This is a genomic window from Trinickia symbiotica (genome assembly GCF_002934455.1).
GTDB lineage: Bacteria > Pseudomonadota > Gammaproteobacteria > Burkholderiales > Burkholderiaceae > Trinickia > Trinickia symbiotica.
Genome location: NZ_PTIR01000030.1, coordinates 1 through 52,526, shown reverse-complemented (window position 1 = coordinate 52,526; position 52,526 = coordinate 1). Strand labels below are relative to the sequence as shown.

The following is a 52,526-nucleotide window of genomic DNA, read 5'->3' as shown; positions in this document are numbered from 1 at the left end:
AGCTGCCGGCGCGAAGCCGACGGCGTCAGCCCCGGTAGCAGCATAGGGCGGCAATTTTAGTTGTCGTCGGCGGCGGTTGTAGTTGACGCCAGACACCTCTCCGCGAATCCCCCGCGCGATGCATCGCGTCAAACGATTCTCGCGATTTCATCGAACGTGAAGCGCGGATTGCGGTCATCTTGTTCAAAGGAAGTCGAAACGTAGAGCGCTTAATGATAGGCGCTGCGGGAACGGGCTGTTTCTCCGCAAGCTGCGGGAGGCGCATCCACGCGCCGAGGTATAAAGTTTGTTGCGATTCGACCGGCACCCGGTCGTGCCATTGGTTTCATTTAGATGATTGAAGACATGTTCGGCGGCGCTCCCGAGCCCGCCGTGGACTGGTATCCGCGTTGGCTGAAGCCCGAAGACGCGGCGCGCGCGCTCCTGAATTTGGTCGACGAGGTTGCATGGAAACAGGACACGATCGGCACGCCTGGCGGCATCAAGCGTTTGCCGCGCCTGACAGGCTGGCAGGGCGATCCGGGCGCCGTTTACGTCTATTCGGGCATTCGCAATGAGCCGCTCGAGTGGACGCCGACCGTGCTCGAGCTGAAAGCCGCGGCTGAGGCGGTAACGTCCGCGATTTTCAACAGTGTGCTCCTGAACCGATACCGGAGCGGAGACGACAGCATGGGCTGGCACGCCGATCGAGAGCCGGAGCTCGGCGAAGAGCCGGTCATTGCTTCAGTCAGTCTCGGTGCGGCGCGCCGGTTCGATCTGCGACATAACGCAACAGGGGCGATGCGCAGTTTCCAGCTGACGAGCGGCAGTCTTCTCGTCATGCGCGGGCGCACGCAGGCGGAGTGGCGGCACAGAGTGCCGAAGGCGCCGGGTCTCGTCGGCGAAAGGATCAATTTGACGTTCCGATTCGTCACGCCGCGCTGAGCGATTGAGTCGGCCGGCCCGTTCCGCGCCGTTCGCCCGCGGCAGCGCGAATTTCTTAGAAGAATTATAAGAAGTTTATGCGCATAACGAGCGCGAGGATGAAGGGCTGTTCGCGCGGTTGCCGCGCTCCAAAAGAAAGCGGCCCGCCGACGCAGTGTCGAGCGGGCCTAAGAGGGTTGGCCTCGAGATAGCCAAGGCCGACTATACCAATCGCAACGCGCCGTGGGGCGTTTCGTAACGAACCGTAAAAAGATTTCCGCCTTCGGCGCGTCGACGGGGCAAGGCTGCCTCGTCGGCGACCCAACGCGAACGGCTTCATCGCTGAAACGGAAATACGCTGTTTTCGGGCCGAGTCGTTTTCCTCTCGACGGCTTGCAGCCGCCATAGCCCGCCCATCGGCGAATGCTTGCTTGTGCACGACCATTCGGCAGCGCCTTGCGCGGCAGCCACTCCTCGATCACGGTCGACACGCAGGCCGCTCAATGTGCATACCGGAGTATCCACGCTATGCGGGAAAAGTTTGATGACGCCATTTTCGTCACGGACGTCCCCCCAAGCGGGGAGGTCGATCCCGTCGTGGGATTCTCTTGACCAGACATGTTCTTCTGTATCGAGCCACAACACGGCGTAATCGTGATTGACGGTAGGATCGGGGCCGTTTATCAGAATCGTGAGTCTCATTGAATTTCGCTCCAGAGGTATGGTACTGCTGGACTCCTCGCTCTGCTGTTTGTGTTCGCCTTGCCTGCTTTTATGCGGTCCGCTGATTGCAAGGTGAGAGATATCACTTTAGGCAACTTCCACCGCGGATGCCACTATCTGGTGCCTAGGGTGTTCCCTCGTGGCGTGCTCGTACCTGGTTGGGTGTCGCATTGCTGATCATGCGCGTTCTCATTTCCCGTGCGATGCGGCTCTTTGACGCAGCAGCCGGAAGGACCGGCTAGGCTTGAAGAACGCGGATAGTAATTAGGAGTCCGAAGTAAAAAATGGAGTGAGGCGAGGAAGGACGCTGAGCGAAGTTCGCGTCATGAATTTCATTAGTAGAGCTAACGATTCATTGATGGACGGCCAATGTATTTGCCTATCCCTCGGATGAGCCGCTGGGGGGATGCACTGCACAGGCTCTCCTCTCTGAGGCAGCTAAAAAAAGTGACTGTTCGGACCGCCGCAAAAGCGTGTAGGATACTGTATATAAATACAGGTTTTATCATACTCTTCCGCTATCCCCTGATGTCTGTCGCGATCATTCATCCCGAGGACGTGCATCCGTCCCTTTGGCGCGCTTCCCAGCTGGCGCAGGGCGGGATGCGCACGATCGATACGGGCTACGCCGCGCTTTCGGCCGAGTTGCCTGGCGGCGGTTGGCCGCTCGGGGCGCTCGTGGATTTGCTGATCCAGCAGCCGGGAGTGGGCGAGATGAGGCTTTTGCGTCCAGCGCTCGTCGCGCTTGCCAAGCGCCCGCTTGCGCTCGTCCAGCCGCCCCATTTCGTCAATGCACCTGCATTCGCTTATCTGGGCGTGCCGCTCGAACAGCTGTTTCAAGTGCGCGCGCCGAAAACGGCGGACGCGCTCTGGTCGGCCGAGCAGATATTGCGAGCGGGCACTTGTGGGGCGCTTTTGCTCTGGGCGTCGCACGTGCCGACGGCCTCTTTACGGCGGCTGCATCTTGCGGCTCAGTCGTCTGAGACATTGTTCGTCATGATGAGGCCGCTTACCACCGCCGAAGGCGCTTCACCGGCTCTGCTGCGGCTGGCGGTACGGCCGCAAGGGGAGGGCATCAGCGTCGAAATCGTGAAACGACGAGGACCGACGCGTGCCGAGCCCGTATCGATTCCTCTGCAACCCAGTCCTGTTTTGTTCAGTCGTCATGCGCGTATTTCTCGCCGTCAAACTGTACCGGCTCGAATTGGAAGTGTTCCGGCCGAAGTGGTGGCCTGAGCCGGCATCGGGTGCGGTCGTGTTCGAGAAGGAGAAAGTCGTCGTCGCTGACGATGCGGCGCGCGCGGCGGGCGTGCGTTCCGGGATGCGGCGCGGCGGCGTGCTGACGCTCGCACCGGGCGCCGAACTCTACGAGCGCGATATGACGAAGGAAGCATCGGCGCAGCGCGAAGTCGCAACGGCATTGATGCGGTTCTCGCCGGAAGTCGGCATGACCCGGGATGCGACGATCGTGCTCGACGTAAGCGCGAGTCTGCGGCTTTTCGGCGGTATCTTGCGGTTGTGCCGGCAAGTGCGCGGCGTCCTCGGCGATCTAGGGCTCAGTGCGCGCATGAGCGCCGCGCCCACGGGGCAAGGCGCATGGCTGCTTGCTCAGCAGGGCAGGCGGCGTTTTCTCAAAATGCGCTCGTTGGAACGGGCGCTTTCCGCATTGCCGTTCGTCATCGTGCCGGAGTTGCAGCCGTTCGCCGACTGGTTCATCGGGCTTGGTTGCGAGACGATTGCCGACGTGCGTCGTCTGCCGCGCGCCGGTCTTCAACGTCGTTGCGGCGCCAGCGTGCTTGAGTCGCTCGATCGTGCATTCGGCATCGCTCCCGAAATCTTCGACTGGCTGGTGCCGCCGCCGACATTCGCCGCGCGTCTCGAGTTGCCCGATCGCGTCGAGCATGCCGAGGGCATACTGTTCGCTGCCCGCCGTCTTGTCGCACAGTTGTGCGGCTGGCTCGTCGCCCGGCAACTCTCGCTATCGGCGGCGACGTTTTTCCTCGAGCACGAACGAGGCCGGACGGCGATTCCTCCAACGATGCTCGATATCGCGCTTGGCGAGCCGACGTGGCGAGAGGATCATTTGATCCGGCTGCTCAAGGAGCGGCTTGGGCGGTTGGAATTGGCCGCATCGGTGATTGCACTTCGCCTCGAAGCGACGGACGTGGCTCCCGCCGCACCGGCGTCCGAAACGCTGTTTCCCGAACCCGGAGGCTCCGCGCAAGATCATGCGCGACTTCTCGAACTGCTGGTTGCTCGTCTTGGGAACGAGAACGTGCTGCGAGCGGCACCCGTGGCCGACTATCGACCGGAAGTCGCGAATCGTTGGATACCGGTTCACGAGAACATCAAAGCGGCGTCTATGCCCAATGTATTGCCGCGCCCCACATGGCTGCTCGAAAAACCGGTGCGCTTGCTCATGCGCCAGCATCGCCCGTTTTATGGGTCGCCGCTGAGGATCGTGTCACCGGGCGAGCGCATCGAAGCGGGATGGTTCGACGGCGAGCTCGTGACGCGCGATTACTTCGTTGCTCAGGCGGAAGACCGAAGTTGCTACTGGATTTATCGAGAACGGGTCAGTAGTCGCGATCCGGAGAAGGAGCCGAGTTGGTTCCTTCATGGGCTTTTTGGATGACCGTCGGTCGGCATCGATACGGAAAGGCCGCGCCCAGTTCAACCGACGCCAACACTACAAGCGAAACCACGGCTCGTCGGGGCGTCGTCTCATGGTCGGCACGCATGGCCGCGTTCGGTTACAATACAGCCTTGGTTCGCTGCCTACGGCGCAAAAAACACACGCGTCGGTTGGTCGCGAATCCTCCTTTGACTGATATCGCCCAGTGAGGCCGGCGATAGCAGCGACGTCTGGAGTGCACGCGCCGCTTCCATCGAACTGGATCGCGGTCGCCACGATTACCCATCCCCTCGCGCATGGTTCGCCGCTGATCATGGCGGTGTTCGGCACTTCCAGAACGACGGGGCCGCCCATCAAGCCCCATCTTTTCCACTATCGCGAGTGTGTCGATCATCGCTCGCGGCTTCTTCCCCAGCGAGGCATCTAGACCGATGTCCCGCCATTTGAACAGGAACCTTCAATGGCAAAAGAAGAATTGCTCGAACTCGACGGTATCGTTGACGAAGTGCTGCCGGACAACCGCTACCGCGTCACGCTCGACAATGGCGTTGCGGTGGGCGCCTATGCGTCTGGCCGTATGCGCAAGAACCACATCCGCATTCTTGCGGGCGATCGGGTAACGCTGGAACTCTCGGTGTACGACCTGACGAAAGGGCGAATCAATTTTCGCCACAAGGACGAGCGGAGCGGCGGGGCTACACAAAGGACCGCATTTCGCCGTCGTTGAGTGGCGGTACGAAGCGGCCTGCCCGCGTCGCGGGCGCCATCGTGCTACGCGCATGTCCGCGCTCTATTGGCGCCCGAAGGGTCGAAGAACTTTTGCTGTACAAATCCGGCCATGGGCGTAGCATGAACTCGTTGATCGCCTCCGGCCGTTTCTGGCGCCTCCCGAGTCGCCTTTCCAATAGAACCCGGGCCGCTTACTTTCATCGCAGGCAAAACGACTTAACCAATCGTGTGCAGACTGACTTCAGTCGCTCACACTCCGTCTCCGTTCCGCCGCTGGTGATGCGGCCTTAGAGGTGCCGTATGACAACAGGTTTTCGTCTCTACCGGGGGCTGGAGATATATCCGCTGGTCTATCCGCATCGGGCCACCGAGCCCGGGTGCGCGCATAACTACGATGAAGGATTCGACGCCGCCGTACGCATTCAGGAGCCAGGAAGTTCGGAAGGGATGTCGCGTAGCCGGGTATTCAGGCTTGCGGTCGCGCAACCTTTTCAGAACGCAGGCGACGCGCGACGTGCATCGACCGCATATGCGGAGCGCCTCATCGACACCTGCCCTCAGGACACGAACGTCCTCGATCTCGAGTTGTAATTCGATTGTTCGAGACCTCGGCAACGATCGCGACCGCAGGCAACAGGCAAGGAAAGCAGATGCACGCCCATTCAACGCGATTTCTCATCGATCCTACGCCCCGTCGGGCCGACGGCGAGTACATTGCCCACGCCCGCATCAGCGCCAACCGTGCGGACGGCATCCTCTATGACATCGAACTAAGCGGTGATTTGGCGGGATTCGACGTACGCGAAGACGCGATTGCCTATGCAAAAAGCTGGGCACAGGAGTGGCTGGCCGCGCGCTTCGGCTGAACGGCTCACTGCATCGAAAGACGAACCCGTATCGTTAGCTGCACGGACCGATGGCGTCTGATCAGCCGCGCGTATCGATCCAGTCCCGTGCCCATCGGTCTGAATAACCGAGTGCATCTGCTTCGCTGCTGAAATATCCGAGCGAATAAAACTCATAGAGCGGCGAACCGCAACGGGCATCGGACCGTGTCAGCGTTACGTTCGAGGAGAAGCAGCCGTCAGGCAGACAGTGAGCAGACGGCGAGACGGCATAGCCGCGGTATTGTCTGGTGGCAGAAACTTGCATTGAGACTGAAGGAATTGAGCATGAGTGTAGGACTGCGCCTTCCCGAAAAGGGACGCTGATCTGTTCGGATCGGAGGACAAGCCTCGAGAGGGGAGGATGCAGACTGCGAAGCGCCTTGCTCGACCAAAAAACCGGCCGGGGCGCCGATGCGGCGGGGAGCGTCCGCTGCCGGAGCTGCGGACGCCTGAACGAATTAAAGCGGCTTGATGTTCGATGCCTGAAGACCCTTCGGGCCACGCTTCGTCTCGAAGCTGACCTTCTGGTTCTCAGCCAACGTCTTGAATCCGTTACCCGAGATCTCGGAAAAATGCGCAAACAGGTCGGGGCCGCCCGCGTCAGGAGTGATGAAGCCAAAGCCCTTGGTTTCGTTGAACCATTTGACGGTACCGGTATCCATGATGAATCCCTCAAAAAATAAAATTGATCAGTCCCGTCCAGCTTTGCGACGGGGAAGCTTCAAGAGGGAGAAAGAGGACAACGAACTCCGCGCAAATGGCGGACATGAGACGAGCACCAATTGAACTTCCTGAATACTTCAGCCACGCACGATACGCGGATAGTCCGAGCCCGTCAACTGATTTCGCGATGACGAACGTAACAGCAGGGATTCGCCGGGCAAGGACGGGCAGTGGCCCAAGCTAGCCCGTGGTGTCAAAAGCGGCAACTGGCGATCTCCAAGACCTGTGCGAGAACGCGATCCGCCATTCGTCGTCGGCACGCAAGTGCTGCCTCTTCGCTGATACGGTTGCTGTTGCGCAGGCGAGTGCGAATTTCCGCTCGCTGGTCGAGACGGCCAAGGCCAACGGCATCGATCCCTATCGCTACCTGATCACGTTGTTCCAGAGGTTGCCTCTGGCGGACACCGCCGACGACTAGCGGCGCTGCTGCCCTTGAGCACCACGAGTTGAATCTCAACGGCGAAGTGCGCGAGTCAAAGAACGCTTCCGGAAAAAGACGACACGCTCAGTTTCGTCAAAGCCGAGTGCGCGATGTAACGCTTGGGCATCGACGTTGTCGATAGACGTATCAGAAGCAAATTCTTTGCATTCCCGCGAAGCGCCCCATTGTTCGATCGATGTACACAACGCTCTGGCGATGCCTTGGTTACGCATGCCGGGGACAACGTAAATGCCTTCGAGAAAAAGCACCGGCGAAGTGTCGCAGCCGTTGACGTAGTCGTATCGTATCGCAGCCTCAGCAAAGCCGAGCGCCTCACCTCGGGATGAGACGGCGATAGCCATCGCGTAACGATCAGGCTCGGCAAGCAACTGCCCAGTCTCGCGTACATGGTCATCTGCACTAGCATTTGGCCAGAGCATATGCCTTAACAAACGCCACGATGAAACGTCGGCAGGGGAAACTGCTCGGATGGTCAACGAAGTAGGAGAACTGGTGCGGTCACCTACATGTATTACTCTCGGCATGTCTATTTCGTCCTTTACCAAACACAAAGACTCGAGAAGCGAATCCGTATCTTCCAAAAAGCCACCGATCATTCGGCGGGGAACATTTCTTCAGATAGCGTCACCGGCCTCCCCTTGATCGAGAATTCGTACGAAATAGTACTTTTGTCCTTCGGTATTCGAGCCGAATAGGAAATTGTCCGAATTGTCAACCTTAGGCTTCCTGTCAATTAAGGCAAGCGGAATTTTTTCGGAAATCACGGGAGCAGAGTACGGCCGTAAGCCCTGAGGTAATATCAGTTAATTTTCTCTCTCTCCTGTGTTCTAATTGAACAGGGGTAGTCGGGCTCCTATCCGATCAATGAAGCTAGGAGGGATAGTGATGGTGTGATTCGCCTGTTCCTCATCGTCTTGATAGGTAATGCTATTTTTTCCAATGGCTAGAGGCTCGTGGCCGGGCACGCCGTCCCAGAAGACCTTGTATTGCCGTTTTGCTACGACCTCGCCTTGCTCGTCAGTAACCGTCAGTTTGACCTCCTTTGGCTGCTGTTTAAGCGGTTCCTTCGGCTGCTGCTTTTTTGCCTGTTCGGCAAGTAATTTCTGATGTGCAGCTTCCGCTTGCTGAGCCTTGATCTGTTCAGCAGTGGACTTCGGTGGTGGGGGCGGTGGAGCTTCGCCAGGCGCAAGCCTCTCATAGGAGACGGTTTGGACAGTGTTGATGGGAACCGCACCTCTGCGCCCATAGCGCTCTTTCCAGATCTTTCCACGAAAGAGACCGAAGGCTCCATTGTGTAATAGGGAACCTTCCTCACCTTTGCGACCATATCCGCCTGCTGTCAGAATGTAGAACCTCAATGAATATCATCGTGTGAGCTGTTAAGCCGAACGCGCGTATCTTACATGACTGCTTGGGCTAATTCCACTCGTTCCCCAAAACAACTATTTTGAGATAAACGAAGCAAGAGTGAATTATCTCACAGCATTTCCATATCATTTTTCTTGTGGCGACGATTTCCACTGCCACACGGCTATGCAGCGCTGAAACCGTGCCCATGTGAATCAGCGGCTAGTCAAAGCGCATGACGGGTCTGCACTATCCCAAAGCGGCTCGCGATCTGCCGGACAGATCGATTCGATCGCGCGTGCGGTTTCGCCATCGGGCGCCGTCGGTCCCCGGCTGCCCATCCCTTCAGAACGACAGCGAAAGAGCACTAGTGATTTGACTGCCCCGGAGCTTCCTCGCGTTCCATGCCACGGCCGCCAGCTTGGCCGCCCCGCTCTTCGAAGCGGCCGCCGGGCACTGCCATGGCGCCTGGGGCAGGGCCGGGCCGCATTTGCGGGCCGCCCGTTGCACGCGAGGGTGGCTCTCCGGCCTGAACGCCGCGCCCAACCGGAGGCTGAGGTTGAACCTGGGGTCGGGGCTGCGGTTGAGGCTCGACGGCGCGCGGCGCCGGCTGCTCCATGGGGCGCGCATATCTGGGCTGAGCCTCACCTTGGGGCGGACCACCGCGCACCGGAGGCGGGGCCACTCCAGGAGCACGCCCATATGTCGGCGCCTCACGCTCCTCGGGCCGCGGCGCCGGCGGTCGGTCGACGTCCCGGCGCTCGGGTGGCCGGACACCGCGCTCCGGCCGTGGATGGTTGGCCCAGCGCGCTTCATCGTGGTACCAGGGCCGATCGCGGTAATGACGGCCCCAATAGGAATCGATCGAGAACGCGACGATAGGCATTCCGATCGTCGCGCCGTAAGTCATGACCGGAACTTCCGTACCCTGGTACGGATAGCTGAGGTACCCACCATAGGCCCATCCGCGCAGGCCGGGCGCGGCGACGTCGCACCAGCTGTAATCCTCGACGCAGCCCAGCACCGTCAGCTCCGAGCCCTCCTGCACCTCAGCGACGATGGGGTAGTCCGGAGCGGGACCGGCGTAGATGTCGATCGGAGCGTTCGTATAGGCCTGCGTTTGTGCAGGCGCAGTGCCGGATAGCACCAGCAAGCCGACTCCGGCTGCGACGGCTTGAATGGCGAAGTGCCTTTGCATGATGTTCCTCCCTGGTCTGATTGGTCTTTGCGGCTTTGGCGAACGGTGTGCGCTTTTTTCTCGTCTGGAGAGGCAGCGCGCGCTTCACGGATTGTTTCGTCTGTGTTAAACAATGAGCAAGTTCCGTGCTTTTGCAACGGCTTGCAGCCGCCAAACATCGGTGGTGTGGGGCTTAGAGACACCGGAAGCGCGATTCCCGGGGAACGGTTGACCCCAAAAATTCCAATTCACCGCAGGCCCTTTGAGGTGTACGATACTGTACGGATATACAGCTTCTTCTTTCGCTTTTTTGATGCCCCTCGAAGTCATTCGCTCGCCGTTTCCGCGAGTCTCGCTGCGTGCACGAGGCCGCGATCGCGCCGTGAGGCGGGCGATCCGGCGGTGCTCATGCGGGTTCCTTCATGGGTTTTTCGGATGACGCGCGATGGATACCGTTTTCACCGCGCTGCCGGCCTACGCCGAGCTCTTTTGCTTTTCCAATTTCACGTTCCTGCACGGTGCCTCGCATGCCGAGGAGCTCGCTGAGCGTGCCGCGCAACTGGGCTACGCGGGTCTCGCGATCACCGACGAATGTTCGCTCGCAGGCGTCGTGCGCGCGCACGACGCGGCGAAAGCGGCCAATCTGCCCCTCGTCATCGGTTCGTACTTCAAGCTCGTCAACGCCGACGGGTCGCCGGCATTCGGTCTGATCCTGCTTGCGCAGAACCGCGAAGGCTACGGCAACCTCTGCGAGCTCATCACGCTCGCTCGAACGCGTGCGCCGAAGGGCGAGTACCGTCTGACGCCGCAAGACCTCGCCCGGCCGGACAAGCAATACGGTCATTTGCGCGGCATGCCGGACTGCCTCGCGATTCTCGTGCCGGATTTTCCGGCGAAGGAAGCCGCACTGCACGAGCAACTTCGGTGGCTCGACGAGACTTTCCCCACGAGAGCCTGGTGCGGGCTCATACTGCACCAGCGCGCGATGGACGATATCCATCGTGGCGTGATCGAATTCGTCGCCGACGAGTGCGGGGTGCCCGTCGTCGCGCTCGGGCACGTGGTGATGCATGTGCGTTCGCGCAAGCTGCTGCAAGACACGTTGACGGCGGCTCGTCTCGGCAAGCCCGTGCACGAGTGCGGCTACGATCTCGCGCCCAATGCCGAGCAGCATCTGCGTCCGCGTCTGCGTCTCGCCAATCTGTATCCGGCACGCACGCTCGAGGAGACGACGAATATCCTCGCGCGCTGCGCGTTTTCGCTGGATGAGCTTCGCTACGAATATCCTGACGAGCTGGTGCCCGACGGAATGACACCCGCCGCGTATTTGCGGCAAGAAACCTACATCGGCGCGCGTCGGCGATTTGGGCAAGGCATTCCGCACGAGGTCCAGCTCCAACTCGAACACGAGCTCGAGCTGATTGGCGAACTCCGGTACGAGCCGTACTTCCTGACTGTCTACGACATCGTCCGCTTCGCGAGAAGCCAGGGCATTCTTTGCCAGGGAAGAGGATCCGCGGCCAACTCGGCGGTCTGCTATTGCCTCGGCGTGACCGAAGTCGATCCGGAACGCGGCAATATGCTGTTCGAGCGCTTCATCAGCAAGGAGCGTGGCGAGCCGCCCGATATCGACGTGGATTTCGAGCATCAGCGTCGCGAGGAGGTCATTCAGTACATCTATTCGAAATATGGCCGGGATCGTGCCGCGATCGCGGCCGCGGTATCGTGCTACCGGCTGCGCGGTGCGCTGCGCGACACGGGCAAGGCGCTTGGCGTCGATCCGCAGATCGTCGATATGGTCGCCAAGTCGCATCAATGGTTCGACGGCAGACACGATTTGGTCAAGCGTTTCGAGGAGTGTGGATTGAATCCCGAAACGCCGCTGATACAAACCTGGGCGACGCTCGCGATTCAATTGCTCGGCTTTCCTCGCCATTTGTCGCAGCATACGGGCGGCTTCGTCATCAGCAAGGGCAAGCTGTCGCGTCTCGTGCCCATCGAGAATGCCGCAATGCCGGAAAGGTCCGTCATCGAATGGGACAAGGACGACCTGGAATCGTTAGGTCTCCTGAAGGTCGACGTGCTCGCGCTCGGCATGCTGTCGGCGATCCGCCGCACGCTCGATTTCGTCTCCGAGTTGCGCGGCGAGCGGTTCGAAATGCAGGACATCCCCCCTGAGGACGCCGCAACCTACGAGATGATCTCGCGCGCTGACACGGTCGGCGTATTCCAGATCGAGTCGCGCGCTCAAATGTCGATGCTGCCGAGGCTTCAGCCGCGCAAGTTCTACGATCTCGTCATCGAGGTCGCCATCGTGCGTCCAGGGCCCATTCAGGGTGGGGCCGTTCATCCCTATTTGCGGCGGCGCCAAGGGCTCGAGCCCGTGTCTTATCCGAGCGACGCCTTGAGGCGCGCGCTTGCGCGCACGTTGGGCGTGCCGATTTTTCAGGAGCAGGTGATGCAGATCGCGATTCTCGCCGCGGGTTTTTCCCCCGGCGAGGCCGATCAACTTCGCCGAGCGATGGCAGCCTGGAAGCGCAAGGGGGATCTGGGGAAATACTACGATCGCATCGTGGGCGGCATGACGTCGCGTGGCTACGACAAGGCGTTTGCCAACAGCATCTTCGAGCAGATCAAAGGCTTCGGCGAGTACGGTTTTCCCGAAAGCCATGCCGCGAGCTTTGCGCTGCTCGTCTATGCGAGCAGCTGGTTGAAGCGCCACGAGCCCGAAGCTTTTCTCGCCGCGATGCTCAACAGCCAACCCATGGGGTTCTATTCACCATCGCAGCTCGTGCAAGATGCGCGACGTCACGGCGTCGCGGTTCTGCCTATCGATGTCGCCATCAGCGATTGGGATTCGAAGCTCGAGCGAATCGACGGCACCGTGAAACCGGCGGTCCGGCTCGGTCTCGCTTTGCTGAAGGGCATGCGCGACGGCGCCGCCGAACGAATCGAGGCCGCTCGGGCGGTGCGTCCGTTCGAGAGCGTGCACGATATGGCGCGGCGGGCGCAGCTCGATCGTCACGATCTGCAAGTGCTCGCGGCAGCCAATGCACTTTCCTCGCTTGCCGGCAATCGTCGGCAGGCATTGTGGCAGTCGGTCGCCGCCGTGCCGGACAAGGACATGCTCGAGCGCGCCGCAGTGGACGACGGCACACCGGAACTCGGTACGCCGTCGGAAGCCGACGATATAGTCGGCGATTACCGGTCGATGGGATTGACGCTAGGACGTCATCCCCTGGCGTTGCTACGGCCGCGCTTGCAGGAAAAACGGCTGATGCCGGCCGCGGTGTTGCAGCGCTACCCGCACGGGCGTCTCGCTCGCGGATGCGGCATCGTGACGGTTCGCCAGCGACCCGATACGGCCAAGGGCGTCATCTTCATCACCATCGAAGACGAAACCGGCAACGTCAATGTCATCATCTGGCCGAAGGTGCTCGAACGGCAAAGGAAGGAGGCGCTCGGCGCTTCGCTGCTCGGTGTGCTGGGGGTATGGCAATGCGAAGGCGAAGTGCGACATCTCGTGGCGCACAGGTTGATCGATCTCTCGCATTGGCTCGGGGAATTGCCTGCGTCCAGCAGGAACTTCCATTGAGACGTTATCCGCTCTTCTGTTCTTCTGTTCTTCTGTTCTTCTGTTTTTCTTTTCTTCTATTACGCTGGGATCACGGAAGGTCCGCCGGCCTCGCGCGCCGCGCGGCGGGCATCAAGCGCGCCGGCCGCAGAGACCGGCTCTACGATCGCTCAATACCGCGAAAGCTGATTGCCGTCGATCCTTACGCGATCGCCGGGGCGCAGATCGCCCGGCGTCTGCATGTCGAATGAGCGTCCCGAGCCGTCGCTCAATCGAACGTCGACGCGATAGCCGGCGGGTTGCCCCATCTGTTGCCCGATCTGGTTGCCCGCCACCGCGCCGCCCAGCGCGCCGACGACAGTCGCGGCATCGCGGCCGTGACCTCGCCCGATCTGATTGCCGAGCACGCCGCCGACGAGCGCTCCCACGAGCGTTCCGGCTACGCCCGAGGGGCTCGTCGCGCCGCCGATTGGGCGAATCGCCGCGATCGTGCCGTACTGCGTGCTGTAGCCGCTGCCGGGCTGAGCGTAGGAGGGATCGGAGTATCCGGGTTGCCCATATTGAGGCTGCCCGTACTGAGGCTGCGCATATTGCGGTTGCCCATAGGCGGGTTCTTGCACGTAAGCAGGTTCAGCGTATTGCGGTTGCGCGTAGGCAGGCTGCGCATACTGTGGCTGCGCGCCATACGTTCCGTAGGAGCCAGGCACGACGCAGGCGGACAAGGACAATGCGGCGCCGGCAACGAGAGGAACGAGCAGGGCGGTTTTACTGAAGACGAGGCGCGTCATCGGATTTCGATAAGAAGTAACGCTCACGGAGCGCGGGTAGGGCCAGTTGCGCAACGGAGTATAGGGAAAGCCGTTTTGACTGTATGCAGCATGCGGGTAACAGACTGTAAAGTCTGTTGCGGCGACGATGAGCGCCGCAGGCGGCGCTCCAGCGTCGATGGGTGACGCTAATGACTAACGTGCTCCACTCATGTGGGGAACAGATATTTCGGAGTCCCGATCATCGGTGCCTCGAGTGCGAGCGTCCGGTCTACTGAACGCCGTAACCCCGGCTTTGCATGCAGTTGCCCCACGAGCGCCAGTAAGTCGTCATCGGTGGCTCGGGGGGAGGCAACGGAGGCATTTTGGTTTCACTTGCGTTCCCTGTTGCCATCGACGGCCCTGACGCCGCTCCTGGAGCCGATGCCATGGGTGCCGCCGATGCCGCTGTCCCCGACTGGCTTGCACCTATGCCGGCGCTTGCGCCGGAAGCAGCGGTCGGTGCAGCCGCATTGGGAGCCGCCGCGCTGGCCACGCCGGTACTCGCAGGCAAAGGTGGCGCCGATGTGCCGCGGCCTGCATCGGACGCGAACGTGATCGGTGTCGTGCGCGTCGGCGTCTGCGGTTGCCGCGCGATGTCCACGTTCGTTTCCTTTTTCGCCTGCGCGTAGCACAGCGCCTGGTCGATGGCTTGCTGGGATGGCGTCTGGCTTCGCATCGGATACGTGACCGGTCTTTGCGCCGACGAAATCGCGGGCGCGATAGTCACCAGTAGTGCAATGCCAACCCGAAAACGGACGCTCATTGGTTTGTGATCTTCGTTCGATTGAGGGATACCCAGCGCCGCCAACCGGCGGTGCCGACATTCGACGTCTCTTCTGAGCATACCCATAGGATAGGCATGGCGAGCGAGAGAGTATCGTCACCATCCGCCAATTCGCGGCGCCCCTTGCCGTTCGAGACAGAACCGGTCACATCCTCCGGCGTGACAGCCGTATTAAGCACCTGTTGCAGTTTTGCAACCTTTTGCTCGTCGCTGGGCGCGTCGACAAATGGGGATCGATCAAATCGGCGCGCTGGGTATATTTGCATAATTCAATAGAATCATTGACATAGTGGGCGACCCAGACAAGTTCCTTTCAGCTAGCGAAATAATGTATTGCGTTCTACACGTATACCCTAACTAGGGTCAGCCCGTAGACTCGCGGCTCGTAGGACGGTTTCCGCAGGGGATTCAGTTCGCCCGCCCAAGGGCGGCGAAGGCAATGCGGCCGTCTGTCGGAAGTCTGGCTCCAGGCCAGTTGTCATAGAAAGGCACTCTCATGAAAAAAACCCTCATTGTTGCCGCGGTCTCCTCGTCGTTCGCGGTTGCCGCACATGCACAAAGCAGCGTCACGCTCTACGGCGTGCTCGATGCGGGCATCACGTACACGAGCAATGTCGGCGGTCACTCGAACTGGCAGCAGACGAGTGGCGGCATCGACCAAAGCCGCTTCGGTCTGCGCGGCGCGGAGGATCTCGGTAACGGTCTGAAGGCGATCTTCACCCTCGAAAGCGGCTTCAACCTCGGCAACGGCAAGTTCGCCAACAACAACGGCATGTTCAATCGCCAGGCGTTCGTCGGCCTGTCGAGCAACTACGGCACCGTGACGCTCGGCCGTCAGTACGATGCGGAACAGGACTTCCTCGCGCCGCTGACGGCAACGGGCAGCTGGGGCGGCACGTCGTTCGCACACTTCGGAAATCTCGACAACCTCAACACGAACGGCGGCTCGGCCGTGAACAACTCGATCAAGTTCACGAGCGCGAACTACTCCGGCTTGCAGTTCGGCGGCACTTACGGTTTCTCGAATCAGACCGGTTTCAACAACAACCGCGAGTACAGCGTCGGCGCGGCCTATCAATTCCAGGGCCTGCGCATCGCAGCGTCGTATGCGCAAGAGAACAATCCGTTCAGCACGACCGGCGGCGCGACGGATAGCTCGTTCGCAAACTCGGCCTTCGGCCTCTCGAGCCTTGGCAACTTCCGTCTGCGCACGTACGGTGCGGGCGCGAGCTATGCGTTCGGCCCGGCACAGGTCGGCGTCGTTTGGACGCAAGCGCGTGTCGACAACGCTACCGCGATCCCGCTCTCGCTTCGTCAAAACAACTATGAAGCCAACGCCAAGTACAACTTGACGCCGGCGCTGGGTCTCGGCGTGGCTTATACCTACACGAACCAGAACGTGTCGGGCGTGAGCCAGCACTTCCATCAAGTCGGCGCTCAGGCTGACTACTCGCTGTCGAAGCGCACCGATGTCTACGCGCAGGTCGTCTATCAGCGCGCTTCGGGCCCGGCTGGCACGACGGCTTTCATCTACAACCCGACCACGGGTAGCGGCTTCTCGAGCTCGATCAACCAGACGGCCGCAACCGTCGGCTTGCGTCACCGCTTCTAAGACGCATCCGATCGCTCGATCGTAGAAAAAGGCGCCGCTTGCGGCGCCTTTTGTTTGACGTTTCTCCCTACTGGGGAATGGGCCACTGCATGCTCGCTGGCCGCTGCCTCGTATACTGCGTTCATTCGCGACGATATCGCCGCATCGCGCTCATCGCCATGTAGCGGTTGTGTGAGGGCGAGTAGTCCATGCGCGGTAAGGCACGCGTCGTGCGGGAGCGCATGCATCGTCGCATTTTGTCGAGAACCGTGGAGAATCGAGCGTGAACGAGGCAACATCCCCCGAAACCGGCAATCCGATACGAACCGATGTCGTCATCGTCGGAGCGGGGCCCGTCGGCCTCTTCGCCGCGTTCGAAGCCGGCGTGATCGGATTGTCGTGCCACCTCGTCGATGCGCTCGGTGAAGTCGGCGGCCAATGTATCGAGCTCTATCCGGAAAAGCCGATCTTCGATATTCCGGCTGTTCCTGTCTGCACGGCGCGTGAGCTCGTCGAGCGGCTGATGGAGCAATGCAAGCCGTTCGCACCGCCGATTCATCTCGGTCAGCGCGTCCTGCATGTCGAGCAACGCGGGGAAGACAAGCGCTGGCTCGTCAGCACGGAGCAAGGTCTGAGATTCGACGCGGCGGCAATATTACTTTCCGCGGGGAATGGTGCATTCGTTCCGCAACGCGTGGCACTCGAAGAAGCCCAGGCGCTGGAAGGGCGGCACGTTCACTACGCTGTGCGGCAACGCTCGACGTTTGCCGATCAACGCGTTGTCGTGGCCGGCGGCGGCGATTCGGCGCTCGATTGGGCCTTGGCATTGCGTGGCGTGGCGAAGCGCGTCACGCTCGTTCATCGACGTGAGACGTTTCGTGCGGCTGCCGCGACGGTGCAGGAAGTAAAGAACGCCGCGGCGGCGGGCGAGCTCGACCTGATCATCGGCACGATCGCAGCCCTCGATGCGCCGGGCGGCAAATTGCGATCCGTCGAAGTGAAGCGGATCGGTGGGTCGGTCGTCATCGACGCCGATCATCTGATCGCGCTTTTTGGCCTTGTTGCGGAGCTCGGTCCGATCGCGCGATGGGGATTGGAGACGCTTGGCGGGCGCGTGGCCGTCGATACGTCGAACTACGAATCGTCGAAGCCCGGGATCTTCGCCGTCGGCGATATTGCCGTCTATCCTAACAAGCAGAAACTGATCCTCTCGGGCTTTCACGAAGCCTCGCTCGCGCTGCGCAAGGCCTATACCTATGCGTTCCCCGACAAAAAGCGCGTGCATGTGCATTCGAGCTACGATCAAAAGCTGTCCGAGCGGATCCTCGGCGCCGAGGGCGTGGCCGCGCATGCAGAGGGACATTGAGCGAGCGTGCGCACGCGCACGCTCGGCCTGTCGAGTCGAGCATGGCGGCAGTTGTTCGCAGGCGGGATCCCAACCATACTGCCTCATATACCGGACGTTCGCGATGCGTAGCGATGCGCCTGGCGGACGCCGTTCTCTAATGGAGGCGTCTCATGTACAAGCGAATCTTGGTGCCAGTCGATGGCAGCGAAGGCGCGTTGCATGCACTCGATAGAGCCATCGAGCTTGCGCGGTCGCTTCATGCGGAAGTGCAGGCCGTCTTCGTGCTCGTGCATCCGGCACAGCTCGTCGATATCGGGGGTGCGTATGTCGAGGAAATACCCCCCACCGATACGACAAGCCGCACGGCAACGTCCGTTCTCGACGAGGCACGCGAGCGTTTCGCGCGGGCGGGCGTGGTGGGGAGCGTCCGCGCGATCGATTCGTACGGAGACAGCATCGTCGCTGTCTTGAAGCGAGGCATCGACGAGTTTTCGGCCGATCTCGTTGTGATGTATTCGCATGGTCGCCGGGGATTCAGGCGGCTCCTTGCCGGCAGCGTCGCCGAATCGTTGCTGCGCGGTACCACCATCCCGTTGCTGTTGCTGCGCGACATTACCGAAGAGGAGGAGGGCGCCGCAAGCTGAACCTCGGTGCGCGGCGTGCTCCTTGATCGGCCTTGTGCCCGGGTGCGCTCGTCCGCCGCTGCAGGCACGAGCGAGCTTAGCCTGCCCGGGAGCGAAACGTCGCGGCAGCGGGCCGCACGACTACCGACACGCGGCGACACAGCAATGCACGGCGGTGCGCGCGTCGTGCACGCACCGCCGCGCTACGCGGGACTGGTTGCTTCGTTGCGCGCTCAGCGTCCTCGCGCTTCGCCGATTCCGCCAGCGTTGCCGCCTTGATCGAATCGGCGAATCGTTGCAGAGCGGAGATCGAACCGCTGATGCTGTGGTAGGTCTGGCTGCCGATGCGTGCGTCGAGCAACACCTGCAAGCCTGATTGTGTCGCCAGTTCCAGAATGTTCATATTCGGCCTCCCCGTTTGCAGCCGGCACCGCTTGAGCGCGGGTGCTTTGCCCTCTTTCTCGACCGCGCTTGAGCCAATTGTCAGACTTGCCGTGTACGGCGAATGTGCGATGGCTAACGGCACTCGTCCGCTTACCCACTGAATAGCGTCTGATCGGTGCGTTCACCCACCCAGGACGAGCAGCGCGTCCCGTCGTCATGGTTGTGGCTCGCGCCGCGCGCCGTCCTACGAGGCCTTCCTCCGTGGCAGCCGAGAGGGGCGCAGCAGACTCAGCCCGCGAAATCGCTCTCTCTTGTGTTCTTCCTCGAAGTGAGCGCGAGCCGGCTTGACGAGGTCGCTTCGTGCGACGATGCCCACGAGTTCGAGCGACTCGCGATCGGCGACGACGGGCAATCGTTCGAGGCCATGGACGGCGAGGCGCGTCGCAACGAGCCTGCAGGTTTCGTCGGCGAGCGCGACCGGTGTCGAGTGGCCAGCCAGTGCATCGCCGAGCGTAAGATCGGCCGTTCGGTCGCCGTGCTCGGCGTTCAAGGCCACGACCGTGCCGCGATCGACTACGCCGACGAGTTTGTTGCCACGTACGACCGGGTAAGCGCGATGCGACTGACTCTCGCCGAAGAACGTCTTCAGCGCTTCGTGCGTCGTCAGCGACGCATCGATGGTTTCGACGCTGCGTGTCATCACTTCCTCGACATAGTGACGTTCCAGCGGGTCGACGCCATATTCGCGATAGATGTGATATCCGCGCCGCGCGATTTTCTCGGTCATGATCGAGCGCCGCATGACGACGGTGGTAAAGCCGTGGGCGACGAGCGTTGCCGTGAGGAGCGGCAAGAGCGCGTTGCTATCGTGCGTTAATCCGAACGCAAAGAGAATCGCGGTCAGCGGCGCGCCAAGCGTGGCGCCGAGCGTCGCGGCCATCGAGACGAGTGGCCACAGTGTCGGCTCACCGCCCGGCAGAATATGGCCGAGGACGACGCCGAGCCCCGCGCCGAGCATGAGCAGCGGCGCGAGCACACCGCCCGACGTCCCGGAGCCGAGCGCGATGACCCATACGATCGCCTTGACGACGAGGATCGCGACAGCGATTTGAATCGACAGGTTTTGATGCAGCAGATCGCCGATGACATCGTAACCGACGCCCAGGACGCGCGGCTCGATAAAACCGCCGATGCCGATGATGAGGCCGCCGAGTGCGGGCCACCACATCCAATGCAGCGGCAGCTTGCCGAAGAGGTCTTCCGTCTTGTAGAGCGATACCGACAGGCCGCAAGCGAGTGCGCCGCTGCCGAGCCCGAGGATCGCGCACGACGCGAGCGAGATCGCATGAGGCGCGGCCGTCTGCAGCGGAAAAAGCGGCCCGGCGCCGAACCATGCGGCGCGCACGAAGCCTGCCACGGCGCACGCGAGTGCGACTGGCAAGAAGCTGCGCGGGCGCCATTCGAAGAGCAGCAATTCGACGGCGAGCAGCACGGCCGCGACCGGCGTGCCGAACACGGCCGTCATGCCCGCCGCCGCGCCCGCGACGAGCAGCGTCTTGCGTTCGGCCGCCGTCACCTTGAAGCATTGCGCGAGCAGCGAGCCGAGCGCGCCGCCGGTCATGATGATCGGACCTTCCGCGCCGAACGGCCCGCCGCTGCCGATGACGATGCCCGAGGAGAGCGGCTTCAACACGGCCACTTTGGGCGACATGCGGCTCTTGCCAAAAAGGATCGCTTCTATCGCTTCCGGAATGCCGTGACCGCGAATCTTTTCCGAGCCGAAGCGCGCCATGAGGCCGACGACGAGACCGCCGGCGGCGGGCACGATGATGACCCAGGGCCCGAGCGCGTTAGACGCCGGCGAATGATCGCCGAACGAGAACGTCCCGTAAAAGAACAGGTTCGTGAACAAATGGATCAGATGAAGCAGCACGTAAGCCGCTACCGTGCCGAGCACGCCGATGACCGCGGCCAGCGCGCAGATGGCAGGCAAGCGCGCATTCGCGGAAAAGTCTCTTTTGTGAATATCGACGTTCATTGCTTCTCTGTTCGTAAACCGGTTAAAGATCGATCTGCGGCACGTTGAACGTGTCCTTCAGTGAATTCAGTTCGGCGCGGTGCAGCGCCGCGAGCCGCGCGAGGATGGATTCGCCGGCCTTCAGCAAATGGACTTCCATCTGCCGCCGATCCACCTCGCTCTGCCTGCGCTCGACGAGACCGATGGCTTCGCAGCGGGAGACCAGCGCGACGACACCATGATGCTGCGCCTGCAGCCGCTCCGCCAGCTCGCCGATCGTCGCCCAGGCGCGGCCCGGATAGCCTTTCACATGGAGCAGCAGCAGGTACTGCAAAGGCGTGATACCTTCGCTTTGTGCCGCACGCTCCGAAAAGCGTTCGAATCGGCGCATCTGATAACGGAACTCTGAAAGCTGCTCGAAATCTTCTTTGTCGAGCGCGCGCGAAGCAGGGTTTCTCATTTTCGGCCGGAGACTGTTCAAAATGGCCGAAAATTATATCACATTGTGATATTTTGACCCCGGCGCGGCCATCAAGGCACGATGCTCTGTACATGAGATCAGGCGCGGGCCAGGTTCAGGCGTTGCCTTTGCGTTTGAGTTTGCCGATGCAGGCCGCCGATCAGGTCTGATTGCGTGATCATGCCGGCCAAGCGCCGATCGCTGTCGAGCACAGGGATATGGTGATGGCCATAGTGCGCGAAGAGCGGGATGAGTTCGGCGACGGGCATCGAGGCATCGACAGTGCAAACAGCCGGTGTCATCAATTCGCCGATACGGCGGGTGGCGGCGCCGTCGCGCCTCAAGGCGGCGAGCCCAGTGCGAATGCGGCGCAGGCCGAACGGCGTACGGCCGACGAAATCGGTTCGCGTCACGATGCCGACGACGCGGCGTGCATCGTCGATGACGGGCAAGGCCTTGATGCGATGTCGCTCGAGCAGGCGCCAGGCGGCTGCCGCTGTTGCTTCGCGCGATACCGTCACGATGTTGCGCGACATAATCTGATCACAGGTCATATCGCTGAAGCTCCGCGCGTAGGCGAGCAATTGCGCTTCATGCACGAGAGACTGCAAGTCGTCGGCCGCCACGTCGATCCATTCGCCGCGATGCCGAACGATCGCCTCGATATCGGCGCGCGTCACGCCGGCACGCATATCGTCCCGTCCAGAAGCGGCGTTCGCGCCGGCACGGCCAACATGTGTGTGCGGATAGCGATGTCCCGTCAATCCGTGATAGACGATGGCCGCACCGAGCAGAACGATCGATTGCAATCCGATCGGCTCCAATACGAAACGAAAGCCGAGCGCATGGATAGTCGGGCCGCCGAGCACCGCGGTCAACGCGACGGCGCCTGAAGGGGGGTGCACGCAACGCAGCGCGAACATCGCGCAAGTGGCCATGGCGATCGCCAGCGCCGCTGCCGCAATCGGATTCGTGAGCCAGTGCGACGAGAGCACACCGAGCGTTGCCGCCACGAGATTGCCGCCTACGAATGACCAAGGTTGTGCCAGCGGGCTCCCGGGCACGGCGAAGAGCAGCACGGCCGAGGCACCCATCGGCGCGACCAGAAGCGGGATGTCCGCCTGCGAGCCGAGGAGCCAATACATTGTCACGCCAGTTGCTCCGATGCCGATCAGCGCGCCGAGACAGGCGCGAACCCGTTCGCGCCATGCAACGGCGATGGGATGCGGGGCAAAGCTCTGAAACCAGCGGGCAACGGCGAGGCGCGACACGGTTTGATCCGATGAAACGAGTGGGATGTCCGAACACGGGTGATGAGCGCACCGGCCTGCGCTGTTGCACGACCCGCGCTCACGTTCGCTCACTCTGCCCCGAAGGTGCACTTTCAGAGGGCAGGAGCAAGCAAACGGGGTGCGATTATATCTCAACGTGATGTATCGGCGCGCCCGCGGGCGGGGCGCGTTGTATCGATGCAAATGGAGCGGGCTACTGGCGCAGTTTCATGCGTCGATGCGGAACGAAGCTTGCTCGACTGTCGCGTCACGGACGACTCTCGATGTGAGCACGCATGTCAACCACAATGCCTATCGCTGAAGGCCTCCCGTTCCCGTTGGGTGCAACATGGGACGGCCAAGGCGTCAACTTTGCCCTCTTTTCCGCCAACGCCACGCGGGTCGACCTCTGCCTGTTCGACGAAACCGGCAAGCGCGAGCTTGGGCGGATCGAATTGCCCGAATTTACGGACGAGATCTGGCACGTTTATATACCCGGCTTGCGGCCGGGCGCGGTTTACGGGTATCGCGTGCATGGCCCCTTCGAACCGGAGGCCGGCCATCGTTTCAATTCCAGCAAGCTGCTACTCGATCCCTACGCGAAAGCCCACGTCGGGAGCCTGAAATGGGACGCCGCGGTATTCGGCTACAGACTCGGAGCCAAGGACGGCGATCTGGCACTCGACAAGCGCGACAGTGCCCCATTCGTCCCCAAGTGCGTCGTCGTCGATCAGAATTTTTCCTGGACCCACCCCACGCGCATACGCGTGCCGTGGGACCGCACGATCATCTACGAAACACATGTGCGGGGATACTCGAAGCGGCATCCTGCCCTGGCGCCCGAGCTGCGCGGCACATTCGAAGGTCTGGGTCAGAAACAGATCGTCGACTACGTGAAAAGCCTTGGCGTCACCTGCATCGAATTGATGCCCATTCACGCGTTCGCCAACGACAGTCATTTGCTCGACAAAGGCCTCACGAACTACTGGGGCTACAACACGATCGGCTTCTTTGCGGCCGACCCTCGCTATTTCGCGCGCAGCTCCGGCATCATCGACGAGTTCAAGCAGATGATCGACCGCTTTCACGAAGCCGATCTCGAAGTGATACTCGATGTCGTCTACAACCACACCGCCGAAGGCAACGAGCTTGGCCCGACGCTGTCGTTTCGGGGGATCGACAACGCTTCTTACTACCGCTTGATGCCCGACGAGCCGCGCTACTACATCAACGATACCGGCACCGGCAACACGCTGAATCTTTCGCATCCGCGCGTGCTGCAGATGGTCATGGATAGCCTGCGCTACTGGGTCACCGAAATGCAGGTCGACGGCTTTCGCTTCGATCTCGCGACGATTCTGGGCCGCGAGCCGTACGGCTTCGACGAAGGCGGCGGTTTTCTCCACAGTTGCCGCCAGGATCCCGTGCTCTCGAGCGTCAAGCTGATCGCGGAGCCATGGGATTGCGGCCCGGGGGGCTATCAGGTGGGCGGCTTTCCGCCAGGGTGGGCGGAATGGAACGATCGCTTTCGCGACACCGTGCGCGCGTTCTGGCGCGGCGAGGACGGTGCCGCGCCCGAGCTCGCCAGCCGCATCACCGGCTCGGGCGACAAGTTCAATCGCCGTGGCAGGCGCCCCTGGGCCAGCGTTAACTTCGTCACCGCACACGATGGATTCACGCTCAATGACCTCGTTTCGTACAACGACAAGCACAACGACGCCAACGGCGAAGACAACAAGGACGGACACTCGGACAACAAGTCTTGGAATTGTGGCGTCGAAGGACCGACCGATGATGCGCAAGTGCGCGCGCTGCGTGAGCGCCAAAAGCGCAATCTGCTCGCGACGCTATTGCTTGCGCAAGGTACCCCGATGCTCGTTGCGGGCGATGAATTCGGCCGCACGCAACAAGGCAACAACAACGCCTACTGCCAGGACAACGAAATAAGCTGGCTCGACTGGGAGGGCATCGGTGACGACGGACGCGCGCTGATGGAATTCGTCATCAAGCTGACGACGCTGCGTCATACGCTTCCTGTATTGCGACGGGGCCGCTTCCTGACAGGTGCGTTCAACGAAACGCTTCAATTATCCGAAGTGAAATGGATGAGCCCGGCGGGTACGGAACTGACGGCGCAGCAGTGGGACGATCCACTGATGAAATGTTTCGGCCTTGTGATCGATGGTCGCGCGCAGGTGAGCGGCATTCGCCGACCGGCATCCGACGCCACGCTGTTGCTCGTGCTGAACGCGCATCACGACGTGGTCGACTTCACGCTTCCCGAGATACCCGGCAGCGATCAATGGAGCTGTCTCATCGACACCAACGTCCCTGTCCGTGAGGAATTGCCGGACTTCGAATCGGGAGACGTCTATCAGGTCACGGGCCGCTCACTGCTGCTGTTCGCGCTTCACGCCAAAGGTCAAACCAAGCGCATTTTTGCGAAGCTCGAGAAGCAACTGACGGAAGAAGGCGGTGCCAAATAAATAGTCAACGCCATGCCGCGCCATCGCAAAGGAAAACCGTCTGCGTGTCGCCAGGGATAGGAACTTCGCTCAGCGTCGCGGCATCGCGATAGAGCGCGGTCTGATTGATGGCGGCGGCGATCGCGGCATCGCTCGCGGTTTCATTGCCTTCGCCGCCCGACCGTGTGCGAAGCAGGTGCCAACGTCGATATTGTTCGATGAACCACCGTCCCTCCGACACGCGCGGATAGTTGACGGTCCCCCCATCGAAGAACGAGACGGTGAGCGGCGGCTGCGGGAAACGCTTGCCTCCCTCCCGGCCCGCGAGTCTAGCTGCGATGAGTTCGAACGGAACGTCGAGCGCTTCGGGCTTGGCGAGCCAGCGCGCGATTTCCTCGCGATGCGAAGGCGCATCGACCCATCGGCATGCCTCGAGCATCGTCTGGATCAATGCCCGCGCCGTATTCGGGTATTGGGCGACAAAGTCGCGCCGGCAGGCGAGCACCTTCTCGGGGTGGCCCGGCCATATTTCGCTCGTCGCCGCGACCGTTTCACCCACGCCGCGCGCTTCGGCGACCGCGTGCCAGGGTTCGCCCGCGCAAAAACCGTCGAGCGTGTCGCGCTCGAGCGCGTCGACCATACGCGGCGGCGGAATGACGACGCTTTCGATGTCCTCGAGTGGATGCACGCCTTGCGCCGCGAGCCAGTAATAGAGCCACATCGCATGCGTGCCGGTCGGAAACGTCTGTGCGAATACGGCGGGCCGCCCGAGCGTGGCGAGTGCGGTCTTGAGATTGCCCGCTTCATCGAGCGCGCGAGCGAGGCGGGTCGAGAGCGTGATGGCCTGGCCGTTCCGATTCAATACCATGAGGACGGCCATGTCCGCCTGCGGCCCGCCGATGCCGAGCTGCACGCCGTAGACGAGGCCGTAGAGCGCGTGGGCCGCGTCGAGCTCGCCGGCCAGCAGCTTGTCTCGCACGGCCGCCCATGACGGCTGCCGGCAGAGCTCCAGCGTGAGTCCATGCCGATGCCCGAATTCGAGTACCTTCGCGGCGATGAGCGGGGCCGCGTCCGACAGTGCGACGAAACCGACGCGCAGATGTGTTTTTTCAAGGGCCGTTTCGGCGACGGGGAGCATTTCGGTTTCCATGACCTACCTCGATGAATCCGCCGCGTCGACGAGCCGCCGCGCGATTTCGGCGAGCCGCACGCCGGCATCCATCGCGCGCTTGCGCAACGTGGCGTAGGCTTCGTGCTCGGACATCTTGCCGCGCTCCATCAAGAGCCGCTTCGCCCGGTCGATCGTCTTGCGCTCGGCGAGCTCGCCCTCGACTCTGGCGAGACGTTGCCGCAGTTTCTCTTCATGAGCGAAGCGCGCGAGCGCGACTTCGAGAATCGGCGCAAGCCGCTCGGGCGCGAGGCCCTCCGCTACGTAGGCCGTGACGCCCGCATCGACGGCCTCGCGGATCAGGCGCTGGTTCGCATCGTGGCTGAACATGAGCACGGGCCGTGGCGCCGTCTCGTTCATGACGGCGAGGTGCTCGAGCGTGTCGCGCGAAGGCGATTCGGTATCGATGATGACGACGTCGGGCCGCTCGCGCTCGACCACCTTCGGCAGCGCCTGCGGCGTCGCCGCTTCGGCGAGCATCTCGTAGCCGAGACGCGCGAGCGCCTCGCGCATTTCGCCGATCGGTTTTTCGGTATCGGTGACGAGCAGGATGCGCAGCTTCGGTGATGTCATGCAACGGCCGTGGCGTTCAACAATCGCTTGATTTCGGGTACGCAGGAGCCGCACACAGTACCGCAGCCGAGTGTCGATTTCAATTCGTCGAGGCCGGCGTTTGCCGCGATGGCTTCTTCGATTTGTGTCTGCGTCACCTGTTTGCAATTGCAGACGATTCGGGCGCGCGGCGCAAGTGCGCGCAGCGCGTCTTCGCCGCCGGGCAGGAAAATCGTATGGCGCGGGCCTGTCCATGGCGTCGCCGCCCGGATCTGTTCGATCAGCGAGCGCGCGCCGCTCGTATCGCCTGTCAGCAAGAACCCGTCGATCAGCTTGCCGTTCCATGCCACGCGCTGCTCGCGGCCGCGGCGTGCGTCGCGATACTCGAGCAGATCGTCGCCGCGCGGCAATCCGAGCGCATCATGGAGCCGGTCGGCCCAGTCGGGGTGCGCGATCGCGTCCGCGGCCGAAACGACGAGCAGGTCTTCGTCCTCGATCCGGATGGACGCATAGCGACGCTCGCCGAGCAACGGCTGCACGGCCGCTCGCAGCGCCAGGGTGTCGCCGCGCTTCGCGGCTACGAGCCGCCACGGCAAGTCGGGCACCTCGATTCTCACGGCGGCATGCTTGAGCTCAGGCTGCGCCGAGTAGGGATCGACGGCGCCGATGGTCGCTTCGTTCACGCCCCCGTTGTTCAGATATTGTCCGCTCCAATGCATGGCGGCGAAGAGCGTGCCGGAACGGAGATCGTCCGACGTTTCGAGCGGGAGCACCATCTTTCCCCGGCGGCTCGCAATGGTCACGAGATCGCCGTCCGCGAGGCCGCGGCGGGCAGCATCGCCGCGATGCATGACGACGGTCGCTTCGGGCGCGTGCGCAAAGAGCGCGTCGGCGCGGCCCGTGCGGCTCATGCCATGCCATTGGTCGCGCAGGCGCCCTGTCACGAGCCGGAACGGGTAGCGCGCATCGGTCGATTCGGCGACAGGCAGATAGGGCGTCTTGTGAAACCGGGCGCGGCCGTCGTCCGTGGCGAATACCCCATCGGTGTAGCGGCGCTCATCGCCGCGCGCCGCACCGGCGACGAACGGCCATTGCTTCGGGCCCTCGTCTTCGAGCACGGCATACGAGAGCCCGCCGATGTCGAGATCGCGACCGACCGTCAACGCGCGGTGCTCGTCGAAGATCTCGTTGGGCGAGGCATACGGGAATAGTTTGGACTCCGAAGCGACGACATCATGCGCGTTCTCGTGTCGAGGCATCAGTCGCTGCTCCAGGCGACGGGCAACCTCAGCGACGATCCACCAGTCGGCGCGCGCCTCGCCCGGCGCCTCCACGGCGGCCCGCACGCGCGAAATGCGTCTCTCCGAATTCGTGACCGTGCCGGATTTCTCGCCCCATGTCGTCGCGGGAAGCAGTACGTCGGCATAGGGGACGGTATCGGTCTCGACGAAAGCCTCCTGCACGACGACGAACTCGGCCTTGGCCATTGCCTTGCGAACGCTTGCAATGTCGGGCATCGAATGAACCGGATTCGTGCAGGCGATCCAGACTGCCTTGATCTTGCCGTCGGCGATCGCATCGAACATATCGACGGCCGGCAGTCCGATCTTCTCGGACAGTCCCTGGACGCCCCAGAACGCCTCGACTTCGGCCCGATCGTCGGCATTGCCAATATCGCGATGCGCCGCGAGCATCGTCGCCATTCCGCCGACCTCGCGGCCGCCCATCGCATTCGGCTGGCCCGTCAGCGAAAACGGCCCCGCACCCGGCTTGCCGATCTGCCTCGTCGCGAGATGGAGGTTGATCAGCGAGAGGTTCTTGTCCGTGCCGTGACTCGACTGGTTGAGCCCCATGCAGTAGAGCGACAGCGTCGCCGGGCTGTCGGCGAACCATTCGGCCGCCCGAATCAGGTCTTGCTCCGCAATGCCGCAGATCCCCGCTGCCATGCGCGGCGAATATTCGCGCACCAGCGCCTTGAGGTCGAGGAACCCGTGCGTATGCGCGTCGATGAAGTCGCGCTCGAGCATGCCTTCCCATATCAGATGGTGAAGCATGCCGTTGAAGAGCGCGACATCGGTGCCCGGTTGGATCGCAAGGTGGAGATCCGCCAGGGCGGCGACGTCGGTGCGGCGCGGATCGACCACGATCCAACGGATGTCGGGATTTTTTGCTTTGGCATCCTCGAGCCGACGAAACAGCACGGGGTGCGCATAGGGCATGTTGCTGCCCGCGAAGAGCACCGTTCGAGCAAGCTCGAGGTCTTCGTAACAGGTCGGCGGCCCATCGGCGCCGAACGCCTTCTTGTATGCCGTCACGGCGCTCGACATGCAAAGCCGCGAATTCGTATCGATGTTGTTCGTACGAATCAATCCCTTCGCGAGCTTGTTGAAGACGTAGTAGTCCTCGGTCAGAAGCTGGCCCGATATATAAAACGCGACGGAGTCGGGCCCGTGTTGCTCGACGATTTCGGCGAAGCGAGCGGCGACGTGATCGAGCGCGCTCGACCAGTCGGACGGCTCGCGCTTCGCCTCGCGCGTCGCGCGCAACTCGGGCTGAAGCGCGCGGCCGGCGGTGCTGGCCGCCGTGAGCGGCAGCGAGCGTCCTTTCGTGCAGAGGCGTCCGAAATTCGCGGGATGATCGGGATCGCCGGCGATGCCCGTGATGCGGCCGTGCTCGGCTTCGATCAGCACTCCGCAGCCGACGCCGCAATAGCAGCAAGTCGAGCGCGTGACGGTTTTCATCGCGACATGCCCTCCGTCACGAGAGGCAGACGTAGACCGCGACACCCTCGACTTTCACGGGAAACCGGCGCGCGCATCCCTGGTCGGGTGCGCGGGCCTCGCCCGATGCCAACTCGATGTTCCAGCTGTGAAGCGGGCACGTGACGGTCTTGCCGTGGACGATGCCTTGCGAAAGCGCACCGCCCTTGTGCGGGCAGCGGTCCAGCAGCGCGAACACTTCGTCTTCGGCGGTGCGAAAAATTGCGACGTCGCCGTCGGCATGCTTGAGCACGCGGCTGCCGAGCCGCGGGATGTCGGACAGCTGGCAGACGTGAGTCCAGTTGGGCAGGTTCGATCGATCCATGGTCAAGTCCTCACTCGATTACCGTAAGCGGAATGTATTCACGTTGCTGCACGCCTTCGATGCGTTCCTGCCACGGATCGGGCAGGCCTTCGAGCGAGTAGAGCAGGCGTTCGTAGAGCGCCTTGCGGCTTGCGGCGTCCTCGACGATCTTGCGCTTCACATAATCGAGGCCGACACGCGCGATGTAATGAACCGTGCGATCGAGGTAATGCGCTTCTTCGCGGTAGAGCTGAAGGAATGCGCCGGTGTACTCCTTGACCTCGTCGGGCGTCTTGACCTTGGCGAGGAACTGCGCGACCTCGGTCTTGATTCCGCCGTTGCCGCCCACGTAGAGTTCCCAGCCGCTGTCGACGGCGATCACGCCGACGTCTTTGATGCCCGCTTCCGCGCAATTGCGCGGGCAGCCCGAGACCGCGAGCTTGACCTTGTGCGGCGACCACATGTTGGCGAGCATCGTCTCGAGGTCGATGCCCATTTGCGTGCTGTTCTGCGTGCCGAACCGGCAGAACTCGCTGCCGACGCAGGTTTTCACAGTGCGGATCGATTTGCCGTAGGCATGACCGGACTGCATGCCGAGATCGCGCCAGACGTCGACGAGATCTTCCTTCTTCACCCCGAGCAGGTCGATGCGTTGGCCCCCCGTCACCTTCACCATCGGGATGTTGTACTTATCGGCCACGTCGGCGATGCGGCGCAACTCGTCGGGCGTCGTCACGCCGCCCTTCATCTGCGGCACGACGGAGAACGTGTTGTCCTTCTGGATGTTGGCGTGCACACGCTCGTTGACGAAGCGGCTTTGCGGATCGTCGACGGCTTCGTGCGGCCACGTCGAGATCATGTAATAGTTGATGGCCGGGCGGCATGTCGCGCAGCCGTTCGGCGAGCGCCACTCGAGGAAGTCGTAGACTTCCTTGTGCGTGAGCAGCTTGTTCTCGCGAATCGCCTTGCGCACGTCGTCATGGTTGTGGTCGGTGCAGGCGCAGATCGCCTTCGTCTTCGGCGTTTCCTGGAAGCTCGTGCCGACCGTGCTCATCAGAATCTGCTCGACGAGGCCCGAGCAGGAGCCGCAGGAGCTCGCCGCCTTCGTATGCTTCTTGACGTCGTCGAGCGTGAAGAGTCCCTTCTCCGTGATCGCCTTCACGATCGTGCCTTTGCACACGCCGTTGCAGCCGCACACTTCGTCGCCGTCCGCCATCGCCGCGGCGCGGTTGTGCCCTTGAACGCCCGCATCGCCGATACTCGATTCGCCGAACATGAGGCGGTCGCGCAGCTCGCCGAGCTTGCGGCCTTCGCGCAACAGCTTGAAGTACCAGGCGCCGTCGGCCGTATCGCCATAAAGACAGGCGCCGACGAGACGATCGTCCTGGATGACGAGCTTTTTGTAGACGCCGCTCGCCGGGTCCGACAGCACGATCTGCTCGGTGTTGTCGCCGCCGATGAAATCGCCCGCGGAGAAGAGGTCGATGCCCGTCACCTTCAGTTTCGTCGAAAGCACGGACCCCTTGTAGCTGCCGATGCCCATCAGCGCGAGGTGATTTGCGCAAACTTTCGCCTGCTCGAAGAGCGGCGCGACGAGGCCGTAGGCGATGCCGCGGTGGCTCACGCATTCGCCGACGGCATAGATGCGCGGGTCGTACGTCTGCAGCGTATCGTTGACGACGATGCCGCGATTGCAGTGCAGGCCGGCCGCTTCGGCGAGCGTCGTGTTCGGGCGAATGCCGGCGGCCATGACGACGACGTCGGCGGCCATCTCGTCGCCGTCCGCGAAGCGAACCGCGGCCACTTCGCCGGCCTCGTTGCCGACGATTTCGGTCGTTGCCTTCGAGAGCAGGAATGAGAGTCCGCGTTCTTCGAGTGAGCGTTGCAGCAGCTTTCCGGCGCTCGCGTCGAGCTGGCGCTCGAGCAGGGTCGCGGCCAGATGGACGACCGTCACATCCATGCCGCGCAGCATGAGCCCGTTGGCCGCTTCCAGCCCGAGCAGGCCGCCGCCGATCACGACCGCGCGGCGTTTCACTTGCGCCGCATCGATCATCGCTTGCGTATCGTGAATGTCGCGATAGGTGATGACGCCCTTTAACGTGGCACCGGGCACCGGAAGGATGAACGGTTGGGAGCCCGTTGCGATGAGCAGGCGATCGTAGGGCGCCTCGGTGCCGTCTTCCGCGACGACGCAACGGCGCTTGCGATCGATGCGCGCGATGGCCTTGCCGAGATGCAGGTTGATGCCATTGCGCTCGTACCAATCGAGCGGATTGAGGACGATGTCGTCGAATGTTTGCTCGCCGGCGAGCACGGGGGAGAGCAGGATCCGATTGTAGTTCGGGTGCGGCTCGGCGCCGAAGACGGTGATGTCATAGTGATCTGGGGCGAGCGCGAGCAGCTCTTCGATCGTCCGGATGCCGGCCATGCCGTTGCCGATGACGACGAGTCGGGGCCTGTTCATCGATGGTCACTCCTTGAAGCGGGCGTCGCAGCATCGTTGCTCGACCGAAAATGCTTATTCCGCATGAGCCAAAACGAAACGGCGTCCGCTCGTGTCCGAAAGCACGAGGGGACGCCGTTGTCCTTAAAGCGATGGCGAGCGGGCGTTTCATCGCCGCATCGCATCTTGCTGCATGCATCCCGACGCCGTTGCCGGGCACGGGCCGCTTAACGCAAGCCCTGTGCCAACGACCTCAAACCCAGCCCTGCCGCGGGTTTCGCCAGATTGGGGCAAAGCGACGCGAACTGTTCAAGGGCAGCTGTTGCACCGCAGCAGTGCAGGCGCCCTATGCTGTCGCACTTGTTTTGCGCTGTGATGTCTTCTTCGGTGCGTCGCATTGCATCGCGCGCGTCCATTCGGCGTCTATAATTCCTAGCCTCATCTCTTGCGGCGCCTCGCGCGATTTATTCGCGTCGCATATCGTGAGAATCCGGGCTTGCCAACGCACATAGCAAAGGAGATTTGATATGACCATCCGCATCGGTGACGAAGCACCTGATTTCACCGCCGAGACGACCGAAGGACCGATCAAGTTTCATGAATGGATCGGCAATGGCTGGGCGATTCTCTTCTCGCATCCGAAGGACTTCACACCCGTTTGCACGACTGAGCTTGGCTACATGGCGGGTCTCAATCCGGAATTCGAGAAGCGCAATACGAAGATCATCGGCCTCTCCATCGATCCCGTCAGCGATCACAAGAAATGGGTGGGCGACATCGCCGAGACGCAGGGACACGCAGTCAACTATCCGATGATCGGCGACGACGACCTCAAGGTCGCCAAGCTCTACGACATGATCCATCCCAACGCGAGCGCGGGCCCGCGCACGGCGAACGACAATGCGACCATTCGCTCCGTCTTTATCATCGGGCCGGACAAGAAGGTGAAGGCAATGCTCATCTACCCGATGAGCGCGGGCCGCAACTTCGACGAAGTGCTGCGCTTGCTGGATGCGCTGCAGCTCAATGCCAAGCACTCGGTCGCCACGCCGGTCAACTGGCGGCCCGGCGATGACGTGATCATTCCGACGTCAGTTTCGAATGAGGATGCGCAAAAGAAATATCCGCAGGGTTTCAAAACGCTCAAGCCGTATTTGCGGACCGTGGCGCAGCCTAAATAATTAATCGCGATAACGATATGCCGGCCGATTCGGTCGGCATACCGGCGCGCCTGAGAAGTCGATTCAGTGATTGAGCCTTTTCATGACTTCGGACTCCAAAGCGGCGTGCCACTCTTCCGATGCTTCTATCGGATCCATTTCGTCTTCGATGAAACCCTGAGCACGTTCGGCCGCAAGCCGCGTTCCGTCGAAATCGGGGCCAAAGTCGTCGCTGTCGTCGCCGGGCGGCTCGAGCATGTCGCGCAGCATCGCCGCAAGCTCCGGCGTATCCCATGGCTTGCCCTGTTGCTTGCGAACCTTGATGTAATGCCTGATTTCCGCGTCCTGCTCCGGCGTCAACGGGAGCCCGCGAAACGTCCGGTTCGGGTCGAGGTCGGTCATGGTGGCTCTCCGGCGCGATCAGTCGATATGAGTGTAGCGCCGTTGAGGGCTCGCACGCTACATCAAACCGTATTCGAGGCGTTCGCGATGAGAACGGGCTTAAGCGAGAATCGCCCTCGAGCGCGACGTGTCTGGCCGTGCGCCGATCGTCGCGTTACGGCTGTCCTTCGCCCCCCATCGCGCCGTATATCTGCCCTGTCACGTAGCTGGCCTGCGCCGACGCAAGCAACACATAGATCGGCGCAAGCTCGGCGGGTTGACCGGGACGCTTCATTGGCACCCGTTCGCCGAAATGCTCGAGGTTTTGTGTCGTCTGGCCGCCGCTCACTTGAAGAGGAGTCCAAAAGGGTCCGGGCGCGACGGCATTGACGCGTATGCCGCGATCGATCAGTTGCTTGGCGAGACCTTTTGTGAAGTTTGCGATCGCGGCTTTCGTCATCGCATAGTCGAGTATGTTGACGCCAGGCTCGTACGCGTTGACCGAAGTCGTGTTGACGATTGCGGATCCTGGCGGCAACAGCGGTATCGCCGTCTGCGTGAGCCAGAACATTGCATAGAGATTCGTGCGCAGCGTCCAATCGAACTGCTCGGTCGTGATGTCGAGAATCGAGTCGTGACTTTGCTGGCGCGCTGCATTGTTGACGAGAATGTCGAGGCCGCCCAACTGATGTTGAGCGTCGCCGACGAGTTTCCTGCAAAACGATTCGTTGCGGAGGTCGCCTGGCAATGCGACTGCCTTGCGGCCCGCCGCCTGGATCAGTTGCACGACTTCACGCGCGTCGGGCTCTTCCTCGGGCAGGTAAACGATGGCAACATCGGCGCCTTCGCGCGCGTAGGCGATCGCCGCGGCCCGGCCAATGCCGGAGTCGCCGCCCGTGATGAGCGCATGCCTGCCGGTCAGTTTGCCGGAGCCGCGATAGCTGTTCTCGCCGTGATCGGGGCGCGGCGTCATCCGCCCGGCGAGTCCCGGCCAGGGCTGATGCTGTGCCGGGAACGGCGGGTGCGCATAGAGGCTGCGCGGATCGGGCGGAACACCTGCCTGATTGCCCGTCGACTGTCCATCTTGCTGCGCGTTCGACTGCGCAATTGCCCGTGCGGCGACGGCCGTCATCAATCCCGCGGTCGCGCCCTGCATCAGCTTTCTGCGCGACGTCGAAATGTCGTCTGTTGCCACGATCCACCTCCTTTGCGATGCGAAAAGACTCGAGAAAAACCTTAAATGACTGAGCAATGCGAATGCCGCGCCTCTCGACTGGATTTTTGTCGGGAAGGCTGCGCCGTGTCGGCGCAACGGTAGACCGATCCTGAAGTTGGGAGTCGTGCTCAGTCGGCAGGAATGGTGACGATCGGCGCCTTGGCACTCGTGTCGACTTGCGCGAGCGCCATCAGGTCCTGGACGACGGTGAACGCATATTTGGAATCGAAATCGTCGTGCTCGATCCAGTAGTTCGTGCCGTTGTAGCTTACCGTCACGTAGGCGTTCGATGGCGCGCCGCGCCCGCTCCGAACGACGATCGTGGGTCGTGTTTCGCCGCCGATCAACGGGACTGTCGATTTCGTCGCGCCCTTCGCGACTTCGGCGTCGGGAACGGAGATCTGCGCACCGAGATCGCTCAGCACGGCGAGCACGGAGCGCGTCAGTATCGCGATCTGACCTGGCGGCGCCCATTGCCCGTAGACGACTTCGAAACTGCCGGTGTCGGCGGGCAAGTGCAGCAGCCGTTTCAGCGCGTCGCGATCGGCTGCCGCACCTGGCGGATCGTCGGGGCTGTTCCTGATGGCGAGGAATACGCGGCTGGCCCCATTGCCATTGCGCGATTCGACGTTGAGATCGCCTTCGAGTTGAAGCCGCCTTGCGGCGCGCAGCAATTCGAAAAACGCGGGCGATCCCGCGCTGCCGGGGCCGCCGAGGGCCGTCCCGTTACGCAGATCGCCGATTGATTGGGCGACGATCCGGAGCAGCAGGTCCACGGGAATGCCGCCTTGCGCGAGCGGCAGAACGAGCGCCGGCGCCAGGGGGCGGATGAAGGCCGTTGCGAATGCGTCGCCGGTGGTCGGCACAAAAGTGAAGGTCGGGTGATTCGAATAGGACACCGAACCGGTCGCCGAGGCGTAGCTCGCTTGAGCGCCCGAGCCGAGATTGAGCGTCGGTCCGCCGCGCGCATCGAACGAATATGAGGCGATGATCTGGCTGACGCTGACGAACGAAGGAGCGTCGGCGTAGCGCAACTGCACGATCGACGCGAGGATCGCGCGCTTGTTCGCTTCTCCGAGCGCGCGTGCGTAATCGACCTGGTCCGCTTTCAGGTGTCCCGGGCCGATGAGCGAGCATGCGCTCGCAAGCATCGCCGCGCAGACGATGACGAGGGTTCCGCGTAAGCGTTTCATCACACATATCGAGTGGCGCTCCGGGCGAGCCGCACGACGCATGCCCGTGGCCGCCCACGTCGCGCCGAGCGCGTTGCGCGCGCACGAGCCGGCTCGAGCTGTACCGGTTACGCGTACGCTTTACAGCGCTGCGCGAGAAAAGGTTGCGGGACTTGCAGTGGGTGTCGATGCGCGCTGATTGAAGGGTTTGCGTAAGGAATTGCAAATGCGTGCTAATGCAAGCGCTTGGGTGGCCAACCTGTAAGGCGGCTGAGGAAACGTCCAGTTGTCCACAGTTTCTGTGAACGTCTCTGTGGATATCTCGTGGGGCACCGCGCGTAAGTCATTGACAGGGCTCGACTTCGGTCTGCGGCATCGTCTATGCGCGCAGTGAAGTATCCGCGCCCGGAGCAACGACGATGCAAACGGCTGATGTACAAATCCCCAGCGATGACCTCCTTCTCGACGGGACGCTGACGGTACCGGATGCTGCCCGCGGCATCGTCGTCTTCGCGCATGGCAGCGGCAGCAGTCGGCTCAGCCCCCGCAACCGCGATGTGGCGAGCGTCCTCGACAACGCCGGCCTGGCGACACTGCTTTTCGATTTGCTGAGCGCCGAGGAGTATCGGCAGGACCTGTTTTCGGCCGAATATCGCTTCGACATCCCGTTGCTCGCGCGAAGACTGGGCGGCGCGCTGGACTGGGTGCGCAGCCACGCCGTCTTGTCGTCGCTGCCAGTCGGCGTCTTCGGCGCCAGCACCGGCGCTGCTGCCGCGCTGAGCGCCGCGGCGCGCGACGATACCGTGCGTGCAGTCGTCTCGCGCGGCGGTCGCCCCGATCTCGCGCGCGAGGCGCTCGAGCTTGTCAAGGCGCCCACGCTGCTGATCGTCGGCGAGATGGATAACGAAGTCGTGCGCCTCAATCAGTTCGCCGCCGAGCAATTCACTTGCGAACATCGAATCGAGATCGTCCCAGGTGCCACGCATCTGTTTGAAGAGCCGGGCGCGCTCGAGCAGGTGGCGCAGCTGGCCGCGCAGTGGTTCGTCAAGTGGCTTGCATCCGGTGAGCGGGGAGCGCCAGAAGGCCCGCGACAGGAATAACCCCTCACCGGCGAACGTTTAATCGTTGGGGCCGGGCGTGACCGGCGATCCTCTCGAGCCACATCATGGGAAACATTCTTCGGTGCGGGCCAGTGTGCGCGGCCGGCCTGCTATGCGCCGCGTGTGCCGGCGCGCAGACGTATGACGGGTCGAACGTCGACAATTCGTACATCGATACGTCCCGATGCCAAATCGTCTCCGGACAGACTCAGATCGAAGGCACGATGCAGCCGTTCGTCGGTCGAGCCTGCCTGCAGTCGAACGGCATCTGGGTTTTCGTGAGCGAGTACGGTTCCTGGGTGGCGCCGGCCGACGGCTACACGTATTACCCGTCGCCGTGGTGGTACGGGGAGTCGCCTTATTTCTTCGGCTCCACGGTGGTGTTCGTCGATCGCTTCCATCGGTTCCACCACTTCCATCATTTCGATCACGATTTCGACCACGATTTCGATCACGGCTTCGGCCACCATTTCCATGAGTGGAACCACACGCCTGCAGCCAGCCGTTCGTCCGGAACCCACTCATGGGGCGGCGGAATGCATGCATGGGGCGGAGGTGGCATGCGGCGCAATTGATCGGTTCTTGGGGCGAGATTCTTCAGGTGAGGTTTGCACGACTCGACGTGCGGGTGTATCTTGCGTTTGCGTCGTGCGCAACGACCTTGCTCGAGCACGGCGTGTAATGGCGTGGATTCACGCAAGGCGACTCGCGTTTGCCCTCCTGCTGGGTTTCATGTCCCAGATGGCATGGTCCGCGACGTTCGGTGCGGCGACACGCTTGCCCGAGCATTACCGGCTGGTTCCGGAGCGCTCCAGCGTTGCATTGTCTGTCCAGATCATCGGGCACACCCATTTGCGAATGCGTTTCCGACGCATCGACGCCGAGCTGGATCGGCCGCCCGGCCACGCCGACGATCCGCTCGTTACCGTTACGATCGACGCGGCCAGCGTCGATGCCAACAAACCCTTCGCGACACCCATCGTCAAAAGCCGTGCGGTGCTCGACGTCGAGCACTATCCGAGCATCCGGTTTGCGAGCACGCGCTTCGTCAAGACCGCAAACGATACGGGGTTTTTGACAGGGAACCTCACCATTCGCGGCGCGACACGACCCGTTACGCTCTTCGTCACGTTCGAAGAACGAAGCGACGGCCATCCGTTGCGCCAGGACCAGTCGGTCTCGTTCGCGGCCGACGGCCACTTCAGCCGTGCTGCCTTCGGCTTGTCCGCCTGGTCTTCGACGATCGGCGACGACATCCACTTGACGATCCACGCGGAATTCATCCCTGTTCGCTGATCGATTCAGTAAGCAAATCGTAAAAAACATTCGTCGATAATAGTAATGCGAACGATTCGTATTGGCGTTGATGTTTTCGTTAGCACTGCGTACAATTGCGCCCAACGTCGACGTCGAATTGCGCAGGAGTCCGAACGATTGCCGCTGCGACGATGGGCGCCTTCATTCAATCCAACAAGAAAGGAAGTTCGATGACGCTTGCGTCACACGCTCGATGCGCTCGACAGGCACCTTCGCGTCGCCGTTTGGCGTGGTCCACCGCTTTGCTATGGAGCGCGCTGTTCTCTTCGGCATCGTTCGCCGCCGCGACTCCCGATGCATTGCCGCAGTCCTCGGAAGAGGATCTGAATATCCAGGCGCAGCCGATCAGCCCGTGGACGGGCATCTGGACGCGGCAGAACCTGCTGGGCGACATCGGCGGGCTTCGGCCGTGGCTCGGCAAGTATGGCGTCACGCTCGGCATAACGGAGACCAGCGAATACCTCGCGAACCTGCGTGGCGGCCTCGCGCGCGGCGGCACGTATGACGGCTTGACGACGATGACGCTCAACGTCGATACGCAAAAAGCGTTCGGCCTGCCGGGCGGCACCTTCAATGCGAGCGCGCTGCAGATCCACGGGCGCAACCTGAGCCAGGAAAACCTCGGCACCTACAACACGGCAAGCGGCATCGAGGCTCAGGACACCACGCGCCTCTGGGAACTCTGGTATCAGCAGGCGTTTCTCGGTAAGCGCGTCGACGTGAAGATCGGCCAGCAGAGCCTCGACCAGGAGTTCATGGTCAGCCAGTATGCGGCGACCTTCATCAATACGATGTTCGGTTGGCCAGGATTGCCTTCGTACGACATGCCGAACGGCGGCCCTGCCTATCCGCTGTCGTCGCTCGGCGTTCGCGTGCGCGGACAGATCACGCCTTCGCTGACGGCGCTTGCCGGCGTATTCGACGGCGATCCGCTCGGTAACGATCCGGGCAACCTGAGCGGCACGAACTTCAACCTGCATAGCGGCGCGCTCTTCATCGGCGAACTGCAGTATTCGATCAATCAGCCTGCCGAGGGCGAGATGGACTTCGGCAAATCGCGCGGCCTGCCCGGGACCTACAAGATCGGCCTCTGGTACAACAACGAGCGATTCGACGACCAGCGCTTCGACAATACGGGGCTTTCGCTCGCGAGCCCCGCATCGACGGGCAGCGCTCAGCGGCATCACGGCGACTACAGCTTCTACGCCGTCGCGGATCAGATGATATGGCGCCCCGATCCCGACGACGCGAGGAGCATCGGTGTCTTCGCTCGCGTGATGGGCGCGCCCGGCGATCGCAATCTCGTCAGTTTCAGCGCGAATGCCGGGATCGTGATGAAAGCGCCGTTCAAGGGGCGCGACAACGATAGCGTCGGCCTCGGCCTCGCATTCATTCAGATCGGCAACCATGCAAGGGGGCTCGACCTCGATAGCGGCAACATCGTGCGTGGCAGCGAGACGGCCGTCGAAGCGACCTATCAGTACCAGGTCACGCCATGGTGGCAGTTACAAGCCGATATGCAATACACGTTCAACGCGGGTGCCGGGCAAAACCCGAACGATCCGACGAAGGCCCTACGCAATACGTTCGTCGTCGGCGTGCGCACCAACATCATCTTCTAGGCTGATTTCCCATCATGGCCCAACTATTTAGGAACCCTGACAACAGGGGCGCCCGCTGCGTTCGTTCGGTCGTTTCCGCGGTGCGAACATTCGTCGAGCCCTTTGCGAAGCGCGATACCGCAAGGTTCGCGGTGGCGGCCGCGATTACCGTGGCAGTCGTGCTCGGCGGATCGATCGGACCAAGCACGGCATTCGCCGATCCGATCGGGTTTCTGGAAACTATCCATCGTCATACGACGCTCATCAACACCGTGCCCGACAACGGCGACCAGAATCCCTATGCGATCGCGATCGCACCGGTTTCGGCGGGAGCCGTGAAGCAGGGCGACGTGCTCGTCGACAACTTCAACAACGCCGCGAATCTCCAGGGGACGGGCAGCACGATCGTCGACTATCGCCCGGACACGAAGCAAATGACGTTGTTCGCGTCGATTCCCCGTGAACTGAAGGGCTGCCCGGGCGGAATCGGTCTTTCGACGGCGATGACGATGCTGAGGTCGGGCTGGATCATCGTCGGCAGCACGCCGAGCAACGACGGCACGACCGATACGAAGGGCGCGGGCTGCCTCGTCGTGCTCGACAGCCAGGGCAAGATCGTGTCGACGTTCGCGAGTCCGAACATCAACGATCCATGGGGCAACATGGCCGTCGTCGACAACGGCGGCACGGCGACGCTCTTCGTCAGCAACGCGGGTTTCGGTGTCGGCGCCGCCAAGGGTATCCCGCCGGTCTACAAGCAGGCCACCGTTCTGCGGCTCGACCTCGAGATCCCTGACGGCAAGCCGCCTGTCATCAAGCACGAGACGGTGATCGGCAGCGGTTTCGGTGCGCAGGCCGACAAAGGCGTGTTCCTCGTCGGGCCGACCGGCCTCGCGCTCTCGGCTGACAAGAAGCTGCTCTACGTGTCCGACGCGATCGGCAACCGGATCACCGAGATCGACGATCCGTTGACGCGCGACACGAGCGCTGGCGTCGGCCGCCAGCTGACCGCGGACGGCCTGCTGCACCGGCCGCTTGCGATGGCGACCGCACCGAACGGTCACTTGCTCGTGACGAATGCGCTCAACGGCCAGGTCGTCGAAATCGATCCTCTGAGCGGCAAGCAAATCTACGCGCGATGGATCGATACCGATCGCGCGCAAACGCCGCCCGGAAACGGCGATCTGTTCGGGATCGCGATGACGCCTGAGGGCGACGGCTTCTATTACGTCGAGGACGACGTCAACACGCTCGTGCTGGCCAAGTGACCATGGAAAACGATCGGAACGGTCCATTTCAGCCCGCCAGGCGCGGCTTTCTGAAGGCGGGCGGCGCGGCCGCCGTCGCGGCTACCGCGCTGGGCAAGGCTGCCGCCGCGCAGGCGCTGCCGGTTGTCGCGAACGACGATCCGTACCGGGCTGTCGAGCCGTTTTTCGGCCCGCACCAGGGCGGAATCGTGACGCCGCAACAGAGCCATACCTACGTCGTCGCACTCGACCTCACCACGGACAAGCGCGACGACGTCATCGGCCTTCTGCGCGCGTGGACTGACGCGGCGTCCCGGCTCACGCGCGGCGAGCCCGCCGCCTCGATCGACGGCCCGGACGATCGGCCGGCCGGAGACTCGGGCGAGGCGCTCGGCCTCGGTGCGGCTCGACTGACGATCACGTTCGGCTTCGGTCCCGGTTTGTTCGCGCTGGAAGGAAAGGACCGCTACGGTCTCGCGAATCGTCGTCCCGCCGCGCTCGTCGATCTGCCGCGTTTCAACGGCGACCAACTGGTGCCCGAAAAGACAGGCGGCGACTTGTTCATCCAAGCCTGCGCGAACGACGCGCAAGTGGCTTTCCACGCCGTCCGCCAGCTCGCGCGGATCGGCAGCGGCATCGCACATATTCGATGGGGGCAGGCCGGTTTCCTCTCCGGCCCGCGTGACGAGACGCCGCGCAATCTGATGGGTTTCAAGGACGGCACCAACAATCCTTCCATCAAAGATACGCAGGTCATGGACGAGTTCGTCTGGGCCGGATCGGAAGGACCGGGCTGGATGCAGGGCGGAACCTATACGGTCGTGCGCCGGATCCGCATCACGCTCGAGCATTGGGATCAGATGGAGCGCGGCTTTCAGGAGTCGGTCTTCGGCCGGCAGAAGAAGAGTGGCGCACCGCTCGGCAAGGCGAAAGAGTTCGATGCCCTCGATCTGGAGGCCGCGGACAAGGACGGCAATCCGGTGATTCCGGACAATTCGCACGTGCGCTTGTCGAATCGCGCCACGAACAACGGCGCGCAGATTCTTCGCCGCTCCTACTCGTACAACGACGGCACCAACTTCTATATCGAACGCTGGCCGCCGTGGCGGCAGGAAACCGAGTACGATGCGGGGCTGATCTTCATCGCACATCAACGCGATCCGCGCACGGGTTTCATTCCAATCAACGAGAGGCTCGCGAAGTTCGACATGATGAACCAGTTCACGACGCACATCGGCAGCGCGATATTCGCTTGCCCGCCGGGCGCGAGGCCCGGCTCGTTCATCGGAGCGGCGCTCTTCGAATCTTGACTCGATCGCGGGCCGACATCGACTCGTTCGGACTACTCAACAATTAATGCAGCAACAGTTTCACGGGAAATTCGATCATGAAGCAATTCCAACTCGGCAAACGGGCGGCCGCCGCGGCACGTATCGCGGCGCTTTCACTCGCCGCGCTCAGTGCACTGCCGAACCTCGCGCATGCCGCATCGATCACGCTTTACAACGCGCAACACGAGCAACTCGTCGGCCGGCTCGCCAAGGATTTCGAAAAGGAAACGGGGATCACGGTCAAGATTCGCAACGGTGAAGGGCCCGCGCTTGCCGCCCAGATCGTCGCCGAGGGCTCGGCGACGCCGGCTGATGTTTATTTCACGGAGAACTCGCCCGAGTTGATGCTGCTCGAGGAAAAGGGCTTGCTCGGCGCGGTCGACGCGCAAACGCTCGCCACGGTGCCGAAGCGGTACAGCTCACCGACCGGAAAGTGGGTCGGCGTGTTCGCACGTGAAAACGTGCTGGCCTATAACACCGGCAAAGTGCAGCCGGGGCAACTCCCTGCCTCGCTGATGGATCTTGCGAAGCCCGAGTGGAAAGGAAAAGTCGGCATCGCGCCGAGCGACGCTGATTTTCTGCCGCTTGTGAGCGGCGTTCTCGCATCCAAAGGGCACGACGCGACGCTGGCATGGCTCAAGGGCCTGAAGGCGAACGCGCAGATTTTCGACGACGAGGAAGGCGTGGTGGCCGCGGTCAATCGCGGCGCGGTCGCGACCGGCGTCATCAACAACTATTATTGGGATCGGTTGAACACGGAACTGGGCGCGAGCAAGATGCGCAGCGCGATCTATCACTTCGGCCATGGCGACATCGGCGCGCTCGTGAACGTGTCGGGTGCCGCCGTCCTCAAAACGGCGCACAATTCCGACGGCGCCCAGCGTTTCCTTGCCTATCTCGTCGGCCAGAAGGCGCAGACATTGATGGCACAAAGCCACGTCGGCTACGAGTATCCGTTGCGCGCCGGCGTCGCCCCCGATCCGATGCTGAAGCCGTTCAACGAACTCGATCCGCCGGCGCTGACGATCGAGCAGCTCGGCGACGATAGTCAGGCTGCCAAGCTGCTGCGAGAGGCGGGTCTGCTGTAGCCCTCGTCTGGATGAGCACACCGTGGTTTCGCTAGTCGAGGCACCTTCTCCTTCTGCCGCGCGCGGCGCGCGCCCGAACGCGCCGCGCCTCGTGACGCTCGCCGCGGCATTCGCCGCGCTGCTCGTGCTGTTGCCGCTCGCGTTCACGGTTTGGCGGGCGGCGAGTTTCGGATTCAATAACGCGGTCGAGTTGATCTTCAGGCCGCTCGTCGGCGAACTGCTCGCGAACACGCTGCTGATCACGGTGACGGCGACCGTCGCGGCGGCTGTCGTCGGAACCGCGGCGGCATGGTTCGTCGAGCGCACGGCGCTGCCGGCCCGCCGGGTCTGGGCCGTACTGATGGTCGCACCGCTCGCGATGCCGCCGTTCATCACGAGCTACGCCTGGGTCTCATTGAGTCTCGATTTGCAGGACTTCGCCGGCGCGCTGCTCGTCGTAACGTCGACTTACTTTCCGCTCGTCTATTTGCCCGTCGCCGCGGCACTTCGCGGCATGGATCCGGCGCTCGAGGAGACGGCGCGCTCGCTCGGCTGCGGACGCTTCGCGACGTTCGCGCGCTTGGTGCTGCCGCAGCTTCGGCCAGCCTTGCTCGGCGGCATGCTGCTCGTCGCGCTCAACGTGATGTCCGAATTCGGCGCCTTCTCGCTGCTTCGTTTTCGGACGTTTACGACACAGATCTATGCGGAATACCGAACCAGCTTCGACGGCAGTGGAGCGGCATTGCTGGCCTGCTTGCTGATCGCGCTGTGCCTCGTGTGCGTTGCGCTCGAATTCCGCGTGCGAGGCGAAGCGCGGTATGCGCGTATCGACCGCGGCACGCGGCGCGCGGTGCCGCGAGATCCGTTGCGAGGTTGGCGGTGGCTCGTCGCCGCTTGCTTGGCACTCCTCAGTATCGTCACGCTCGGCGTGCCGCTCGGCATGATAGGGTACTGGCTGACGCAGCATGGGGACGCGGCGATCACGCCGGTCGACGTGTCGCCGCAACTGCTATTCGACGCAGCGAGCGCGTCGATCGGCTTCGGACTGACAGCGGCATTGGTCACGACCGCACTTGCGCTGCCGTTGTCGTTTCTGCTCGTGCGATATCCCGGCCGGCTCGCGATCGTGCTCGAGCGGATCGTCTTCGTTGCGCAGGGCGTGCCGGGCCTCGTCATCGCGCTCGCGCTCGTGTCGGTCGCGGTGCGTGCCTTGAGGCCCCTCTACCAGAGCACGGCGCTGCTCATCGTGGCCTATGCGATTCTATGCCTGCCGCTCGCGCTCGTCAGCGTGCGCGCGGCACTCGCTCAGGTACCGCCGAGACTCGAGGAAACGGCGCGCTCGTTGGGTCTCGGGTGGATGGGAACGTTGCGCCGAGTGTTGTTCCCACTGACGAGCCCGGGCCTCGGCGCGGCCGCGACGATGGTGTTCATCGCCGTTTCCACGGAGCTCAACGCGACACTGTTGCTTTCTCCGCTCGATACGCATACGCTCGCGACGCAGGTCTGGAGCGATACGTCGACGCTGGCTTTCGCCGCCGCGGCACCGTATGCGGCGCTGCTCGTGATCATTTCGCTCGGCGCTTCGGCATTCCTGTTCGTGACGCTCGGCCGTTCGGCCTTGCGCGTCGGTACCGGGGATCAATAATCGGCAGGCGGCGGCGGGGGCATCTCTTTGCGACGCGCGACGCCGTCGACACAATATGAGCAATCTATCCATACAGGGCCTCTGGAAGACGTTCGAGGGCCATGCCGTGCTGCGCGGCGTCGATCTATCCGTGAAGAGCGGCGCGTTGTTGGCGCTTCTCGGCCCATCGGGCAGCGGAAAGACGACGCTGCTTCGCACCGTCTGCGGTTTCGAGCGCGCGGACAGCGGCACCATCGCGATCGACGACCGGCGGGTGGCGGGCGAGGGCATGCACATGCGACCCGAAGCGCGGCGCGTCGGTTATGTCTCGCAGGAGGGGTCTTTGTTTCCGCATCTCTCGGTGGCGGAAAACATCGTGTTCGGCCTGCCCTATGCCAGACGTCGAACGCGCGATCGCGTTGCGGAGCTGCTCGAATTGGTGGGCTTGCCGGCTTCGTATGCCGCCAGACCACCCCAGGCGTTGTCAGGCGGGCAGCAACAACGCGTCGCGCTTGCACGCGCGCTCGCGCCGTCGCCCAGAATCGTCATGCTCGATGAACCGTTCTCGTCGCTCGATGCGGCGTTGCGCGCAGAAACGAGGCAGGCCGTCGCCGCCGCGCTTGCGCACGCGGGGGCGACGGCCGTACTCGTCACGCATGATCAATCGGAGGCGCTTTCGATGGGGCACGAGGTCGCCGTGCTGTGGAACGGTCGAATGATCCAGACGGCGGTACCCGACGAACTGTATCGGCGGCCGGTCACGCGCGAGCTTGCCTCCTTCATCGGCGAGGCGGTCCTGCTTCAGGGAATGGCGAGCGGCGCGGAGGTAGCGTGTGACCTCGGCCGACTCAGATTGATGGCGCCTGTCGAAACAGGGACGGTCGACGTCATGGTGCGCCCGGAGCAGATCAAGGTCGAACCGGTCAGCTCGCAAGGCCACGCGGATTGCGATGCGGTGGAAGCGACTGTCGAGGAAATCACCTTCTATGGACATGACGCCACGCTGAGCTTGCGGCTGGCCGAGCGTTCGGATCCGTCGATGGAAGCCGCGGTGCGTGCGCGCGTGCCAGGCCATCAGGTTCCGGCAACGGGCGTTAGAGTGCGCCTCACTGTCGAAGGCGAGGTCGTCGCCTATCCACGTTGACGCATGCGTCATTCATCCGCTTGCCGGCAAGGAACGCGGCGCCGGCAGCCAGCTTCATCGTCGTCAGGAGTCCTGATGAGCGTCGGGCACCCGTACCCAGCCTTCCATTAGAACGCGTGCGCTGCGACTCATGATCGCTTTCGTGACGAGCCATTCGCCGTCGCGCAGCATAGCTTCGGCGCCGACACGCAGCGTGCCCGACGGGTGGCCGAACCGGACGGCGTCGCGTTTTCCGCCGCCGGCCGCCAGATTGACGAGCGTGCCAGGAATCGCCGCTGCGGTCCCAATCGCGACGGCAGCCGTACCCATCATCGCGTGATGGAGCTTCCCCATCGAGACTGCTCGTACCAGCAGGTCAACATCGGCGGCTTGGACAGCCTTCCCGCTCGATGCGACGTAATCGGCCGGCGGCGCGACGAACGCGACTTTCGGCGTGTGCTGCCGCGTCGCGATTTCATCGAGCTGAGTGATGAGCCCCATTCTCAGCGCACCGTGGGCGCGGATGGTCTCGAGCCTCGACAGCGCCTCGGCATCGCCGTTGATGGCGTCCTGTAATTCGGTGCCTCGATACCCGATTGCCTCGGCGTCCACGAAAATCGTCGGAATGCCCGCATTGATCATCGTTGCCTTTAAGGTACCGATGCCCGGTACTTCCAGGTCGTCGACGAGGTTTCCCGTCGGGAACATGGCGCCGCCCGCGCCTTCCTCGTCGGCGGCGGGGTCCATGAACTCCAGCTGGATCTCCGCCGCGGGAAACGTGACGCCGTCGAGCTCGAAATCGCCCGTCTCCTGCACGTTCCCGTCCACGATCGGCACGTGCGCGACGATCGTCTTGCCGATATTGGCCTGCCAGATCCTGACGATGGCGGTGCCGTTGCCCGGAATGCGGCTCGCGTCGACGAGCCCGGCGCTGATCGCGAACGGGCCGACGGCCGCAGACAGGTTGCCGCAGTTTCCGCTCCAATCCACGAACGGACGGTCGATCGATACCTGCCCAAACAAGTAATCGACATCGTGATCGGGCCGGCTGCTCTTGCCGACGAGGACGGTCTTGCTCGTGCTCGACGTGGCGCCTCCCATTCCGTCGATGTGCTTGCCGTACGGATCGGGGCTGCCGATGACGCGCAGCAAGAGCGCGTCGCGCGCCGCGCCGGGCATGCGCGCGTTTTCAGGCAGATCCTCGAGTCGGAAAAAGACACCTTTGCTAGTGCCGCCGCGCATATAGGTGGCGGGAATCCTGATCTGCGGAAGGTACGTCATTATTCGGTAGTCCTTAGGAAACAGCGGCGATAGGTCTTCTATCGCCGCAAACTGTCTGGTCGCGAGCGGGCGTCAAGCCGAGCCGACAGCGTTTCGGTCGGCAAGCGACGATTCGAGAAAGTCCTGCGCAAAGCGTTGCAGCACACCGCCGGCTTCGTAGATCGACACCTCTTCGGCCGTATCGAGCCGGCAGGTGACGGGAACATCCACGCGCTCGCCATTGCGGCGGTAAATGACGAGCGTCATTTCGCTTCTTGCGCGGCGCTCGCCGACGATATCGAACGTTTCCGTACCATCGATGCCGAGTGTGATGCGGCTAACGCCGGGCTTGAATTCGAGCGGCAATACGCCCATGCCGACCAGATTGGTCCGGTGAATGCGCTCGAACCCTTCGGCGACGATCGCTTCGACGCCCGCGAGCCGCACGCCCTTCGCGGCCCAGTCGCGCGACGAGCCCTGGCCATAATCGGCGCCCGCGATGACGATGAGCGGCTGCTTGCGCGACATGTAGGTTTCGATCGCTTCCCACATCCGGGTGATTTTGCCTTCCGGCTCGATGCGAGCCAGCGAGCCGGCCTTCACCTTGCCGTCTTCGACGACCATCTCGTTGTTCAGCGTCGGGTTGGCGAACGTGGCGCGTTGCGCGGTCAGGTGGTCACCGCGGTGCGTCGCATACGAGTTGAAGTCCTCTTCGGGTAGGCCCATCTTCGCCAGGTACTCGCCGGCGGCGCTATCGGGGAGGATCGCGTTCGACGGAGACAGATGATCGGTCGTGATGTTGTCGCCGAGCACGGCGAGCGCACGCATGCCCGCAAGCGTGCGCTCGCCGGCCAGCGCGCCCTCCCAGTACGGCGGGCGGCGGATATAAGTGCTGCGCTCGCGCCAGTCATAAAGCGGGCTGACGGTTTTGCCGTCGTCGGCGGAGACGGCGAACATGGGTTCGTACACCTGACGAAATTGCTCGGGCTTCACACTGGCGGCGACAATGGCGTCGATCTCTTCGTCGGAGGGCCAGATGTCCATCAGCGTCACCGGCGTACCGTCGGGGCCGATGCCTAGCACATCTTTTTCGATGTCGAAGCGGATCGTGCCGGCGATCGCATACGCGACGACGAGCGGAGGCGAGGCCAGGAACGCCTGCTTCGCGTACGGATGGATGCGCCCGTCGAAGTTGCGGTTGCCCGACAGCACGGCGGTCGCATAAAGCTCGCGCTCGACGATCTCTCGCTGAATCGCCGGGTCGAGCGCGCCCGACATGCCGTTGCACGAGGTGCAGGCATAGGCGACGACGCCGAACCCCAGCTGCTCGAGCTCGGGCAACAAGCCTGCTGCCTCGAGGTAGAGCGTCACAGCTTTCGATCCGGGCGCGAGCGAGCTCTTGACCCAGGGCTTGCGCGCGAGGCCGAGCCGGTTGGCATTACGCGCGAGCAGGCCGGCCGCGATCATGTTCCGCGGGTTGTTCGTATTGGTGCAGCTCGTGATGGCCGCGATGATGACCGCCCCGTCGGGCATTTTTCCGGGCTCGGTATCCACCGCGCCGCTGATGCCGCGCACGGCGAGTTCGGACGTCGGCACGCGTCGATGCGGATTCGACGGTCCTGCGATATTGCGCGTCACCGACGAGAGATCGAACCGCAAGACGCGCTCGTATTCGGCGTGCCGGAGGCTGTCGGCCCACAGGCCCGCCTCTTTCGCATAGATCTCGACGAGCTTCACGAGCGCATCGTCGCGTCCCGTGAGCTTCAGATAGGCGATGGTCTGTTCGTCGATATGAAACATCGCCGCCGTCGCGCCATACTCGGGCGCCATGTTGGAAATCGTCGCGCGATCGCCCAGCGTGAGACGCGCGGCGCCTTCGCCATGGAACTCGAGATACGACGAAACGACTTTTTCCTTGCGCAGGAACTCGGTCAAGGCCAGCACGATATCGGTTGCGGTGATGCCGGGCTCGCGCTTGCCGGTCAGCTCGACGCCGACGATATCGGGCAGGCGCATCCACGACGCGCGGCCGAGCATGACGCTTTCCGCTTCTAGCCCGCCCACGCCGATCGCGATAACGCCGAGCGCGTCGACCATCGGCGTATGCGAATCCGTGCCGACGAGCGTATCCGGAAACGCCACGCCGTCGCGCACCTGGATCACGGGGCTCATCCGCTCGAGATTGATCTGATGCAGGATGCCGTTGCCCGGCGGGATCACGTCGACGTTACGGAAAGCCTTTTTCGTCCAATCGATGAAATGGAAGCGGTCCTCGTTGCGTCGCTCTTCGATTGCGCGATTCTTTGCGAATGCGTCCTTATCGTAGCCGCCGCACTCGACGGCCAGCGAGTGGTCGACGACGAGCTGTGTCGGCACGACAGGATTCACCATCGAGGGATCGCCGCCGCGCGCTGCAATGGCGTCGCGCAGCCCCGCGAGATCGACGAGGGCAGTCTGGCCAAGAATGTCGTGGCAGACGACGCGCGCGGGATACCAGGGGAAGTCGAGGTCGCGCCTGCGTTCGACGAGTTGGGCGAGCGAGGCTTCGAGCGTTTCCGGTTCACAGCGGCGCACGAGGTTTTCGGCCAGTACGCGCGACGTGTACGGCAATTTTTCGTAGGCCCCCGGCCAGATCGCGTCGATGGCGGCGCGCGCATCGAAGAAATCGAACCGGGTGCCGGGCAGGGGCTTGCGATAGTGTTCGTTCATGGAGTGGGTGAGAGGGAAAGCGTCCGTATCAAACGTCGATGGCGGCCACGGAGCGGGCACGCTTACGTAATTCGAACTTCTGGATCTTGCCGGTTGCCGTTTTCGGCAGTTCGCAGAATTCCACTGCGCGCGGCACCTTGAAGCCGGCCAGGTGAGCCTTGCAATGCGCGATCAGGTCCGCGGCCGTGGCCGTCGCCCCGGCCTTCAGTTCGACGAACGCGCAAGGTGTCTCGCCCCAGCGCTCGTCGGGCTTCGCGACGACGGCCACGGCGAGAACATCGGGGTGGCGATAGAGCACATCCTCGACCTCGATGCTCGAAATGTTCTCGCCGCCCGAGATGATGATGTCCTTGCTCCGATCCTTGATGCGGATATAGCCGTCGGGATACACCACGCCAAGATCCCCCGAGTGAAACCAGCCGCCGCGGAAGGCTTCGTCGGTCGCTGCCGGATTCTTGAGGTAGCCCTTCATCGTGATGTTGCCGCGAAACATGAGTTCGCCGATCGTTTCGCCGTCGGCGGGGACGGGCATCATCGTGTCGCGATCGAGCACGACGACGGCGTCCTGCAGGTGATAGGCGACGCCCTGCCGCGCGTTGAGGCGCGCGCGCTCGCCGATGTCGAGCGACTTCCACTCGCCCTGCTGCGGGCATACGGCGGCCGGGCCGTAAACCTCGGTCAGGCCGTAGACGTGCGTAAGCTCGAAGCCGAGCTTCTCGAGGCTCTCGATCAGCGCGGCGGGCGGTGCGGCGCCGGCCACCATCGCATTCACGCGATGATCGATGCCGGCCTTCAGTTCCGCGGGCGCGTTGACGAGCATGTTGTGCACGATCGGTGCGCCGCAATAGTGGGTGACGCGCTCGCTGCGGAGGAGATCGAAGATCGTCTTCGCCTCCACCTTGCGGAGGCAGACGTTGACGCCCGCGCGCGCGGCAACGGTCCACGGAAAGCACCAGCCGTTGCAGTGAAACATCGGCAACGTCCACAAATAGACGGCGTGCTTCGGCATGTCCCATTCGAGGATGTTGCTGATCGCGTTCGTATAGGCGCCGCGATGGTGGTAGACGACGCCTTTCGGATTGCCCGTCGTGCCCGACGTGTAATTGAGGCTGATGGCGTTCCATTCGTCGGACGGCGGCTGCCATTCGAAGGCCGGATTTCCGCTTTCGAGCAGCGCTTCATATTCGATCTCGCCGATTCGCTCCCCGGAGCCGTCGTACATCGGGTCGTCCACATCGACGACGAGGATCGGCCGCTCCACGGCTGCCAGTACGGTACGCATGATCGCCGAAAACTCCCGGTCGACGAATACCGCCTTCGCTTCGCCGTGGTTCAGCATGAACGCGAGCGTGGCGGCGTCGAGGCGCGTGTTCAGCGTGTTGAGGACCGCGCCGATCATCGGGACTCCGAAATGTGCCTCGACCATCGCCGGCGTGTTCGGCAGCATCACGGCCACCGTGTCGCCGAAGCCGATGCCGCGGGCGCTCAACGCCGAGGCGAGGCGGCGCGTGCGCGCATACGTCTCGGCCCATGTTCGCCTGACGCTGCCATGCACCACGGCAAGGCGCGAAGGATAGACCGCCGCGCTGCGCTCGATGAACTTCAGCGGCGTAAGCGCCGTGTAGTTCGCCGCGTTCTTATCGAGGCCTGTCTCGTACATTTCGGCGGTCATGGCTGTCTCCTTACCATGTCGAATAGCGGGTTGATTGCCCCTATCCGCGCCGGTCAACGTTTTCCGATCGGCACGAAGTCGAGGTCTTCCGGTCCGGTGTAATTGGCGCTCGGCCGGATGATCTTGTTGTCGATCCGCTGCTCGATGATGTGCGCGCTCCAGCCGGAGGTGCGCGAGATCACGAAGAGCGGCGTGAACATCGCCGTCGGCACGCCCATCAGGTGATAGGAGACGGCGCTGAACCAGTCGAGGTTCGGGAACATCTTCTTCAGGTCCCACATCACGGATTCTAGTCGCTCGGCGATGGCGAAGAGCTTCATGTCGCCCGCGTCCTTCGAGAGCTTGCGCGCCACTTCCTTGATCACCTTGTTGCGCGGATCGGCAACGGTGTAGACGGGATGGCCGAAGCCGATCACCACCTCTTTGTT

The 52,526-nt window shown here is 62.7% G+C and carries 46 protein-coding genes and 1 pseudogene; 23 read left to right on the top strand and 24 right to left on the bottom strand.

Annotated elements, in window-relative coordinates; translation table 11 throughout:
* The first annotated feature begins 333 nt into the window (after window positions 1–333).
* Window positions 334–924 (top strand): alpha-ketoglutarate-dependent dioxygenase AlkB family protein, encoded by a 591-nt coding sequence (locus B0G57_RS28545; RefSeq protein WP_018442291.1) that lies wholly within the window; start codon window positions 334–336, stop codon window positions 922–924.
* Window positions 925–1,239: 315 nt separating this feature from the next.
* Here the strand turns inward: B0G57_RS28545 and B0G57_RS28540 are convergent, their stop codons facing one another.
* Window positions 1,240–1,605, bottom strand: a complete 366-nt coding sequence (locus tag B0G57_RS28540) for a DUF3564 family protein (RefSeq protein ID WP_020566378.1) — start codon at window positions 1,603–1,605, stop codon at window positions 1,240–1,242.
* Between the two features lie 549 nt (window positions 1,606–2,154).
* Between B0G57_RS28540 and imuA the strand changes: the two genes are divergently transcribed.
* The 5 genes from imuA (at window position 2,155) to B0G57_RS28510 (ending at window position 5,856) form a co-directional block, all read left to right on the top strand.
* The gene (imuA, locus tag B0G57_RS28535) at window positions 2,155–2,862 is read left to right on the top strand and encodes a translesion DNA synthesis-associated protein ImuA (RefSeq protein WP_018442289.1); all 708 of its coding nucleotides are present in this window, start codon (window positions 2,155–2,157) and stop codon (window positions 2,860–2,862) included.
* Window positions 2,792–4,261: a Y-family DNA polymerase gene (locus tag B0G57_RS28530; protein WP_018442288.1), complete on the top strand. Its 1,470-nt coding sequence runs from the start codon at window positions 2,792–2,794 to the stop codon at window positions 4,259–4,261. The genes imuA and B0G57_RS28530 overlap by 71 nt, the downstream gene beginning before the upstream one ends.
* 460 nt (window positions 4,262–4,721) lie before the next feature.
* Window positions 4,722–4,988, top strand: a complete 267-nt coding sequence (gene infA / locus B0G57_RS28520; RefSeq protein ID WP_018442286.1) for a translation initiation factor IF-1 — start codon at window positions 4,722–4,724, stop codon at window positions 4,986–4,988.
* Between the two features lie 302 nt (window positions 4,989–5,290).
* On the top strand, window positions 5,291–5,581 hold the full coding sequence (locus tag B0G57_RS28515) for a hypothetical protein (RefSeq protein WP_018442285.1): 291 nt from the start codon (window positions 5,291–5,293) through the stop codon (window positions 5,579–5,581).
* A 59-nt stretch (window positions 5,582–5,640) separates the two neighbouring features.
* The gene (locus tag B0G57_RS28510; RefSeq protein ID WP_026229969.1) at window positions 5,641–5,856 is read left to right on the top strand and encodes a hypothetical protein; all 216 of its coding nucleotides are present in this window, start codon (window positions 5,641–5,643) and stop codon (window positions 5,854–5,856) included.
* Window positions 5,857–5,917: 61 nt separating this feature from the next.
* Here B0G57_RS28510 and B0G57_RS31995 read toward each other — a convergent pair whose 3' ends face one another.
* Both B0G57_RS31995 and B0G57_RS28500 read right to left on the bottom strand, forming a co-directional pair.
* Window positions 5,918–6,142 (bottom strand): hypothetical protein, encoded by a 225-nt coding sequence (locus B0G57_RS31995; RefSeq protein ID WP_083925718.1) that lies wholly within the window; start codon window positions 6,140–6,142, stop codon window positions 5,918–5,920.
* Window positions 6,143–6,335: 193 nt separating this feature from the next.
* Window positions 6,336–6,539 (bottom strand): cold-shock protein, encoded by a 204-nt coding sequence (locus B0G57_RS28500; protein WP_018442283.1) that lies wholly within the window; start codon window positions 6,537–6,539, stop codon window positions 6,336–6,338.
* Window positions 6,540–6,762: 223 nt separating this feature from the next.
* On the opposite strand from B0G57_RS28500, the pseudogene B0G57_RS28495 reads away from it, so the two are divergent.
* A pseudogene (locus tag B0G57_RS28495) lies at window positions 6,763–7,018 on the top strand (transposase domain-containing protein); the annotation flags it as partial.
* A gap of 35 nt (window positions 7,019–7,053) precedes the next feature.
* Here the strand turns inward: B0G57_RS28495 and aac(6') are convergent.
* From aac(6') to B0G57_RS31480, 3 genes are all read right to left on the bottom strand, one after another.
* On the bottom strand, window positions 7,054–7,566 hold the full coding sequence (aac(6'), locus tag B0G57_RS28490) for an aminoglycoside 6'-N-acetyltransferase (protein WP_083925721.1): 513 nt from the start codon (window positions 7,564–7,566) through the stop codon (window positions 7,054–7,056).
* 303 nt (window positions 7,567–7,869) lie between these two features.
* Entirely contained in the window at window positions 7,870–8,400 is a 531-nt protein-coding gene (locus B0G57_RS31020) for a hypothetical protein (protein WP_146013400.1), read from the bottom strand.
* Window positions 8,401–8,756: 356 nt separating this feature from the next.
* Window positions 8,757–9,587 carry an SH3 domain-containing protein gene (locus B0G57_RS31480; protein ID WP_018442279.1) on the bottom strand — a complete coding sequence of 277 codons (831 nt, stop codon included), beginning with the start codon at window positions 9,585–9,587 and terminating at the stop codon, window positions 8,757–8,759.
* 424 nt (window positions 9,588–10,011) lie between these two features.
* Here B0G57_RS31480 and B0G57_RS28480 point away from each other — a divergent pair, with 424 nt between their 5' ends.
* Window positions 10,012–13,161 (top strand): error-prone DNA polymerase, encoded by a 3,150-nt coding sequence (locus tag B0G57_RS28480; protein ID WP_018442278.1) that lies wholly within the window; start codon window positions 10,012–10,014, stop codon window positions 13,159–13,161.
* Window positions 13,162–13,310: 149 nt separating this feature from the next.
* On the opposite strand, the gene B0G57_RS28475 is transcribed toward B0G57_RS28480, so the two are convergent.
* The gene (locus tag B0G57_RS28475) at window positions 13,311–13,928 is read right to left on the bottom strand and encodes an outer membrane lipoprotein (protein ID WP_018442277.1); all 618 of its coding nucleotides are present in this window, start codon (window positions 13,926–13,928) and stop codon (window positions 13,311–13,313) included.
* A 407-nt stretch (window positions 13,929–14,335) separates the two neighbouring features.
* Here B0G57_RS28475 and B0G57_RS32305 point away from each other — a divergent pair, with 407 nt between their 5' ends.
* Complete coding sequence (locus B0G57_RS32305) at window positions 14,336–14,578, top strand: hypothetical protein (RefSeq protein ID WP_018442276.1); 243 nt, start codon at window positions 14,336–14,338, stop codon at window positions 14,576–14,578.
* Between the two features lie 130 nt (window positions 14,579–14,708).
* Here the strand turns inward: B0G57_RS32305 and B0G57_RS31015 are convergent, their stop codons facing one another.
* The gene (locus tag B0G57_RS31015; protein WP_146013399.1) at window positions 14,709–14,999 is read right to left on the bottom strand and encodes a hypothetical protein; all 291 of its coding nucleotides are present in this window, start codon (window positions 14,997–14,999) and stop codon (window positions 14,709–14,711) included.
* A 230-nt stretch (window positions 15,000–15,229) separates the two neighbouring features.
* Here B0G57_RS31015 and B0G57_RS28465 point away from each other — a divergent pair, with 230 nt between their 5' ends.
* The 3 genes from B0G57_RS28465 (at window position 15,230) to B0G57_RS28455 (ending at window position 18,316) form a co-directional block, all read left to right on the top strand.
* The gene (locus B0G57_RS28465; protein WP_018442275.1) at window positions 15,230–16,345 is read left to right on the top strand and encodes a porin; all 1,116 of its coding nucleotides are present in this window, start codon (window positions 15,230–15,232) and stop codon (window positions 16,343–16,345) included.
* Window positions 16,346–16,607: 262 nt separating this feature from the next.
* Window positions 16,608–17,690 carry an NAD(P)/FAD-dependent oxidoreductase gene (locus B0G57_RS28460; protein ID WP_018442274.1) on the top strand — a complete coding sequence of 361 codons (1,083 nt, stop codon included), beginning with the start codon at window positions 16,608–16,610 and terminating at the stop codon, window positions 17,688–17,690.
* A gap of 152 nt (window positions 17,691–17,842) precedes the next feature.
* Window positions 17,843–18,316, top strand: a complete 474-nt coding sequence (locus B0G57_RS28455; RefSeq protein ID WP_018442273.1) for a universal stress protein — start codon at window positions 17,843–17,845, stop codon at window positions 18,314–18,316.
* A 76-nt stretch (window positions 18,317–18,392) separates the two neighbouring features.
* Here B0G57_RS28455 and B0G57_RS28450 read toward each other — a convergent pair whose 3' ends face one another.
* The 4 genes from B0G57_RS28450 to B0G57_RS28435 all read right to left on the bottom strand — a co-directional run bounded on the left by B0G57_RS28450 (window position 18,393) and on the right by B0G57_RS28435 (window position 22,427).
* Window positions 18,393–18,698, bottom strand: a complete 306-nt coding sequence (locus B0G57_RS28450; protein ID WP_018442272.1) for a hypothetical protein — start codon at window positions 18,696–18,698, stop codon at window positions 18,393–18,395.
* A 225-nt stretch (window positions 18,699–18,923) separates the two neighbouring features.
* Window positions 18,924–20,717, bottom strand: coding sequence for a chloride channel protein (locus B0G57_RS28445; protein WP_018442271.1), 1,794 nt, complete (start codon window positions 20,715–20,717; stop codon window positions 18,924–18,926).
* Window positions 20,718–20,739: 22 nt separating this feature from the next.
* Window positions 20,740–21,156, bottom strand: a complete 417-nt coding sequence (locus tag B0G57_RS28440) for a MarR family winged helix-turn-helix transcriptional regulator (protein WP_018442270.1) — start codon at window positions 21,154–21,156, stop codon at window positions 20,740–20,742.
* 98 nt (window positions 21,157–21,254) lie between these two features.
* Window positions 21,255–22,427, bottom strand: a complete 1,173-nt coding sequence (locus B0G57_RS28435) for an HPP family protein (protein ID WP_018442269.1) — start codon at window positions 22,425–22,427, stop codon at window positions 21,255–21,257.
* A 296-nt stretch (window positions 22,428–22,723) separates the two neighbouring features.
* Between B0G57_RS28435 and glgX the strand changes: the two genes are divergently transcribed.
* Entirely contained in the window at window positions 22,724–24,913 is a 2,190-nt protein-coding gene (gene glgX / locus B0G57_RS28430; protein WP_026229967.1) for a glycogen debranching protein GlgX, read from the top strand.
* 4 nt (window positions 24,914–24,917) lie between these two features.
* On the opposite strand, the gene B0G57_RS28425 is transcribed toward glgX, so the two are convergent.
* Genes B0G57_RS28425 through nirB form a run of 5 tightly spaced genes read right to left on the bottom strand, consistent with a single transcriptional unit; the run spans window position 24,918 to window position 32,139 of the window.
* Entirely contained in the window at window positions 24,918–26,042 is a 1,125-nt protein-coding gene (locus tag B0G57_RS28425; RefSeq protein ID WP_018442266.1) for a CmpA/NrtA family ABC transporter substrate-binding protein, read from the bottom strand.
* A gap of 3 nt (window positions 26,043–26,045) precedes the next feature.
* Window positions 26,046–26,633, bottom strand: a complete 588-nt coding sequence (locus B0G57_RS28420) for an ANTAR domain-containing response regulator (RefSeq protein WP_018442265.1) — start codon at window positions 26,631–26,633, stop codon at window positions 26,046–26,048.
* Entirely contained in the window at window positions 26,630–29,353 is a 2,724-nt protein-coding gene (locus B0G57_RS28415; RefSeq protein ID WP_018442264.1) for a nitrate reductase, read from the bottom strand. Before B0G57_RS28415 ends, B0G57_RS28420 begins: the two co-directional genes overlap by 4 nt.
* Before the next feature lie 16 nt (window positions 29,354–29,369).
* Window positions 29,370–29,696, bottom strand: a complete 327-nt coding sequence (gene nirD, locus B0G57_RS28410) for a nitrite reductase small subunit NirD (RefSeq protein ID WP_018442263.1) — start codon at window positions 29,694–29,696, stop codon at window positions 29,370–29,372.
* Window positions 29,697–29,706: 10 nt separating this feature from the next.
* A complete protein-coding gene (gene nirB / locus B0G57_RS28405; RefSeq protein ID WP_018442262.1) occupies window positions 29,707–32,139 on the bottom strand; it encodes a nitrite reductase large subunit NirB in 2,433 nt (810 codons plus the stop codon).
* A gap of 506 nt (window positions 32,140–32,645) precedes the next feature.
* On the opposite strand from nirB, the gene B0G57_RS28400 reads away from it, so the two are divergent.
* A complete protein-coding gene (locus B0G57_RS28400) occupies window positions 32,646–33,299 on the top strand; it encodes a peroxiredoxin (RefSeq protein ID WP_018442261.1) in 654 nt (217 codons plus the stop codon).
* A gap of 63 nt (window positions 33,300–33,362) precedes the next feature.
* Here the strand turns inward: B0G57_RS28400 and B0G57_RS28395 are convergent, their stop codons facing one another.
* The 3 genes from B0G57_RS28395 to B0G57_RS28385 all read right to left on the bottom strand — a co-directional run bounded on the left by B0G57_RS28395 (window position 33,363) and on the right by B0G57_RS28385 (window position 36,068).
* The gene (locus tag B0G57_RS28395) at window positions 33,363–33,680 is read right to left on the bottom strand and encodes a hypothetical protein (protein ID WP_018442260.1); all 318 of its coding nucleotides are present in this window, start codon (window positions 33,678–33,680) and stop codon (window positions 33,363–33,365) included.
* A gap of 154 nt (window positions 33,681–33,834) precedes the next feature.
* The gene (locus B0G57_RS28390) at window positions 33,835–34,854 is read right to left on the bottom strand and encodes an SDR family oxidoreductase (protein ID WP_020566374.1); all 1,020 of its coding nucleotides are present in this window, start codon (window positions 34,852–34,854) and stop codon (window positions 33,835–33,837) included.
* 149 nt (window positions 34,855–35,003) lie between these two features.
* On the bottom strand, window positions 35,004–36,068 hold the full coding sequence (locus tag B0G57_RS28385; RefSeq protein ID WP_026229965.1) for a hypothetical protein: 1,065 nt from the start codon (window positions 36,066–36,068) through the stop codon (window positions 35,004–35,006).
* 398 nt (window positions 36,069–36,466) lie between these two features.
* On the opposite strand from B0G57_RS28385, the gene B0G57_RS28380 reads away from it, so the two are divergent.
* From B0G57_RS28380 to B0G57_RS28340, 9 genes are all read left to right on the top strand, one after another.
* Window positions 36,467–37,147 carry a dienelactone hydrolase family protein gene (locus tag B0G57_RS28380; protein ID WP_018442256.1) on the top strand — a complete coding sequence of 227 codons (681 nt, stop codon included), beginning with the start codon at window positions 36,467–36,469 and terminating at the stop codon, window positions 37,145–37,147.
* Window positions 37,148–37,212: 65 nt separating this feature from the next.
* A complete protein-coding gene (locus tag B0G57_RS31010) occupies window positions 37,213–37,722 on the top strand; it encodes a hypothetical protein (protein WP_083925714.1) in 510 nt (169 codons plus the stop codon).
* 106 nt (window positions 37,723–37,828) lie between these two features.
* Entirely contained in the window at window positions 37,829–38,443 is a 615-nt protein-coding gene (locus B0G57_RS28370; RefSeq protein WP_018442254.1) for a YceI family protein, read from the top strand.
* Between the two features lie 191 nt (window positions 38,444–38,634).
* Entirely contained in the window at window positions 38,635–40,086 is a 1,452-nt protein-coding gene (locus tag B0G57_RS28365) for a carbohydrate porin (RefSeq protein ID WP_102607268.1), read from the top strand.
* A 131-nt stretch (window positions 40,087–40,217) separates the two neighbouring features.
* Complete coding sequence (locus tag B0G57_RS28360) at window positions 40,218–41,333, top strand: NHL repeat-containing protein (RefSeq protein WP_051090084.1); 1,116 nt, start codon at window positions 40,218–40,220, stop codon at window positions 41,331–41,333.
* 2 nt (window positions 41,334–41,335) lie between these two features.
* On the top strand, window positions 41,336–42,622 hold the full coding sequence (gene efeB, locus B0G57_RS28355) for an iron uptake transporter deferrochelatase/peroxidase subunit (RefSeq protein ID WP_018442251.1): 1,287 nt from the start codon (window positions 41,336–41,338) through the stop codon (window positions 42,620–42,622).
* A gap of 77 nt (window positions 42,623–42,699) precedes the next feature.
* Window positions 42,700–43,731 carry an iron ABC transporter substrate-binding protein gene (locus B0G57_RS28350; protein WP_018442250.1) on the top strand — a complete coding sequence of 344 codons (1,032 nt, stop codon included), beginning with the start codon at window positions 42,700–42,702 and terminating at the stop codon, window positions 43,729–43,731.
* 22 nt (window positions 43,732–43,753) lie between these two features.
* Entirely contained in the window at window positions 43,754–45,355 is a 1,602-nt protein-coding gene (locus B0G57_RS28345) for an ABC transporter permease (protein WP_018442249.1), read from the top strand.
* Between the two features lie 55 nt (window positions 45,356–45,410).
* Window positions 45,411–46,478 carry an ABC transporter ATP-binding protein gene (locus B0G57_RS28340; protein ID WP_018442248.1) on the top strand — a complete coding sequence of 356 codons (1,068 nt, stop codon included), beginning with the start codon at window positions 45,411–45,413 and terminating at the stop codon, window positions 46,476–46,478.
* Between the two features lie 63 nt (window positions 46,479–46,541).
* Here the strand turns inward: B0G57_RS28340 and prpF are convergent, their stop codons facing one another.
* The 4 genes from prpF to B0G57_RS28320 all read right to left on the bottom strand — a co-directional run.
* Window positions 46,542–47,738, bottom strand: coding sequence for a 2-methylaconitate cis-trans isomerase PrpF (gene prpF, locus B0G57_RS28335; RefSeq protein ID WP_018442247.1), 1,197 nt, complete (start codon window positions 47,736–47,738; stop codon window positions 46,542–46,544).
* A gap of 72 nt (window positions 47,739–47,810) precedes the next feature.
* Window positions 47,811–50,426 carry a Fe/S-dependent 2-methylisocitrate dehydratase AcnD gene (gene acnD, locus B0G57_RS28330; RefSeq protein ID WP_018442246.1) on the bottom strand — a complete coding sequence of 872 codons (2,616 nt, stop codon included), beginning with the start codon at window positions 50,424–50,426 and terminating at the stop codon, window positions 47,811–47,813.
* Between the two features lie 28 nt (window positions 50,427–50,454).
* Complete coding sequence (locus tag B0G57_RS28325) at window positions 50,455–52,098, bottom strand: acyl-CoA synthetase (protein ID WP_018442245.1); 1,644 nt, start codon at window positions 52,096–52,098, stop codon at window positions 50,455–50,457.
* Window positions 52,099–52,151: 53 nt separating this feature from the next.
* The coding region (locus B0G57_RS28320; RefSeq protein WP_332888235.1) for a citrate/2-methylcitrate synthase at window positions 52,152–52,526 on the bottom strand (375 nt) is incomplete at its 5' end.

Excerpts from the sequence above, each read along its gene's own strand:
- B0G57_RS28350 (WP_018442250.1), top strand. The coding sequence starts at position 42,700 with ATGAAGCAATTCCAACTCGGCAAACGGGCGGCCGCCGCGGCACGTATC.
- B0G57_RS28475 (WP_018442277.1), bottom strand. The coding sequence starts at position 13,928 with ATGACGCGCCTCGTCTTCAGTAAAACCGCCCTGCTCGTTCCTCTCGTT.
- B0G57_RS28510 (WP_026229969.1), top strand. The coding sequence starts at position 5,641 with ATGCACGCCCATTCAACGCGATTTCTCATCGATCCTACGCCCCGTCGG.
- efeB (WP_018442251.1), top strand. The coding sequence starts at position 41,336 with ATGGAAAACGATCGGAACGGTCCATTTCAGCCCGCCAGGCGCGGCTTT.
- B0G57_RS28400 (WP_018442261.1), top strand. The coding sequence starts at position 32,646 with ATGACCATCCGCATCGGTGACGAAGCACCTGATTTCACCGCCGAGACG.
- B0G57_RS32305 (WP_018442276.1), top strand. The coding sequence starts at position 14,336 with ATGGGTGCCGCCGATGCCGCTGTCCCCGACTGGCTTGCACCTATGCCG.
- B0G57_RS28425 (WP_018442266.1), bottom strand. The coding sequence starts at position 26,042 with ATGGAAACCGAAATGCTCCCCGTCGCCGAAACGGCCCTTGAAAAAACA.
- infA (WP_018442286.1), top strand. The coding sequence starts at position 4,722 with ATGGCAAAAGAAGAATTGCTCGAACTCGACGGTATCGTTGACGAAGTG.
- B0G57_RS28340 (WP_018442248.1), top strand. The coding sequence starts at position 45,411 with ATGAGCAATCTATCCATACAGGGCCTCTGGAAGACGTTCGAGGGCCAT.
- nirB (WP_018442262.1), bottom strand. The coding sequence starts at position 32,139 with ATGAACAGGCCCCGACTCGTCGTCATCGGCAACGGCATGGCCGGCATC.
- B0G57_RS28530 (WP_018442288.1), top strand. The coding sequence starts at position 2,792 with ATGCGCGTATTTCTCGCCGTCAAACTGTACCGGCTCGAATTGGAAGTG.
- B0G57_RS28395 (WP_018442260.1), bottom strand. The coding sequence starts at position 33,680 with ATGACCGACCTCGACCCGAACCGGACGTTTCGCGGGCTCCCGTTGACG.
- prpF (WP_018442247.1), bottom strand. The coding sequence starts at position 47,738 with ATGACGTACCTTCCGCAGATCAGGATTCCCGCCACCTATATGCGCGGC.
- B0G57_RS31480 (WP_018442279.1), bottom strand. The coding sequence starts at position 9,587 with ATGCAAAGGCACTTCGCCATTCAAGCCGTCGCAGCCGGAGTCGGCTTG.
- B0G57_RS28385 (WP_026229965.1), bottom strand. The coding sequence starts at position 36,068 with ATGAAACGCTTACGCGGAACCCTCGTCATCGTCTGCGCGGCGATGCTT.
- nirD (WP_018442263.1), bottom strand. The coding sequence starts at position 29,696 with ATGGATCGATCGAACCTGCCCAACTGGACTCACGTCTGCCAGCTGTCC.
- B0G57_RS31015 (WP_146013399.1), bottom strand. The coding sequence starts at position 14,999 with ATGCAAATATACCCAGCGCGCCGATTTGATCGATCCCCATTTGTCGAC.
- B0G57_RS31995 (WP_083925718.1), bottom strand. The coding sequence starts at position 6,142 with ATGCAAGTTTCTGCCACCAGACAATACCGCGGCTATGCCGTCTCGCCG.
- B0G57_RS28545 (WP_018442291.1), top strand. The coding sequence starts at position 334 with ATGATTGAAGACATGTTCGGCGGCGCTCCCGAGCCCGCCGTGGACTGG.
- B0G57_RS31010 (WP_083925714.1), top strand. The coding sequence starts at position 37,213 with ATGGGAAACATTCTTCGGTGCGGGCCAGTGTGCGCGGCCGGCCTGCTA.
- B0G57_RS28455 (WP_018442273.1), top strand. The coding sequence starts at position 17,843 with ATGTACAAGCGAATCTTGGTGCCAGTCGATGGCAGCGAAGGCGCGTTG.
- B0G57_RS28440 (WP_018442270.1), bottom strand. The coding sequence starts at position 21,156 with ATGAGAAACCCTGCTTCGCGCGCGCTCGACAAAGAAGATTTCGAGCAG.
- glgX (WP_026229967.1), top strand. The coding sequence starts at position 22,724 with ATGTCAACCACAATGCCTATCGCTGAAGGCCTCCCGTTCCCGTTGGGT.
- B0G57_RS28415 (WP_018442264.1), bottom strand. The coding sequence starts at position 29,353 with ATGAAAACCGTCACGCGCTCGACTTGCTGCTATTGCGGCGTCGGCTGC.
- B0G57_RS28465 (WP_018442275.1), top strand. The coding sequence starts at position 15,230 with ATGAAAAAAACCCTCATTGTTGCCGCGGTCTCCTCGTCGTTCGCGGTT.
- B0G57_RS28325 (WP_018442245.1), bottom strand. The coding sequence starts at position 52,098 with ATGACCGCCGAAATGTACGAGACAGGCCTCGATAAGAACGCGGCGAAC.
- B0G57_RS28515 (WP_018442285.1), top strand. The coding sequence starts at position 5,291 with ATGACAACAGGTTTTCGTCTCTACCGGGGGCTGGAGATATATCCGCTG.
- B0G57_RS28445 (WP_018442271.1), bottom strand. The coding sequence starts at position 20,717 with ATGAACGTCGATATTCACAAAAGAGACTTTTCCGCGAATGCGCGCTTG.
- B0G57_RS28540 (WP_020566378.1), bottom strand. The coding sequence starts at position 1,605 with ATGAGACTCACGATTCTGATAAACGGCCCCGATCCTACCGTCAATCAC.
- B0G57_RS28500 (WP_018442283.1), bottom strand. The coding sequence starts at position 6,539 with ATGGATACCGGTACCGTCAAATGGTTCAACGAAACCAAGGGCTTTGGC.
- B0G57_RS28480 (WP_018442278.1), top strand. The coding sequence starts at position 10,012 with ATGGATACCGTTTTCACCGCGCTGCCGGCCTACGCCGAGCTCTTTTGC.
- B0G57_RS28380 (WP_018442256.1), top strand. The coding sequence starts at position 36,467 with ATGCAAACGGCTGATGTACAAATCCCCAGCGATGACCTCCTTCTCGAC.
- B0G57_RS28370 (WP_018442254.1), top strand. The coding sequence starts at position 37,829 with ATGGCGTGGATTCACGCAAGGCGACTCGCGTTTGCCCTCCTGCTGGGT.
- B0G57_RS28450 (WP_018442272.1), bottom strand. The coding sequence starts at position 18,698 with ATGAACATTCTGGAACTGGCGACACAATCAGGCTTGCAGGTGTTGCTC.
- acnD (WP_018442246.1), bottom strand. The coding sequence starts at position 50,426 with ATGAACGAACACTATCGCAAGCCCCTGCCCGGCACCCGGTTCGATTTC.
- B0G57_RS28365 (WP_102607268.1), top strand. The coding sequence starts at position 38,635 with ATGACGCTTGCGTCACACGCTCGATGCGCTCGACAGGCACCTTCGCGT.
- imuA (WP_018442289.1), top strand. The coding sequence starts at position 2,155 with ATGTCTGTCGCGATCATTCATCCCGAGGACGTGCATCCGTCCCTTTGG.
- B0G57_RS28420 (WP_018442265.1), bottom strand. The coding sequence starts at position 26,633 with ATGACATCACCGAAGCTGCGCATCCTGCTCGTCACCGATACCGAAAAA.